We start from the raw sequence: 57,671 nt of genomic DNA, 5'->3' as shown, positions 1-57,671 counted from the left end.
GACATGGTCAACGGAATCGCGACCAAGCTGAAGGAAACGCTGGAACTTTACAAGTAATCGAAAATCTTCTATAGATTGCAGCGAACAAGTTCGCCCTAGTCTCTCAAAATCCCGTCGATATCGTCGGGGACTTCGGGGCGCATCACCAGAAGTACGGCGTTCTGCGAAATAATCACGTACTGTTCGCCGTCGATTTCAATTTCATGACCGCTCGCGTGCAGGTAGAGGGCCTCGTCGCCTTCCTTGACCTGCAAGGGCAGGTACTTCACGTTTTCGGGATTTTCGCTGCGGAAAATTTCGTCGCCGTCCTGGTTCACGGGAATCGGATAGCCCGGCCCCACGCGCACCACCAGGCCCGTATGCACGGCATCGCGCTCCTTCACGCTCGGAGGCAGGTACAAACCGCTTCCGGTCTTGTTGGAAGCTTCCAGGGGCTTGAGAAGGATACGGTCACCGATGACCACGACATTCTTTAACGGATTCAGCATAGCGACAAAGATAAAATTTCATTCCTTTTGCTATAATATGGAATATGATTTTTGTCGTGCTCTGGAGCGTCATTTTCACCTTCCTCGCCATCTACCTCGGGCGAAGTCCCAAGGTGCGCGGGTGGCTCAAGCTCCTTGGCCGCAACCGTAGAATCTGGCGCGTCACGATTGCGACCGCGGCAATCATTACAATCATCGCGACAACCTACCTGCTACTCCCCGCCGCACACCGGCACCAGACCGACGAAAGGGAACTCTTCGAGGAATTCGCCGCCGAAGCGGTGCTCAAGCTGCACACCCTGCAGAAAGTCACGATTGACTCCACCTGCGACCTGACGCACCCGAAACCGGAACTCGCCTACATTCTTCCGCTGATTATTGCGGCCTACAACAAAATTGTGGAAAAACCGACGCGGCCCGAGCTCACGCGTCTCGACGACACGCTCCACTTCACCATGTACGGCTACAAGCAATTCAAGAACCGCGGAATCCGCCTGAACAGGGCCCTGCAAAAGAGGCTTGGCAACCGTTACACAACCCGCATCGAAAGCGAAGAATCGACCCACACCTTGATTGTCACCTACAACGGAGCCCCCTGGGACATCGAACAGTTGACGGCGCTCCCCGTCATGGACGCCGCCCAAAGCAACCAGGTGGACGCGGCACTGCTGATGTCCCTGATTCGGCACGTATCGAATTTCGATTTTGACTACCGCGGACAAAAGGATTCCCACGGATTGCTCGCCCTGGATGACGGCGAAGGTCTACAGCAAATCTACATCGGGGCCGAACGGCTAAGCAAGCTCCTGAAGGTCGGCATCAGCCAGGAGAACGCCATCGCGACCTTCTATCCCGATCCCGAAATCGGCGCCAAGCCCGAAAACTGGAACCAGTCGCCGCTCACCAAGAGCTGGGTGGACCAGGTCATGGCCGATATCCAGTTCTACAAGGCGAACGGGATGAAATAAAATAGTTTGAGTAGAAATGGAGATTCCCGCCTTCGCGGGAATGACATTTCAATATTAATGTTTCAGATGCAGCTTGCGAAGCACCTTTCCAAGAAGTTCGTTCAAGATGTCCTTCGCATCCTTGCTGCCCAGATAACGCTGGACGATAAGCGTGAGCGTAAACAGCAAAATTCCCGCCGCACAAGCGTAAACGACAAGCACCACGAAGCTTGCGTTACGGACAAATTCACCCGACACGCGGTCAAGGCCAACAGCCGCCGCAATCATGATGCCGAAAGCGACCAGGGCACGCACCATGTTCAAAAGCGTTTCCTTCATGCCGTCGGTGCCGTTCTTTTTCGCCCACATGACAATCATCGCAATCACCTGGAGAATGGCACCCGTCGCACCGACAATCGGCACGCTCTTGATGCCGAGACCCGCCTCGGGGGCGCCGAGCAGGATGTAGGCAGGAATCGTCGCCGCGAAGATGCCGGTATTGAGGAGCGTCGGCACCCACATGCGTTCGCAGGCGTAGAAGCTGCGCACCAGCACCGCCTGCAAGCAAAGGCCGAGGCTTACGGGTAGGTACCAGCGGAGAATTTCGGAAATGGCCTCGGTGGTTTCGCGCTGGAAGGCACCGCGTTCAAAGAGGATACGCACCGCCGGAAAACTGAGCGCCCACACGGCGACCACCGCCGGAATCAAGATGCAGAACATGCGTGAAAGGCTCTTCCAGATTTTGCGGTTCAGCTGGCCGAAATCACCTTCTTTTACGAGGCGAGCCATGTCGGGATAGCTCGTGACGCTCACCGAGAATCCGAAGACCGCCACCAGCGTGTACATCACGCGGTAGGCGTAGTTGAGGCTCGAAATGCCTCCCGTACCGAAATTCGCCCCGAAACTACGGATAATGAATTCGAGGCCGAACATGGAGCCCACGCCCAAGGACATCGGGAGCATCATCTTGAAGTAGCGTACGATATCGGGGTGCGTCGGCTGCACCAGGAGTTCATAATGCACCCCGCCGCGCCGGGCGCCAAAAATCTGCAGCGCGAAGAATCCGATGAAGGCGCCCACCGGCACGCCCCAGGCGAATCCTTCGAGGCCGTATTCCGTGCCGGTGAACTTTTCGAGCGCGATTCCTAAAGCACCGCCGCCCACAATCGCCACGTTATAAATCAAGCCAGTCAACGAAGGAATCAGGAACTGCTTGCGGGTATGCTGCACGGCCACCAGAATGCTTCCGACAAAAATAAATACCTGTCCCGGCAAAATGATGCGGCCATAGTAAGTGGCGCGCTCGATCAGTTCCGGCGTGGCCCCGTCGACGGTCAACAGCTGCAAAAGCTCCTTCATCCAAATAAATGCGGGCACCACCAAAATCAAGAGCGCAATCCCGAAGGTGTTCAGTACGTTACTGAAGAACTTCCAGCCGCCCTTCTCGTCGCCCGCCACCTTGTATCCGGTGAAAATCGGGATGAAGATAATCGAGAGGAACCCGGTACTCACCACGTGATTCAAGATATCCGGAATCATGAAGGCAAGGTCCAGGGCGTTCTTCTCGAGCGACACGCCCGCGGCATGCGCCAGGAGCATTTCACGGAAAATTCCGAGCACGCGGCTCAGGAGCATCGAAACGGCAACGATAATAGCGGCTTTATTCATAGACTAGTCGACGGTTGTAGTAACGTCATCCAGGAAAAACATAGAAAAGTGAAAGACTCACTAGTTGGAGGGGAAGGCCGTTGAAGATAAGATACGTCATCCCAGAACGAGCATCGGCCAAAGACGAGGTCCTTGCTCATGTCATCCTGGAGCGAACGAAGTGAACGACGGGATTCAGGATGATGCCCCCACTTACGTCATCCTGGAGCGAACGAAGTGAACGACGGGATCCTGGATGATGCAGACAGAAGGATGTTGGCATTTACCCAATGGGCGCGTTCTTTTCTCTTTTGTATATTTGAGATATGAAAAAGATTCTCGCCGCTTTTTTCTCGCTCGCCGCAATTTCATTTGCCGCCAACGTCCAGATTCTCGACCCGACCGGAGCGGAATTTGCGCCGGACGCACCGAACATGGTCCAGTCCATCGTGCGCGCCTCCGTGAGCGAGACGGGAAACACGCCCGTCGAAAGTTCAGCCGAAATCCAGCTGCGTACAAGCGTCATGACCATGGGCAGTTCCTTCGTCGTGGTCTGTGAACAAATTAACAAAGGAACGATTGTCGGAAGCGGAAGACAGAAGGCGAACTCCATCGACAACCTGGACTATGCCATCGACTGGGCCGTCAAGGGAGCCCTCGCAAACCTCGCCGCTGCAAATGCCAACGCACAGGGCGCCCCTCAAAACGGCAACTATGCAAACAACGGCTACTACCAGGAACCGCAGCAGAATGTCGTCGTTGTCGTCCCGGCCGAACGCTACGAGCAGCGCAACAGCGACCCGAACGACAATTTCGCGCACAAGCGCCCCACCCGCAACTATGTCAGCTACGGTCTCGGCGCAGCCCTTTGGCACAACTATGACTTCGTCGAAAAGAGCTGCAAGGGCGACTTCGCCTGCCACGAAAAATACGACACCGACCGCACCTGGGAACAGGCATTCGTCTTCCACTACGCCCGAATCTTCGAGGTAATTCCGCAGGCCGCAGTGACCATCGTGAACAATATGAACCTCTCCTTCGGCGACGAATGGGAGTGGCACGAAACCTTCCTCCTGGGCGGGCGATTCTTCCCTAGCACGGGAGTCGTCACGCCGTTCATCGGCGCAGGAATCGGCCTCGGCATCCAAACCGACAGCCACTACTACGACGGGGACGAAGGTTTTGCCATCGGCCTCGCGGGAGGAGCCGAACTGGGAATCATCTTCTTCCGCAATTCCGCGACGCAGCTCGAAATCGGCTTCGCGTGGGACGCCCTGTGGGACGGCTTCGAAAGCTTCGACCGCCGCTTCGGTGCAGGCAGCGCCTACATCGCCATCAACTACTAACCGAACCTCATTTAAACGAAACGAAGCGCGGCACTCCCGCGCTTATTTTCATTTCTGCGCTTATTTTATGAGCGGCGGCAACACCCACCGGCTTCTACACCGCCATCTTGAGCGCGTTCAGCGGACTGTCGCGCCGAATCTTCTTGAGCTGCTGCAGGCGCGACACGATAATGCCCGGGCGAATCTGGAAGCGGCGCGAAAAGAACTCGATGCAGGCTTTTTCGGCAAAACGCCCGCAGCAAATCAGTTCGCATTCTTCCGCCTCGGTCATCAGGAGACCTTCGGCGACACGGTTCGCCTCGACGCAGCCATTCTTCGCCGTGGCAATCATCCCCGCCACCGTTTTCGGCGCAAGCAGGCAAGGACGCTTGCTGTGCGACTGCAGGATATGCCCCATGACATGGTAAACCGACTCCATGAATTCACCGTCGCTCGCAGAACCCGTCGGCAGCTGCACCACGGGCCGCAAACCCCGCCAGAAACAGGCCGCCTTCGGAGCGGGCGCCATAATGAACGAAGGAACCTGCAACACCGCGATGTCGCATTTCCGCAGGGTATCGACAACAATCTGGCGCAAGTTCTCCTTGAGCGGCAAGGCGTTCCTGCGCAAGAATTTTAAGTTGTTTGCAATCACGTCGCGACAGATGAAAAAATCCGACGAAGGGCGCGACACCTGAATTTCTCCCAGGCGAATCCATGCGGAATAGACCTGCGGATTGACCGTTTCCAAGGCGACGGAATACGCCTTATTCCAGCCGTCCAGCGAGGCGACCCCCATAAACTTCATGATTTCGCGGGGAAGTAGTCCCGACTTGAATTTCCTATTGAAAGTCAACCCTTCGGTCATGCGGATGTGGCCCAGCCGCTGCAACTCGCGAATCGGGAATCGCTGCGCCCAGTCGACCACCTCCGCCGTGCAGAAACGCCTCTCGAAAACCTTACGGGCCTGCGCCAGCGCCTCGCTGTCTACCGGGTCAACATTCCAAAGGACCTCCGCCGGGGTTCCCAGCAAAAATTCCAGTTCGCACATTTTCACGAACGAAAATCCATCGGCGAGCGTCCTGCGGGAATACCCGAGACGCGCAAAAATATCCTCCTGCGCAAGCCCCTTGAGCTTCATTGCCCCGCGGACCGACTCGTTAAAAATTTCATTCGTCGTAGGCATACCCTCACAATATAAAAAAGGTCCGCCACGCATTCAAGCCGGCAGACCTTCCAATTTCATTTTTGTCAAAAACTACTCGGTGGCAGTTTCCAGGCCCTTGATGCCGATATAGCGGACCTCGTTCTTGCTGTTCACGATAATCGCAAGACCCGTCAGGTAATTGACCCACCAGCGGCCCCTCTTGTAGCGGATAGAGGCGGTCTTGTTGGTCGCCCAGGCAATCAGGGGCACGACAAATTCATCGTGGCTGATAACCACCTTCGCCTTAGGCATTTCGGCATAGTCCTTGATCAGGTAAGTGTTGATGACTTCGCGGCTGCGTTCTTCCAGGTCGTAGAAGGCGTCGGCGAACTGACCGTCGTAGGCCCAGAGCGAAACGATGACGCTCGTGTTGGTATCCTTTCCGGTACTGCTAACATAGGAATCACGGAGATCCTCGTCCTTGATGAACCAGCCACCGGTCAACTCGGAAATGGTGTCGGAGACAAAGCTGTCGTCGCAAACCTGCACCTGGCCACGTCCCAAGGCGATATTGCAAGCCGTTTCCTTGGTGCGCACATAAGCCGTGTGGGCGTATACAAACTCGTCGGCACTGACAAGTTTCTGCCCCACGGACTGCGCCTGCAGAATCCCGTTCTCCGTCAGCGGAGTCTCGCGACCTACACCAGATTCACGTTCGGCATGTCTCAGCACAAAGACCACCTTTTCGTCGGGGGCCACCGTGTGGAAAGCGTTCGCGATATCGGCAAAACCAATGCTGTCGTAAACCAGTTCTTCGGGGACAAACGGACCAGCCGGATCGACAGGATCGGAACCCGAATCCGAGCTGAGCGGCACACCGTCAACCGATGCAGAAGATTCGATTCCCGGAATTGCAGGATTGGCCGAATCAGAAGGATCGACCGTAGAGGCAGAAGAAATCTCCGTCGGGACAGGCGGCTGGGCCGGCGTACTTTCCGAATCGGAGGAACAGGCTGCCCAGAAAAAAGCGGGCACAGCGAGAACAAGCAAATTCTTTAACTTCATAGTAACAATTATATATTATTTGGGGCTTTCCTGCTAGACAAATCAGGAAAGATTTTATTTACAGAGTTAGATATCTTTCCCACTCTTGGCGCAAAACGCGAGCACGACAAACGCCCCGGCGATAATCCCGATCAGCGGAAGGTCGGCCTGCCCGCGCAAAAACATCTTCAAGAAACGCACCGCCTGCGACGACATGAACGCATACCCCGCGCTACACAGCACCACGAACAACGCAAAACGCCCGACGAACGGGATACTCCGCGTTATCTTCTTAAAATAATTGTTGATGTGGCCACCATAAATGATAAGCAAGGTAGCGACAAGACCCACCGAAATGGAGTCCATGTGAAGGCGCAAAAAATTCGCGAAATGGTGAATGTAGGGCTGCATGCAGTAAATATATAAAACTGCAAGGATTAGCCGTAAACAAACCCGAGAATTACCGCAACAGCGACTAAGACCACAATCTGCTTGACAATGTAGATATCGTTGGAATTCATGTCCCTAAATTACAATTTTAAAAGGGCAAAATAAATCTTGTAAGAAACGAATAATTTTTACGGATGTAAACATGTGACGAAGATTACACCGCCACACGATTTTCGACCCGAAATGCAGAAATAAGTCCAAAGGCAACTGCAAGACTCTTACTTCAGCAGTTCTTCGGGAACGCATTCGGCCATGGCCTCGTAGGCTTTTGCGCTAGGGTGCAGATGGTCGCCGGAATCGAACCCATTGCTGAACTGTTTCGGGTTGTCGTGACCGCGCACAGCCTTGTCAAAATCGACACAGCCGTCAAAATCGGGTGCGGTGCGGAGCCATTCGTTGAACGCCATGCGGATGATATCGCGATTTTCGTTGTAGGTGCGCCAGCCGTAAATCGGCAGTAGCGTGCCGCTGTAAATCTTGAGGCCGAGCTTGCGCGCATGCGTAATGTAAAGCGTGCGGACTCCGTTGATGAGGTCATCTGCCGTGGGCATGTCGCTCCACGGGCGGAACTTGTTGACTTCTACGCCGACAGGATGAATGATGTCGTTGATGCCGTGCTGCACGATGACGCTACGGGCGCCCGCCACGTTCATCTCTATCGGGAAACGTGTGGCACCCTTGAGGCCGTAAGCGGCGTAGGTGATGCAACTGTATTCGCGAAGAATGCGCGTGCCGCTTACTGCGCGGCGGATGATCGCCACATTGTTAAAGCCCTCGCGTGCGCAACGCAATGTGAGATAATCGGGCCAGTCCTGCGCCGTAATGGAATCGCCGAAACACACCAGCGCAAAATTCTTTTCTTCGGTGAAAATGTCGATGGTGTTGAGGAAAAAAATCCAGTTCGTTTTGCGCGTTAAGTCGTCGGGGAGTGTCGCGGATTTTGCGAAGTTGCCGTAGCTGTACTTGCCGCCCGAAAGCGGGCCCGTGATGGCCGTGCCGGCGTTCATCTGCGTAAAGTCGGCGAAGTAGAGACTTACATCGAATGTTTCGCCTGCGGTCACGTCGAATGCGATCTCATCGCTCAAGATTTCTTCACCCGCGGGAATCGTGCCAGAAGTGCGCCCGCCGAATGTAATTGCTGTAGGCGCGTACTCTATGTTGCTTGATGCATCGGATAACTGCCCGCGGGAATCAACGGAATGCTGCGAGGACGGCTCACAAGCTGCTAAATTCCGCGAGGGCTGCGCGGAGCTCGCCGGGGACTGCGCGGCATCTTTAGCAACATACGCCTCGCTAATCGTCACGGGTTCCGTACCGGTAAGGTTCGAAAAATGGAACCGCAACTTGTTCCCCGAAAAGCACGCGCGAATCGGGTAACGGAGCGTCAAGTCCTTGGCGTAAGTCGCCTCTTTGCGATCTGTGATAGAGGTGGCGTTGCCCCAGCAGGCCACCCATTTCGAAAATTTCCCTGGCATATTGAGTCCGCGAATGATTGCAATGAGCAAAAATAGAAAAATGTAAATCCGCTATACCAGTCGGCAAATCGGCAGCAGATACAAGAAGCATGCGCACAGCACGGAACTTGCAGGGGCATTGGCCGCGGCAAGCACCATCGCCGTCGCAACCGACCACGGCACAAGTGCAATCACCGTCACCGCCGTATCATAAAGATCGAGCGCGTGGGATTTATTCTTGACGATTGTAGTCGGCATGTCGCTGGATTTATCCGCATCGCACAATTTTGTTGCGCCCGGTGCAGAATTCGTGTCAAGATTTTCCGTGAGTTGGTGAGTCAGAATGATGGTGAGCGTCTGGTTGCAAACAACGCAGGCCGTAACGCAAGAAGCCACGAGCGTCGCAAAAAATGAATTTGTCCTGGCCGCGATTCTTTCGATCGCAGATTTTAGGGGCGCAAGCATCCCGGTCTCCTTGAAAATTCCCGCATAGCACCCCGCAATAACCACAATCCAGAATACATTCAGCATCGAAAGAAGTCCGCCGCCATTAATCATCGGCGCAAGTTCCGGAGTGTGGGCGTGGAATCCAAAAAAAACTGCTCGCAATACATCAGCAAGGGAATGATTTTCGACAACAAAAGCAAGCGGTAAAGCCGCGAGAGCGCTCAGGAGCAACACCCGCGAAGACCTCAACCGGAGTACGGATAAAATAATCATCAAAACCGCAGGAAGAATGCACCACGGCGAAAGACTGAATTCCTTTGCGAAAAGCGCCCGCACCGGTTCCGCCGAAAAAACACCCGCAACATCGCTTGCCACGCTTAAAACACCCGCAGCGCTAATGCCACTTGCGTAAGTCGAGTCGCCCGCCACCCCGCTTAAATCATTCGCGAAACCGCCGAGACCAACAACCAAATAAACCGCGCAACTCAAAAGTAACGGGAACCAGGTGGTTTTAAGCATCTGCCGCACATTCGCATAAATATCCGTATTCGTGATGTTCGCCGTCAAAAGCGCCATCGAAGAAATCGGCGAAACCCTGTTCCCGAAATAGGCTCCCGCCAAAATAGCACCGCCCACCCAGCAAGGCGAAATACCGAGCGCATGCCCCGCCGTCGCGCAAACCACGCCTACCGTTGCCGCCGTACCAAGCGCAGTCCCCGTCAAGAGCGACATCGCGCAATTCAGCAGGAATACCGCGAGCAAGAAACCGCCACCGTGAATAACCTTCACCGAATGCACCACCATCAGCGGGATTACACCACCCGCCCGCCACAAGGCCGTCAACAGCCCGAGCAGCACAAACAAAATAAGAATTCCCTTCGCCGTGACAATGCCGCGCCCGCACATGGCAAGCACACGCCGCACCCCATACCCCCGCACCAGCGCATAGCCTGCAAAAAGCGCAAGCCCCGCCAACATGGCAAACACCAGTTTCACCTTGAAGGCAAGCGCCGCCACCAAGACCGCTATGAACAAAAGAAGTGTACAAAGCTCAAGAAACATCGAGAGGTAAATTTAGATAAAAATGGAGGTGTGCGATGCGCACTTGAAAATTATAGATTTTTCAACGAAAATAGCGGCAAATCGCGAAAGTAGATGAAATTTCTCTAAAAACGGCTGTTTAAGGAATTGGCTATTCCGACCCAAGATAATTGCGGAATTCCCTGTAGTTCTGTTCGAACCCGGGGCGGCAGAATATCGCGAACTCGATAGTCTTGAAGGCGAAAATGTATTCCTTGATAACCTCGGCAGAGGCGGCCGCCACGACCTTCGGATCGTTCATGAACGCCCCGCAGCCGAACGCGCCCAGCACGATGTTTTCTACTTTGTTCAAAACGGCAATATCCAGGATGCGGCGGAGCCGCTTGATGTGCAACTGCTTGAGTGCATCGTCCGTAATGCTGACATCTCCATAGCGCAGGTTCGGTGCCGCACACGTGATGACATCCACGCTGTACCAGTCCGTTTCGCCCAGCAGTTCGGGGGCCGAGACATCGGTCTTGAACACGGTCACTCCCGGCGTATAGATGCAGTCGTCGGTATGCAACGCAGTTCTGTTGCGGCGATGCGGCTCGTAGAAGAGCTCCCACATCTTTTGGTCGGTAAGGCAGCTGTACAGGGTGGAACACCTGCAAAGGCATTCTTCCTGTGCGCCCGCCCCAGTCGTGACGCCACCGCCCGGGTGCGATGCCGATGCGAAGTTGAGTACCGCGACCCTGGTGCCCGCATACGCCTGCGCCGCCTCGAATGTGCGTTTTTGCGAAACGATGACCTTGGCCCGCTCCGCATGGATATTCCGGCTGTCGATGGCGACGCCCTCGCATTCGCCCGTGAATTTCTGCGCCCGCCTTGACTGCGCGATGGATTCGCGGAGCCGCGCGTTTGTGCGACAACGTTCCGCCGTGTCGTTGAACACGGTGACATTCAATTCTCTATAATTGATTTTGTTCTGCATACTTTTAATATCGCTTTTTTGCGGGGAAATGTCAAGGGGAGGGGGCGGCTTGCTCTGTGCGGAATACGAACTACACGAAAAAAATTCTATATTTCCACTAGTACCAACTTACGGAGACTGGATGCTGTTTAGCAAATTTTGGTTCATTGTCTAGGGCCTTGGGAGACATTCCTTGGGCCGTCTTCCAAGGCGATTTTTATGCCCGTCATAAAAATTCAACCTGGAGATAAACAATGAAAAATTACACTATCCGCACGGAACAACCGCGCGACTTTAAGACCGTCGAAAACCTTACCCGCGAAGCATTCTGGAACGTGTACCGTCCCGGATGCACCGAGCATTACGTGCTGCACTGCTACAGGGGCGAGCCCGACTTTGTGCCGGAACTCTCGCTCGTGCTGGAAGTGGACGGCGAAATCATCGGGCACGTGATGTACGCGTGGTCGCACATCGACGCCGACGACGGGCGCAAAATCCGCATGATGACCTTCGGGCCCATCAGCATCCGCCCCGACTACAAGCGCAAGGGATACGGGAAAACATTGCTCGACCATTCCATGCGAATTGCCGCCGAAATGGGCGCGGGCTGCCTCCTGATTTGCGGGAACATCGCGTTCTACGGCAAGAGCGGTTTTGTGGTCGCGAGCACCAGGGGAATCCGCTATGCCGACGACCCCGAAAGCGACGCGCCTTACTTCCTCTGCAAGGAACTGCAGGAAGGGTTCCTCGACAGAATCACCGGCAGCTACCGCGATCCCGAACCGTACTTTGTCGCCATGCGCAACCCCGAGGCGTTCGAGAAGTACGATAAGGAGTTTCCGTATAAGGAAAAGCTAGTACTGCCCGGGCAGTTAGTGTAAAACGAAGGGCGTAGGGGGAGGGGAATGCCTTCCCCTCGCTCCTGGCACATGTCATCCCCGCGAAGGCGGGGATCTCCTAAAATGAATGCGTCAGGAGGAATTCTTCTGGCGCTTTTCTTTATTTCTCATCTTGCAATAACTTCTCGAATAGTGGGCGATACACTGCGATATCTTCTAGCTGCATGATGGTCGTGATCTTGTTGCCTGCATCCTTGCTCGACGCCCCGCAATGGAAAAGCTTCTCATTGGTGGTTCCGAAATCCAGGTAGATGTACCTGTCGTGGAATATGTTCCCCGTGGCACGAACATCGCCAAGTTCCACATCCGGACGTGCTGCCCTGAAGTCGGCCAGCATGCTCTCGGTCAGGCGGGCACGTCCATGTTGTTCGCTGAAAATCTTGACAGAAACACCCTTCGCCACGCATCGCAATAAATCGAGGGTCTTTACATCCAAGTAGTCGTCCACAATCAGCACCGACCTCTTCGCCATGCCGTAAATCTGCGTGTAAGCGACATCGGCCTCCAGGCGTTGCCCGTTCAGAATCAAAAAGTGCTTGAAAGTACTCGGATCGACGAAATTCGCCATGACCTTTTGGACATCATTAGATAATTGTTCGATTCTCTGATTTTGGGCGGAGTGGGCCGTATTGACAAAGAAATCTACGCGCTGTTCGACTGCTGTAAGTCGGGTATTGACGTTTTCAATCAGTTTTTGTTGAGTCTGGGGTGCCAGCATTCGCTGATTTACAGCGTAGCCCTTGAGCATGTACTCTTTCAAAATGTTCAAAGCCCATTGACGAAAGCGCGTGCCCTGGATTGATTTTATGCGGTAACCTACAGAAATGATGACATCCAGATTGAACCATTTGGTCTTATAGCATTTTCCGTCAGAGGCAGTTGTCAAGTATTCCTTGACAACTGAATTTCTGTCAAGTTCCCCCTCTTTATAGATATTGGCTATATGCAGGCTGATATTCTGCTTTGTGGCATGGAAAAGCTCGGCCATTTGCGCTTGAGTAAGCCAGACACTCTCGTTCTCGACACGAACTTCGATGTGAAATTCACCGCCCTCTGGCTGGTAAACGACAATTTCGTTCTTTTCTACAGCCGGCACTATATCCTTTTTCTTCATCGTCAACTCCTCTGGCATACAAGCGAAAAATGCCAAAGACTATACACTTGCGCACTAAATATAGATTCAAGAATCTAGTTTGTCAATAGGATCGTGGTAAAAAAACTCGTTGCCAAATGCAAAATCGATATAAAAAATATCGAAAACCGGTTTGATTAAGCGAAAAATGGGTGGATAATCTCAGAAATAGGTCGTGCGCTTATCCCTATAATAGTTTATATTCCTTTATGTACCGCACAATGCGGTGGTTAATTTTTATATGGAACAGTACTTTTTTAATAATATGTCCGAGAAGGTCGTGGATGACCTTCGTAAAACGGTCGTTCCTGGTTCCCGCCTGTCTATTGCCGCAGCAAGTTTTTCCCTATATGCTTTCGAGACTTTGAAGGATGAACTCTGGAAGATTGATTCTTTGCGGTTCATTTTTACTTCAAGGACATTTGTCAAGAAACAGGTTTCAAAAGAAAGTCGCGAATTTGACATCTCCCGTAACGCACGAGAACAAGCACTCAACGAGGAACAGTCTGCCCGCGAGCGTTCGCTGTTTGGTAGCGAATTTGAATTGAAGTTGCGCAACCAGCTGAACCAGAAAGCGATTGCGGTGGAATGCGCCGAGTGGATTCGCCAGAAGGTAAAATTCCGGACGAACATAACCGACTTGAACTATCAGACGTTCATGCATGTAAAGCAGCCCAATGATGACGCGCTTTATACGCCGTTCAACGAGTTTTCGGCGGTGGGCCTTGGTGTAGAAAAGGGCAACAACATTTCCAATTTCAGCATGAGGGTTTCGGCCCCTCTTTCCAATGACTATATCAACAAGTTTAACGAATGTTGGTTTGACGAATCGCAGTTTGAAGAAGTGACCCAGGCAGTCATGGATAGCATTGCTACGGTCTATAAAGAAAATTCTCCCGACTTCATTTACTTTGTAACGCTCTACAATATTTTCCATGAATTCTTGAACGATATCAGCGAAGATGTTTTGCCGAATTCGGCGACGGGTTTTAAGGAAAGCGCCATCTGGAAAAAGCTTTACAACTTCCAGAAAGATGCAGCCCTTGCCATCATCAACAAATTGGAAAAATACAACGGCTGCATTCTCGCCGATAGTGTGGGTCTCGGCAAGACATTCACGGCGCTTGCGGTGGTCAAGTATTACGAGAACCGCAACAAGAACGTGCTGGTGCTTTGTCCCAAGAAGTTGAACAACAACTGGATGACCTTCAAGAACAATCAGACGAACAATCCGCTTGTCACGGACCGTTTCCGTTATGACGTGCTGTATCATTCGGATTTGTCGCGTGATTCGGGGAGCACGAACGGCCTTGACTTGAGCCGCATTATTTGGAGCAATTACGACCTTGTGGTGATTGACGAATCCCATAATTTCCGTAATGGCGGCACGGCCACAGGCGATGATTTTTCTGCCGATGAATTTGACGATGATATCGACCGCAAGGAAAACCGCTATCAGCGTCTGTTGAATCAGGTCATTCGCAAGGGCGTGAAGACGAAGGTGCTGATGCTTTCGGCAACGCCGGTGAACAATCGCTTCAACGATTTGAAGAACCAGTTGCGCTTGGCCTACGAAGACGATTCGGAAAAGATGGATTCTTTGCTGAACTTGAACAATGGCATTGATTCCATTTTCAAGCAGGCGCAGAGTGCCTACAATGCGTGGGTAAAACTCCCGGCCTCTCAGCGAACTACGCAGGCGTTGCTTGAAACTTTGGATTTTGATTTCTTTGAACTGCTTGATTCGGTAACGATTGCACGTTCCCGCAAGCATATCGAAAAATTTTACGACATCAATGAGGTGGGCAAGTTCCCGGAACGGTTGCCGCCCATTTCGGAATCTCCCGACTTGACCGACGTGGCGGGGATTTCGTTCGATAGCATTTATCTGCTTTTGAGCCAGTTGCAAATGAGTGTGTATAGCCCGGCGCGATTTGTGCACCCGAGCCGTATCGAGGGCTATATCGACAGTTCCGAAGAAAAGGATTTGTTGCTTGGCCGCGAAATGGGCATTCGGAAACTCATGAGCATCAACATGCTCAAGCGCCTGGAAAGTTCTGTCTATTCGTTCAAGCTGACATTGGACCGTTATCACGAATTGGTTCAAAAAACAGTTGACAAGATTGAGAGGTACAAGAAGAGTATTGATGCGGGCAACGCGACTGCGGATGCAGATATTATTTATGATATCGATAGCGCGATTCTAGAAGATGACGAATTTACCGTCGGCAAGGATGTGCACTTCAATTTGGCCGATATGGATTACATTGGCTGGCTGAACGAACTTCGCCAAGAATTAAATGTGCTTGCGCAGCTACAAAAGATTGCCGAGCAGCTTTCGCCTGAACACGATTCCAAATTGCAGACCCTGTTTGCAAGAATCTGCAACAAGATTGAAAACCCAATCAATCCTGGGAACAAGAAGATAATCCTGTTCACGGCGTTTGCCGATACGGCGAAATATCTTTACGAACAACTTGCCGAGAAACTGCTCCAGAAATACGGAATCCACTCGGCACTTGTAACGGGCGATATGGACGGCCGCACGAATCTCCCGAAGTTGCGCGCCGATTACGATACGATGCTGACCTATTTTTCGCCGCAGTCCAAGGAACGTCATTTGCTCAGGAACATTGTCCCGGGCGATATCGACTTGCTGATTGCGACGGACTGCATTAGCGAAGGCCAGAACTTGCAGGATTGCGAATGCCTGATCAATTACGATATCCACTGGAACCCGGTGCGCATTATCCAGCGCTTTGGCCGTATAGATCGTATCGGCAGCAAGAATGCAAAAATCCAGCTGGTGAACTTTTGGCCCAACGTGAGCCTTGACGAATACATCAACTTGAAATCGCGTGTGGTTGCCCGCATGAAAATTTCGGTGATGACCGCGACCGGCGACGACAACCCCATCAGCGCCGAAGAGAAGGGCGACTTGGAATACCGCAAGGAACAACTGCGCAAGTTGAAAGAAGACGTTGTTGACCTTGAAGACATGAAAGGCGGCGTGAACATTGTGGATTTGGGCTTGAACGATTTCCGCATGGACTTGCTGCAATATCGCGAAACCCATCAAGAAGTCGAGAATGCGCCTACGGGAATTTTTGCGCTCGTGCATTCCGACGAAACAGGCGAATTGCCGCCCGGCGTGATTTACATTTTGCGCAACCGCAACAACGCCGTGAATATCCGCAGCAAGAATCGTCTGCACCCCTTCTACATGGTTTACCTGAAGCAGGACGGCAGCGTCGTTTGCAACCACCTTTCGCCGAAAAAGATTCTTGACCTGATGCGCCCGCTTGCCGCGGGCTTGCCACGCCCGACATAGCACTCTGCAAGGCCTTCAACAAGGAAACTGCGGACGGGCGCAAGATGGGCAAGTACAGCGACCTTTTGCAGCAGGCAATCGCCTCGATTATCGAAGTCAAGGAAGAATCCGATATTGACAGCCTCTTTGGCGAAGGCGAAACCACCGCACTCACCGGCGAAATCCGCGGCTTGGACGATTTTGAACTCGTGACATTCCTGGTAGTCAAATGATAAACCTGCCCTCTTCGACATTCGTGGGCAAGGTGGTGCCCAAGGAAAAATTCTATAGCAAGTGCGCCGTGAATACGGCGACCAAGAACCTTTTTGTCAAGTATGTGGAACAGATTGTGTGGCAAAATAAGCTGACCGCGCAGACCATGGCCGCAGAAAAGGGCTTGCTGGTGAACGAAATCGACGTCTTTGAAGTCAAAATGAAATCGTTTGATTGCCCGCGCAAGTTATTCGAGTTCATCGACCAGAATTTGCACCACCACAACATATTTGTCTTGACTTATGACGACAAGGCGAAACTCTTCGTGAACTTCAAAGAAAAAGAGAAGGACGAAACCTTTTTGGAATCCTTTGAAACGCCGTGGATGCCTGCTGACGAACCCGCATTTAATTTGTCCGGCAGCAATATGGACGAAATCTACGAATCCATCGTCTGCAGTGCCGCCTCAGATTACGTCATTGCGAGCGAAGTGAAGCAATCTAAAACATCATTAAAAGACTATATTATACAAAATAAACAAAACGCCAAAATCCAAGCCCAAATCGAAAAACTGGAGAAAAAACTCGCCAACGAAAAGCAGTTTAACAGACAGGTGGAGATAAGGGCGGAGATAAGGAAATTGGAAAAGGAGATGAAAACATGAAATGTCTTTCTATTATTCTAAACTATATAGTAAATAAGGCGGTAGATGTTTATATGGGGTTGTGTTCGATAAGCTTGATTGTGGCAGTATATTTTGTAAAGGAAGACGATTTTTTTATAAACATTTTTGAACACAAAGAGTTTTTTTCTTGTGTGGTATATCTTGCTGTTTCCATAATAATGGCGTATATTGGACTGTTGCTATTGAAAAATAGACCGAATGATTGTATAAACAAAGAAATTAAAATAATTGATTTGAGGACCAATTCCTTTCTTCCTAATTATTTAGGATATTTCTTTGTTGCGTTAAGCGTGTCTAGTGATTATGCCATTATTTTTGTTTTGTGTATTATATTATTATTCGTAATTGCATCTAATGTACATTACTTTAATCCATTCTTTCTTTTGTTTGGATATAAGTTTTATCATGTAGAGACCTCTATAAATACGAAAATATTTATAATTTCAAAAAGAAACATTAGAACTAATAATAGTAGTGGATTCAACCAATTGAAAAGAATAAACGATTTTACATTTATAGAAATTGGAGGAGTAAAATGAATAATTTCGTATTGGCAAAAATTCGTGGTGAAAATGACTCGCGAGTTTTGGTTTCTGAAATTTTAAATGATATGCCAGAAGAAAAGAGAAGTAATGTTTTTGCCTATATCAATGGCTATGTTCCAACCTTAAATTATTCAGAGGGAGCATTTACCATATCCTCAGATGAGGATTTGAAAAATTTGTTATATGGTATTGATGAACGTTTTTATACAACACCTATTGGTCAAGAACGTCGCATAGCTCGTTCTATAAAGAAACTGCCCATACAAGAATAGAGGATTTCTGTATGCAAGTTCTTCTAAATCCAGATAGCAAAAACGATTTAATATCTCTATACAAAAGAGCGTTTGAAAAGGCTGAAGAGATTTATCTCGCGACAGCATTTTTGACGGATTGGTCTTTCACCATTAAACCGAAGAAAGACTGTAGGAAATTCGTTGCTCTAGTGGGAACGAACTTTGGATTGACAAGAAAGTCTGCTTGTTTGTCCTTATTAAAATGGCTTCCTAAAAGGTTGCGAGGTGATGTCTTTGTGTTCCCATCGAATATGAATACATTTCATCCCAAAGTTTTGGTATGGAAAGAGAGGAACGAGTATTTTGCTTTAGTCGGTTCGTCTAATATGACTAGCGCCGCAATGTCTGATAATTATGAAGTAAACGCCTTTAATAATATAGAACAAGATGAATATGAAAAAATCGTTCAATGGTTTGATGAATGTATTGAATATTCCGATCCGCTTTCTAAAAGCTGGCTGAAAAATTACATCGAAAGTAAAATAGGGGGTACAAAGGGTGGAAAACGTAAAAAGGAAAAGAATGTAGATAATCAAACGCAGTTAAACCTTGATTTACCAAAAGTAAATGGCTATAGTTCCCTTTTGGATGAACGAAGAAAAAAACAAAATATTTTTCTAGAAAAGAAAGATCAGATTCTTCAGCTGTTAAGATCTAACGCAAACGGATCCATGAAAAATAATGTTTTTTGGAAAAATTTCACTGAGCTATGGCATAGAAAGTGGGAGGCAGAAGATTGTTTCCGTTTTCAAGGAAGTGGTGTTGAAAGGACCTGTACAAAAAATAATAATTGGAGGGAAATTACTGGATCCTTGTTAGATATCATTGAAAATGAAAAGAAAATGAGCCCTTTGGATTTGGATCAATTTGTGGCTGCGAAAATTGACCTGCTAGCAAAAAAGAAAAATCCTGCAAGAAAAGCTTGGTTATCTGAAATGTTGTGCCAATTTATCCCGGATAAATACCCTGTTTTAAATGAGCCTGTAAGAACGTGGATAAAAAAGAAAAAGTGGGCTTTAGATCGAGGTGGAACAGAAGGGAGAAAGTATATTGATTTGGCACGGAGATTACGCTCCGTTGTGAGGCAAAATTCAAATTATGTAAAAAATCTTGCGGAAGTTGATACGCTTATTTGGAGAATATGCCCCCCAAAAAAGAAGAAATCAAAAAAAATTATAGTTTTTTCAACATAAAATCCGGCCAAAATTATAGATATTTCAACATGCGGCGCGATTTTTGCCGAAAAGTGGCAGAATTTCGCTAAAATCGCCGTTTTTCTTTCTGAAAAACAATAAAAATACATAAAATGCGTAAATGTTGGCGTGAGCGTCTTGTTTTTTTCTAAAAATAATCTATATTACACATAGTGTGTAATCTTTTTATTAAAAAAGTACTGGTTGTTAAGATTACAAAAGGAGCTAAGGTGAATTGCGAAGAGATGAAAAATGAACTGAAAATTGCACCGTCACGTAACCCGTATGTCGTGTGGGATGATTTTGTTGCTCTGTGCAAATCTGGGAAAGAAATTCTTGTGTATGAAGATGCTCCCTCTGATGATGCCAATAGGTTTTTAAAATTGTACACTAATGAGGATATTGCTTCTTGGTTTGCTTCGTTGACGTCGAAACCCAAATTTATAAAGGTTGTCGAACTGGAAAAAAATATAATGGAAGGTCCGGCAGGAACACCTGTGTATTCTTATTTATTGAATTATGGTACTCATAATCTTTATGTGGCGATATTTGAACGATTAAAAAGTGAAGAATTACAGCAGATTCTTAAATCATTGAAACTAAATAAGCCAAAACCCAAAATCATAAACTGATTATACTTTAAGAATGACAAAAACAAAAAGGAATGCTTATATGAAAAATGTATCTGAATGCCCTGTTTGTGATTCTAAAAATATTGAAATCATTCATAAGGTGAAAAAAATTTTCGTACCCATGGCAGATTTTGCCAATCAAAATGTTTGCATTTGTCATTGTAAAGAATGCGGCGCAAAAATTCGATTGGATTCGGACTCTCGAGAAGAAGTGGAAAAGCAAAAAAAGATAAAAGGCGATGAAAGCATGCCCTTGTTGATTGAAAAAATAAACAAGGCTGGCTATTCTGATGCCCGTTTGGAGCGGGCCCTTGATTTGGCTCCGCATACGGTGTATCGCTGGAAGCAGGGAAAGCAGATTTCTGCAACTGTGTTGGCCTTGGCTCGTTATATCGCGTCTCAGCCGAAATTGATTGATTTTGCCGAAGAAGGCTTTGCCGATGGCGATTTGAAAGTTAATGTCGAAAGTCCGGAAGAGGGTTTCCCGGAATTAGAAAATGATGAATATCTAGCGGACTGTCTTTATCAGCCTGACGAAGCCGCTGTAACTCATGGCGAAAACGAGATAGATTTTTACAACTATTATAATCCCTGTTTTGCAAACGAAGGAGCGGTTGCCCTATGCAAGTAGAATCCAAAGTTTTGTGTGAAGAATTTCGCCAAGAGGCGAATGGAAGATATATGCTTCTCGGCATTTATCGAACGGGAAGAGTTGTGAATAATCTTCCAAAAGAAAAGCGTTGGAAAGACCCCATGTGCTGGTGTTTCTTTGCCGGAGTAAAGTTGGATCGTTCTGTTGATGCAAGTCATTATGTCGTCAGGTCCATCTCGACAAATGGCACGAGCCTTATGTCTGACATCCCTCTGGAAATCAGGGCGGAAGGCGACGACTTTGTTCAGCTCCCGATACGGGTAATCATGGACATGAAGGGGCCCGGAGAAATCATTGTCAATGTGTGTAAAGTCAATTCTGGCGAAGTTTATTGCGAGTTAGGTCGTTTTTCTGTAGTTGAAATGGACTGATTTCTTCTCTTTTTCTTAGTTAATCACCATTATCTTGATAAAAGTGTATTTTTTCAACACTTTTATCAAGATATTTCTGTGTTTTCACAACACTTTTCTCACTTTTGGCAATCGATATAATTATATATTTCGTACAAAAGGTATCCCATGGAAAAGATGAAGTTTGAAACTCCCGATATGGCGCAGATGAATGTCGAGAAGATTGCCGCGTTGTTCCCGAATTGCGTGACCGAAAGCAAGGCCAAGGATGGCAAGCTGAAGAAGGCGGTGAATTTCGACGCGCTCAAGCAGATGCTCGGCGAGAGTGTTGCGGAAGGCGACGAGTCTTACGAATTTACCTGGGTCGGCAAGCGCGACGCCATGGTGGAAGCCGCGAAACCCATCCGCAAGACGCTGCGCCCCTGCGTGGAAGAATCCAAGAACTTCGACACCACCGAGAACCTCTACATCGAAGGCGACAACCTCGAAGCCCTGAAACTCTTGCAAGAGGGCTACCTGGGCAAGGTCAAGATGATATACATCGACCCGCCCTACAACACCGGCAACGACTTTATCTACAAAGACGACTTCCGCATGGACAGCGCTAAGTACGCCGAAGAAAGCGGCGCCGTGGACGACGAAGGAAATCGCATGGTGCAGAATTCTGACAGCAACGGCCGTTTCCATTCCGACTGGAGTTCCATGATTTACAGCCGCCTGCTGCTCGCCCGCAACCTGCTCACCGACGATGGCGTGATATTTATCAGCATCGACGATAACGAACAAGCGAACCTGAAAAAGATTTGCGACGAAGTATTTGGTGGAAGTAATTTTTACGCACAAATTGTTTGGCAAAAAAGAACTTCTCCAGATGCTAGATTTAATTTAGGGGCAGCTCATGATTACATAACAGTAATAGCAAAGAATTTTAATGTGCTTAAAGAAACATTGAAGAAGTTACCCTTATCAGAAGAACGCTGTTCTCAATATAAGAATCCAGACAACGATCCAAGAGGTCCTTGGGCATCGGTGGATATTACTGGTCAAACAGGTCATGCAACGGGAAGTCAATTCTATAAAATCGTAACTCCAGGTGGTACAGAAATGTATCCACCCGCAGGAAGGTGCTGGGCTTTAGCGCAATCTACATTTGAATCTCTTTGTAAAGACAATAGAATTTGGTTTGGTGATGATGGAAATTCAAGACCAAGGCAAAAGAAGTTTTTGTCAGAAGGTGATGGTGGAAATGTATGGACTTGGTGGACTAATAATGAAGTAGGGCATAATCAAGAGGGTGCTAAAGATGTGAAATCTTTATTGGGTACGGGAGATTTGTTTAGTAATCCAAAACCAATAAGGCTGATTCATAGAATTTTGCAGTTGGCATCAAATGATAATTCTTTGATTTTAGACTTCTTCTCTGGTTCCGCGACAACAGCTCATGCCGTTATGCAATTGAATGCCGAAGACGGCGGCCATCGCAAATTCATCATGGTCCAATTACCTGAAAAATGCGATGAAAATTCTGAAGCAGCAAAGGCTGGCTACAAGACCATCTGCGAAATCGGCAAGGAACGCATCCGCCGCGCAGGCGATCAGATCTTAGAGCTTAGTTTACAGAACTTAGAAAAAGAAGGAATTGTCGAAAAGTATGCAAGAGAATTACCAGAAATTAGAAGTTTGGAAGAAGTCTATGGATCTAATGGAATTGGTCTATGCCTTGGTGAAGAGGTTGCCGAAGGAGGAAACATACGCTCTGTCGGATCAAATTCGCAGGGCTGTGGTGTCGATTCCGTCGAACATAGCGGAGGGGCAATCTCGGGGGAGCAAGGAGTTTGTCCAGTTTTTGAAAATAGCAAGGGGATCACGAGCGGAACTGGAAACACAATTGTTGATTTGCGAACGCTTAAAATACTTAACGAAAACGGATATCGAATCAAGCTTGAAGCTCTTGGAAGAAATCAGCAAAATGATCTCTTCGCTGATAAAGCATTTGACATCAAAGGTCTAAGTTCTAAGCTCTCAGTTCTAAACTCTGACCGTGGTTTCCGCGTCCTGAAAATCGACGACTCCAACATGAAGGACGTCTATTACTCCGCCGGCGAAATCTCCCAGCAAGACCTCGTCGAACAAATCAGCAACATCAAGGACGGCCGCACCGACATGGACCTCCTCTTCGGCTGCCTCGTCGATTGGGGCGTCTCGCTCTCGCTCCCCATCAAAACCGAAACCATCGAAAACCTCCAAGTCTATAACGTCAACGACGGCGACCTCGTCGCCTGCTTCGCAAACAACATCCCCGAAGCCGCCATCCGCCAAATCGCAGCCGCCAAGCCCCTCCGCGCCGTCTTTCGCGATTCCAGCTTCAAAAGCGACTCCGCCAAAATCAACGTCACCGAAATCTTCAAAACAATCAGCCCAAACACTACAGTAAAGGTGGTGTAAGATGAAAAATACAATATTGGCTTTTGATACTAACATATGGATTTACATGGTAGAAGAGCGTTTTTATCAATTTTTCAAAGAGTTGAAAGAACAAAAAAATAAGGGCTTCGTTGATATAATTGTTAGTGATATAGTAAAAAAGGAATGGAGTCGCAATAAAGATTCTGTTCGGAAAAAAGTTGTTGACGAAATAAAAACAGAATACAGACATACAAAACAATTGTCGGAGTTTATACAAGATTCTCATGCCCGGAATGCTTTTTTAGAACTTATTGCTTTTTGCAAGGATGAAGAAGCTAGATGTCAGGCAGTAGAAAACCGGATTAGTGAAATAGAGTTGTTTATGAATGAGTGTACTGAAATTACTGTTAATGAACAGCAAATTCTGTATGTTGCTCAGCTAGCGATTGATAAACAGCCTCCAATGCATAACAATAAAAATAATTTTAATGACGCTTTGATTTTAAGGAATTACTACCAATATGTAGAAGATAAAGTACGTAAAGAAGGTAGCGCCGTTCCTTCAAAATACGATTTTATTTATTTTTCAAACAATTCGAAAGATTTTATTGATCCTCAAACGGGAGAAGTATATAAAACTATTATTCAGATTCAGCCATCAGTAAGAACATACATTTCAAAAGACATCGCTGATTTTGCTCGTGTATTGGAATTATCATCGGATTTAATTGATGATTTTGATGATTGGGTACAAAGCCAGTTAGAATGGGAAGCTGAAGTTGCTATGGGACGATAAGTTTGGCGTACTAAAAATGATTTAATAATCACATGAGTATTAATTTAAGGAATGATTATATGGAAATTTTCAGAAAAGAGCTAAGAGATGCAGACAGAAATGTCGTTGGTGAATTTGCCATTATCTCTGAAACCGGGCGGAATCCAAATCCGCAGTATAATGTTCAAAGAGCCGTGAACCAGTATGTAGGTAATGACGATTACAACGATTTTGTTGAGGAATGGTTAGACAATCCATGGACTAGGCTTGTGGTTAAAGGCTTCAATGAAATTGATTTTCAACCAATGCAGGAATTGAACGGACAAGTAGAAAAACATGAAATTCCATTAGTTCCTGGAAATCGTTTCACTCGGTCAAAAATTGTTTTTTTGTTTGCGGACCCTACAATTGAAAATCCTCGTCCAATTATGGAAAGTGCTGTTCAACATGTTATAGAAGGTTCTCTCTATAATGCATTTATAGATTCCCATCTAGATAATCCTTGGATTCGTATTGTTGTTGTTGGGATTAATAATTTGCCTTTTGAGCCATATTCAATTGAAAAGGGTGTTTAATGACTCAAGCAAATACTTTTTTAGAGGGCGAATTTCCTTATTCTGAAGAATGCCTAGGAAATTCTATTCATTCTTGGCTATCATACCAAATAGCCCTCAATCGCAACTATAGTTTAGCAGAATCTTCTATAAATGTTCCGTTTGGAGAATATTTAGCTCAGTATATTAGCAAGTTGGAGTTGGAAAAGGAATTAAAATATTTTGGATCAAGATGGACGGATGCTTTCTTTGTTCGTCGAGAAACTGTTGATACGCCATATTATTTCGAATTTAAGTATACTAAAAACGGTTCTACGCGTAATCAACCTGAAAAACAGCGAGTGTTTAATGATTTGATGAGATTGAATTCTATTGATGACTGCAATTCATATAAATTTTTCTTAATGGCGGGAAAAAGCGAAGAATTTATGACTGATTTTGAGCAATTGATACCCGGGAAATCGGTAAGAAAAAATAAATTACCTCCTACCAATAAATCGCCAATGACTGTGTATAACAGCGTTTATAACAAGATGTTTTCTTTTGATATGAATGCCCCTGATAGAATTATTAACGTTAACGATCCTGATATATTAAATTTAATCACCGGTTTTGATAAAGAATATTCTAAAGACTATAGGAATAATCCTACAGTGCCTTACGCTCAATTTTCTCAAGACATTTCCAAGATAACTACAAAACTTGTATTTTTATCATGTATGGGGACATCTGCAAGAGTTGGAATGTGGGAAATAACAAAAACTCAACTTATAACCATTTAAAGTTCGAAAGGAGATGGTAAATCTATGAGAAAGATAATTGTTTTCCAACAGAATTTGCTGTTATTGACATTGATTACGATAAAGATGATGGGATATATACGGCAAGAATAAAGGATGTCACTAAAGGTTTGAATGTAAGCGTTCCTCCTCAACTTGGCAAGTCTATAGAAGAAGCTTTGGGCCTGATGAAAACATCATTAGAAACAGTAAACAATAATTGTTGGTCATTCGTGATAGATGTCCCCACTCAAATGAATGATGACACTATTATACATGATTGCTTTGATTTGTTTAATGTAAAGTTATCTATTGAAAATTCTGCACATCCAGAGGCTGCATTCAATGCTATTGAAAAGGCTGGAATTGATGGTGAAATTGTTGATAAAGATAATCGAATTTATCCAGCGAATTCAATTCATCAAATACTCAAAATGCTGAAAGAAGCATCGGTTGATAATTATCAGTATAGATTTATAGCAAAAAAAATCATAGTATTTTAATGGAGCGCTGATTGATCTACCCTGATGTTCCTCAACCTATTTTGGAAGGTGTCTGCAGAGTTCTTGCAGATACCGACGAGGGCATTACGGGCAGTGAAATTGGTCTTTATTTGTCGCAACTTAAAATAAAAGACGTTGCGCCTGATGCAACCAAATGGAAACGGCTGTATAATGCTTTAGCGGTGGAAGGTAATTCGACTAATTCGGTTGATAAAATTTTTGAATTTATCCAATTAGCTTTGGCTCCATCAAGATATCTTTCTAATCAGGATTTCTTTGGATATAGAGTTCGTTGTATAAATGAACAACTTGCTTTTGTTGGCATTCAATATCTTTTGAATGGTCAATTTGATTATGTGAAAAAGGCTGAAACAATTTCTGAGGCAAAGCAAAGGGTTGATTCTTTAAAATCAAAATTGGAAAATCAAAATGCTCATAGGCTGGTTTTTCAATATTGTAAAGAAGAACTGCTTGCCAATAACTATTTTCATGCAGTATTTGAGTCAATGAAAGGACTGGAAAAAAGAATTCAACAACTTTCTGGCTCTGACAAACAAGGGCGAAATCTTATAGAAAATGTTTTCAGTAAAAATCCTATTCTAATCATAAATAACTTTATAAATAAATCAGAACAGGATGAGCAAGAAGGCTTCAAGAACATTTTATGTGGCCTTATGGGAATGTTTCGAAATCCAGAAGCCCATGAACTTAAAGTTGAATGGCCTATCAATGAACAAGACGCACTTGAAATATTCGGCATGATTTCTTATTGCCATAGAAGATTAGATAAGGCTCAGAAAATCAGAATGGAGTGATTTGTGTCTACGCCTAAGTTTTCTTAATTTAATTAGTAAAAACGATTAACAATAGTGAATAATTCGTGTATTTTCCACAAGAGGATGTCTACGACATATGTATAAATTCTTTACTTCACATCTAAAAACATTGGCTATAACCATGTTAACTACGGGGATTTTGGTGCTTTTGTTAACCTATATATTTGTGCAGCCGGCATTTGCACCATCTTGGGATTATACAAAGACCGGTTCTATCGGAGATACATTTGGAGGTATAGCAGGAACTATAGTCGCTTTTATTGCCGCTTTTTTAGCTTTTTGGGCGATGTGGGCCCAATACGAAGCTAATGAGTCTCTTGCAAAAGGTAATGACTTGCAACAGTTAAGAAATTCTATATCAGAACATATTTCATTGCTTTCTACAATAAAGTTATATGATAGGGAACTAGGAGGAGCCGGTTATAAATGTGAAGATTCGCAAAAAAATATCGTTTATAATTTAGCTAAAGTTGACACACTATTACGTGAAGGTTCTGAAGCTCTTTTTGTTTTGTATCAAAAATTTTTTGTAAATCACTTTATTCGTATCTCAAAATATGAGTCAAATTCTAATAAATATAAAGCTGTTGCTTCAGCATATTCGAATTTTATTTCCGAACGGGGCTATTTGTTCAATTATTATTTAAACCATTCTTTGATTATATTACAAGATATTGATAATGCATCCCGTTTATCTAGTGATGAGAAAGAAAATGTTGTCAAAGAATTCATCCATATGCTACCTACTTATGAATTGGTTTTAATGATGTTGAGGTTCAAATTAGATGAGAAAATTGTATCTTATAAAGAAATAAAAGTGATTGAAAAATATAAAGTATTTGAAGGTTTGTTTCCAATAATAGATCCTTCTCATGATCAATATATTATGGATTTCAACTCTTTTATTGAGTCTGTTCCTTACATAAGAAAGTATGTATAAAAAGTCGGCCATTCTGCCGACTTCTTTGATTTAAGCAAATGCCAAGTTTTTCTTTTTGTCTTCAACTATTGAATCATCAAGAATAATTTGAGTTTCTTGTTGAGGATGTATTTTCTTTAGTTTAGAAGAACTGCTTTCTATTAATGCAGAAGCGAGGTTGAGCATGTTGTGGGTTGCTTCCAGTTCGAATTTGGCAATACCTTGAAGAATGGATTCATCATCAACTGCGTATTTTTGCAACTCTGTTAGTAACGCAGAAAGCTGATTGTAGGTATTCTTGATTTTTTGTGCGATGTTCTGCGGTTTGGAAATGATGAGCGTTGTTTCGTAGCCCAAAGCAGCAACATATTTGTTCAAATCACCAAGTTTAATTTGGTCATTGCTTGCGTATTCAAGCCTAGAAATGCAGGGTTGCGACACGCCCATCTTTTTGGCCATTTCCGCTTGAGAAAGATTGTTCTTCATGCGGAGAATCATCAGATTTTTGCCAAGAATATGATTTTTGATTTCTTTATCGATGCCCTTTCTTGCGTCGTCATCAATTCCCATATCCTTTAATAATTCCGAAACTGAAGTTATCTTCTTGTCCATAGCGGCCTCCCTTGTTAGGGTGTATGTGATGTTTTAAGCGTTTGGTTCTTGAAGGTTCTTTTTCACATAGTTGTGAATTGTTTGGATGTCTTTTTCTTGATGATGTTTGTCGCCTATAAAAAGAATGTGTAATACGTGTGTGGTCAAACAAGGGTAAATGTACAGTCTAAGAGGATGCGCTCCTTTACGGAGAGGGTGTTGCGTTATAGACACAACTCCTTTTCCTTCGTTATGGACAAAAGTGTTTTCTTTTTTGATTTGCTCAGGGTGTATCCCAGAATCTAAAGCACTTTTGTATCTATCTAAGTTTGCCATGATATTGACAAACTCTTGAGGGTAATTCTTTTGAAAGCTCTTTGCTGCACTGCGAGAAAAGCACGAGGCGTCGTTGTTTATTGTCCATGCGGAAGGCATATGTTCTCCTAGATTTTCATAAGTTAATCCTTTAATGTGATTGTTATTCGTTTTCTGAATAATAATATATTTTTTTTGTCGTTTTGTCAAGATTGTTATTCAAAAAATGAATAAAATGCCGAAATTTAACTTAATTCGACATGTTTTGTGTAATAAACCACTATAAAGGTGTGTCTAATCTTCATCCTATATAGGGATTGAGTTTTGAAATCATTGATTCTAGTCATAAATAAGTATTTTTACCCCTATGAAAGCAGAATCTAAATCTTTTTCCTTCTTGAACGAAATCCAGACTTTCGAAATCCCGTTTTTCCAGCGAGCCTACGTGTGGAAAAAAGACAACTGGGAAGAACTCTTGGATGATCTTAAACAGGTGAATCGCAGACACTTCCTTGGGTCTATCATCCTCAAGAAGATCAACGATTCGTCCGTATTCGGAGCAACAACCCGTGTAAGCGTAATTGATGGTCAACAACGCTTGACTACGTTGAGCATCCTGCTAAAGGCTATATATGATACCTTTAGTGATGAAATCAAGGTAAATGTTCTTGACGATGCGCGGAATGCTCTTTTTTACAAAAAGAAAAAGACAGATTCGGCTTATCATATCAAAGTCAAGCATTCAAAGGTGGATAGGCAAGATTTTGAAAAAGTTATCGGAAGTGTAGATGCCAACGGAATCACATCTATAGATTATTCGGAAATCGCAAATTTAGATGTCGATGATGACAATTCGTCACACAAGATTCTCTGCTGTTATAAATATTTCGTTGACCAATTAAAGACCTTCTCTCCTGACATCGTGAGCGATATCTTTGATAATTTGCTATCCGAAAATAACAAGATGATTGTGGTTATCGCCTTGGACGAAGATGACCACGAACAACAGATATTCGACACCATCAATAGTGCGGGCGTGCGCCTGACATCTACGGACATCGTGAAAAACGCCCTCTTCCAAAAGGCTCTTGAATTTTGCACAGAAGAAGATGTCGTTGAGTTCTACGATAACACTTGGGGAAATGTTTTCTGCAAGGACGAAGAAACCCTGCATTATTGGGGCAAGAAAAGGACCATCGGTCGCATTCAGCGTGACAACAGCGAAGTCCTACTACAATCCGTAGCGATCATTGAAAAGATATTTGACCCAAGCGAGCATACCCTGACGGACATTCCTGATCTCTACAAAAAGTACATTGAGGACATGAAAGAAAAAGAGGTAAAGGAATTTGTCCGGAAAATCATTAATTATGCTCAGATATATCGTGACAATGTCCCGGAATTGAACAAGACTACTTGTTATTCTTATGAAGATAGCGCCAAACGCTTATTCCATATTCTAGACGAACTTGGTCTGACAACCTTTAATCCGTACATTCTATTCTTGCTGAAAAAGTATGAAAAAGACGAAGGTGCACTGAATCAGCGAATGAATGAATTGGAAAAATTCATTATGCGCAGAATGATTGCGGGAGAAAGTACAAAGGGGTACAACAAGAATTGCCTTGAGTTTATTGATGACGAGACGAAGCCATGCCAGATGGCAGAACTTATCTCGAATGACGAGGTATTTACCGGCCTTTCTAAAATAAAGAACCGCGAAGCGACTCTAATTCTTTTCTGGATTGAACTCAAGCGCCGCTTCGATTCTAAAAAATATGATCTTAAGGAATTGAAATACGATTACACGCTTGAACATATCATGCCGCAAAAGTGGGAGGAAAATTGGAGCGATGTACCGTATGTTAATGCCAAGGGCGAGAAAATTGATGAGGACGAAGGTAAGGTTAACCGTCAAAAGATGGTGTATTCCATTGGCAACATGACGCTCTTGACCGGCAAACTGAATACGTCTATCCAGAACAATAAGTTCAAAGTGAAAATGGAAGGCTCGCCCAAACGCAAGGGCGTCAAGGCTTATGCGGAACTGAGCATTACTTCTATCGATATTGTCGAAAATGTTTACAATGCTCACAAGGAATGGAATGAATACCAATGTCTCCAGCGTCAGGTTGCATTGACAAAGGAAGTTCTGGATATATGGGGCGTTGATGACGGTGATTTTGATGAACCTGAATCGTTTAATGTCATTGGCGTCAATGTGTCTAAGCCGCTGATAAGATCTGTGGGCGCAAAGGGTAAAAAAACAAATATTATCCTTTATAAAAAAGATGGCTCGACAATCCAACATGATTCTGCAAAAGACACATTGGTAGAAGCGTTTGAAGAAATTCTAAGGAGCATTGATAAAAAACAAATGTGTGAATATGCTCAAAAGTATTTATCTGTACTAGATAGTGAACCTTTATTCAAAAAAGGAGAACACAGTTCCAAATATGCAAATTCAGTTCCCATGGGTGATGGGTATTATCTAAACACTCATAGTAGCACAGAAACCAAGAAGAAACAATTGGAAGACTTGTCGGATGCACTGAATTTGGGATGGCGTGTTGAATTTTTGAAGAAAGGATGATTCGTCATAACTTGAGAAAAATGTGGGTTCGTAAACCTCTGAAGTACGCCGGATATTATCCTCTTTAATGAAAAATAAGTATCTTTTAAATTATACGGAGGCATTATGATCCAGGATTCTTTCGAATTTGTCGTGTACATGATTCACGCTTGCGCGAACAAGTGGAATCGGCTGCCGTCCGCCGTATATAAAAAACTTAGGGATTCTGGTTGTATCCAAAAGTTCCTTGTTCCCAATTACGAAATAATGCACACGCAAGGGACTGATTTTGTCGTGAGCGATATCGAGGAATATTTGAAAGTTCGCAAGGTAGCTATATGATTGTTTACCATGGTTCAATACAGGTCGTGCAGAAGCCTGATATCAATCATTCTTATAGGCCCCTTGATTTTGGAATGGGGTTCTATGTGACTACCGTTCGCGAGCAGGCTATCCGTTGGGCCGAAAGAAAGTCAAAAATTTATGACGGTGCGAGTCCTGTTCTGAACATCTACGAGATGTCGGATGTTACAAGCGATTTATCGGTAAAGACTTTTCCAGAAGATTTGAATGAATGGATAAATTTTGTCTGCAAGTGCCGCGATGGGGCTTTGGATTACAAGGATTACGATGTTATCGTAGGCAAGGTTGCGAATGACAAGGTTTTCCGTGTGGTGGACATGTATCATTCGGGAATCTGGGACTTAGACCGTGCCTTGAGAGAAATCAAGGTGTATCCGCATTACGACCAGATTGCCTTCATTACGCAGAAAGCGATTGATTCGTTGCTAACGTTTGTTTCTGGCGAAGAGGTTTAGCTTATGGATGGCGAAGTTCTAGAGAAGGTTTATCAGGAACGTCTGGAAGAACGGATTATAGCGTATTTGGCGCAGGTGCGTAAGTGTTCGCTGGAAGAAGCTATGGATCTGTATTACCAGAGCAAGCTTGCCGATAAAATCCATGAGGGCGTTGAAGGCATCCAGTATCTTGATTACAAAGTCCTTGTGCAGATACTTGAAGAAACAGAACTTTCTGCAAAACATTCCTAATTTTACACTATGAAAATCCAGTTCAAGTACCAGCAGTTCCAGGCGGATGCCGCGAAGGCCGTTTGCGATGTTTTCGCGGGGCAACCCTATTTGGAATCGAGCTACTTGATGGATTCGGGGACGACCAAGCTCTTTGGCGGCAGTGTGCCTGCGCAGAGGGGCGTGACCGGTTTTTGCAACCAGCGTCTGGTGCCCGAGTTGAGCGATTCCAAGGTGCTTGCGAATTTGCAGGCAGTGCAGTCTGCGAATCTTTTGCCGCAGTCCGACAAGTTGGAAGGCCGCTACAACCTGACCATCGAGATGGAAACGGGTACGGGCAAGACCTATACCTACATCAAGACGATGTACGAGCTGAACCGCGCCTACGGCTGGACCAAGTTTATCGTGGTGGTACCGAGCATCGCCATTCGCGAGGGCGTCTATAAGTCGTTCCAGATTATGCAGGAGCATTTTTTGGAAGAATACGGCAAGTCCATCCGGTTCTTTATCTACAATTCGCAGAACCTGACCGAGATTGACCACTTTGCGTCGGACAGTCACATCAACGTGATGATTATTAACTCGCAGGCGTTCAACGCTACGGGCAAGGATGCTCGCCGTATTCGCATGAAGCTGGACGAGTTTCGCAGCCGCCGCCCGATAGACGTTATCGCGAGCACGAACCCGATTCTGATTATCGACGAGCCGCAGAGTGTCGAGGGCAAGAAGACGAAAGAGGGCCTTGCGGAATTCCAGCCGCTGTTGACTTTGCGCTATTCGGCGACGCACCGCAAGGACGCCATCTACAACATGGTTTACCGCCTCGATGCGATGGATGCCTATAACAAGCACTTGGTCAAGAAGATTAGTGTCAAGGGCATTACGGTGAGCGGTTCTACGGCGACCGAGGGCTACTTGTACTTGGAAGGCGTCCAGGTGTTTACGGACAAGGCTCCTGTCGCGACTCTTGAATTTGATTGCAAGGGCAAGGGTGGCTTGCTCAAGAAAAAGGCCCATGTCACGAAGGGTTTTAATCTTTACGAACAGTCGGGCGGTCTTGAAGAATACAAGGATGGCTATACCATTACCGACGTGAACGGCAATGATTCCTCTGTGACTTTCACGAACGGCAAGAAGATTTTTGCCGGTGATTGTGTGGGCGTGGTGAACGAGGATCAGTTGCGCCGCATCCAGATTCGCGAAACGATTATTTCGCATTTCGAGCGCGAACGTGCACTTTTCGGCAAGGGCATCAAGGTGCTTTCGCTGTTCTTCATTGACGAGGTCAAGAAGTATCGTGATTACGACGCTCCGGACGAGATGGGCATTTACGCCAGAATGTTCGAAGAAGAATACGATTCCATCCGCAAGTCGATGCAGCAGGATTTGCTGGAGAGCCCGGAGTATTTTGAATTCCTGGAAAAGACGGATGCCCACAAGGCGCATGCGGGGTATTTCTCCATCGACAAGAGCAAGAAGGGCGGCGGTCGCTTTGTAGATAGCAAGGTCGCTCGCGGGTCGTCGGATTCCGACGATATCGACGCTTATGACTTGATCATGAAAGACAAGGAATGTCTGCTTTCGCGCGAAGAACCTGTGCGGTTTATCTTTAGCCATTCTGCCCTGAAAGAAGGCTGGGATAACCAGAACGTGTTCCAGATTTGCACGCTCAAGAGCAGTGCTTCGGAAGTCCGCAAGCGGCAAGAAGTGGGCCGCGGCTTGCGTTTATGCGTGAACCAGAACGGCGAACGCATGGACGAGAGTGTCTTGGGCGGCGATGTGCATTCGGTGAACGTGCTTACGGTTATCGCGAACGAGAGTTACGAGGATTTCGCGAAGGCGTTGCAGACCGAAATGGCGGAAACGATTGGCAGCCGCCCGGTCAAGGTGACGATTGACCTGTTCAAGGGAAAGTCGTTTACTTCGGAATCTGGCGAAAAGTTGTTTGTGACGGATGACTTTGCGCAGACGGTTTACGATGCTTTGCTGGAATGCGGCTACGTGAAGAAGGGTGCATTGACGGATAAGTATCGCACGGACAAGGCTGCGGGTACGCTATGCCTTTGCGAAGAAGTTGCTCCTTATTCCGCAAGCATCTGTGGTGTTCTCGATACGCTTTACGATGCCGATGCGATTAAGCCCGAAGATGCCCGTAAGAACAATGTGGAACTGCGCCTGAACAAGAGCAAGTACAATTCCAAGGAGTTCAAGGAACTCTGGCAGAAGATTAACGCGAAGTCCGCTTACGTGGTAGATTTTGAGACGGATGAACTTGTCCGTAAATCGGTTGATGCGCTGAATGCGAACTTGCGCGTGACGAAGATTTTTGTCAATGTTACGCAGGGTGCGATGAATGCGATTCAGTCTAAGGCTCAGTTGCAAGCGGGAACTGCATTTACGGTAAATTCTACGGCGACCAAGGCTGCTGTTGTTGTCGCAAATTCTAGCGTCAAGTACGACTTGATTGGAAAGATTGTCGAAGATACGGGACTTACCCGCAAGACCGTTGGCGAAATTCTTGGTAAAATCCAGAAGCCCGTCTTTGAGCAGTTCCAGGAAAACCCCGAAGAGTTTATCATCAAGGCGAGCCGCTTAATCAACGAACAGAAGGCGACCGTCATCATTGAGCATATCACGTATAACAAGCTGGAATCCAGTTACGAGACGAGCATCTTTACCGACAACACGATGAAGGGGCGCCTCGGTATGAATGCCTGCGAAACGCACCAGCATTTGTACGACCACCTGATTTACGATTCCAGTAACGAACGCGACTTCGCGCAGAAACTGGAAACGAGCAAGGAAGTATCGCTTTACATCAAACTGCCCAAGGGATTTTTTATCAATACGCCCGTTGGCAAGTACAATCCCGACTGGGCAATTGCTTTCCATGAGGGCGAAGTCAAGCACGTATATTTTGTCGCCGAAACCAAGGGCTCCATGAGCACCATGGAACTCCGCGAAATCGAATCCGCCAAAATCAAGTGCGCCCGCAAACATTTCGCTGCCATTTCCAGCGACTCCGTCACCTACGACGTGGTGGATTCTTACGAACGATTGCTGAATTTGGTGAAGTAACCGTTGGTTGTAAAATTTCCTTACGCCCCTTGCCAGTTTTCTGAATAATATGAGGATGCTTACAAAATGGGTAGCAGACAGATGAATCGCGGGGAAACCTTACCTAATCTTGAAACAAGAGTCTTGACAATCCCGCTCCAGGAATATATGTTTAGTGTACAAGTGAGTAGAAAATAGTAGGGAAAGTATGACTTTGGTGTTGTGGATAAGTCCGTGGCTTAGAATGGCGATTTTGACCATCATAAAGGACTTGTGTTTAAAATCTTAAACATTACTGGGGGCTTCAACACCAAAGTTCTACATCGCCATTTTTGAAAATCGCCCTAATTGGCGAAAATGAGGCGACTTAAGGGGCTGATGCCGGTATAAATGAGCAAAAAAGTTATATTTTGCACCATGGCCAAAAAAAATGAAGGCGGGCGAGCTCCCAAGAAACTATCATTAGGACAAATTTCGGATATCTGGCAAAACGCCTCTGCCACGACAGAAAATTTTAGGGCGAATATCCCGCTTGAAGATACTGTATTCAATTTAGGTATTGACGAAAGCGGGCGTGCCTATTTCTTTTTTTCGAACGACAAGGGCGCTTTGATTGCTCTCGAAGACATTGTATGCGGTGGTTCTCCGCTGGACCTTGCCATAGACCGTGTCAAACAACAACGGCTTAATACGGTTTCGTGGGGAGACGGGCCGAACGGAGTGGTTTATCTTGACCAGAATGCGGAATTTGCCTACCAGCTTTTCAAGGGCGAGCGAAATTTCCGTTTTGGAAAAAGCATCGTGACCAACGCCGAAAAGACAGAACGGACGGCGGTTCTTTTGCGCATCGACCCTTCAGAAGAATTGAAGGAGGATTTTTCCGACATAGAATTCAAGCTTTCGCTTGTCCTAAACACCGAAACGGAAACGCTTGAAAATCCAATTCCGCTTTGCCCTACCTATGCACTTTGCGGAAAGAAGATTTACAGGACGCGGGACCTGGGGATTAACTACAACAAGCTCTCGGATATCGAAGGCGTTTTGAACGGGAAGGAAATTGAAAAGTTCCTCTCGCTGTTTGCTTCCATTTTCCCTTCCATCAAAATCGAGATGACGCAATTTAGCGAAACGTCCATGCCTAAAACTTCCGCAGAACCCGCGCTCCACTTTGCGGGGCTGGACGAATCGGGAAACCTTTCGATTCGACAGATGTGGTGCTTCGACCCGTTCCCAGTTGACTTTGTTTCGGAAAACAAGCCTTCGACCCTTGTGCGCCTGCATGTATCAAGCCGTACCATTTCGAGGATTCCTGTAACATACGGTGGCACCGAGAGCTGGAAAAAGATGGATTCTCTCTTGAGGGGCTGTATCAGCCGACACCCGGAATGCAAGGAGGAGGGCGCCAGGGCCTACGACATTGAAGGCGACGAATTGTATATCACATCGGCGCTTGCGCTTCCGTTCCTTTCTGAAAATTTGAGTGACCTTGCACAGAATTACCGGCTCTTCGGGACCGAGGCGTTGAGCAAATTCAAGTTCAAGAAGGTGACGCCGCAGACACATCTTTCGGTGGGGGATGGTATCGACTATTTCGACACGAAATGTACTGTCGAAATTGACGGCGAAATAATGTCACCACGAAAGATTGTCGAGCTTTACGAAGAAAATAATTTTATTCCGCTTTCCGACGGTTCCCGTGCCATTATCGACAAGAGTTTCTTTACGCGGCTCAAGCGGTTACTGGGGCGCGAACAGAAGGATGGTACGTATAAAATATCCTTCTTTGACATGCCTCTTGTCGATAGTCTTATTAATGCCAAAATCGAAAACGCGAAAGAAACAGAACTTCCGTGGCAAAAATTTTATTTCGGGTTCGATACCATTCCCGAAAGAAAGACGGCGAAGTTGCCTGTCGTAAAGAAACTTCGCGATTACCAGAAATACGGTTTGCAGTGGCTTGGCTATGTAACCGAAAACAATCTGGGGGCCTGCCTTGCCGACGACATGGGACTTGGAAAGACTATCCAGACCATTTCGCTCCTTGCAAGCGCTTATGCAAAAAAGTCCAAGGGAAGTTCGCTTGTGGTCGTGCCCAAGAGCCTTATCGAGAACTGGAAAAACGAACTTTCAAAGTTCGCGCCTGAACTAAGTGTCTACGCCTATTACGGCACTGAACGCAGTATCGATAAGGCCAGGCGACACTCCGTTATCCTCACCACGTATGCGGTTGTCCGAATCGACATCAAGATTTTGCAAGGTGAAGAGTTTGAATATGTCGTGCTCGACGAAGTGCAACAAATCAAGAATACGGCAAGCCAGGCGAGCAAGGCGGTGATGCTCCTTTCTGCTAGACACCGCATTGCCTTGAGCGGAACCCCCATGGAAAACAACCTGGGAGAGCTTTATTCCATTTTCCGGTTCCTGAATCCACCGATGTTCGGGACCGAAGGGGAATTCAATTGCCGTTACGGAAACCCCATCCAGAAAGAAAATGATGAAGAGGCCGCCCGCGAACTTTCCGCAAAAATCCGTCCGTTCATTCTGAGGCGATTAAAGCAGGAGGTAGCGAAGGAACTTCCGGAACGGACCGAACAGGTGATGTATGTGGACATGTCTCCCGAGCAGGCGGCACTTTACGAGCAGCAGCGCATATTCTACCAGAAATTGATTAAGGGCGAAATTGCGAAAAACGGATTCGAGAAATCCCAGTTCTGCATTTTGCAGGCTCTGACCGAGCTGCGCCAGATTGCTACTGTTCCTGAAAGCAAGACCGAGGGCGTTGTCGAAGGAGCCAAGTGGGAAAGGCTGGTGGATGCCATTGCGGAACTTGTCGAAAGCGGGCACCGTTGCCTCGTGTTCTCGAATTTCTTGGCATCGATTGATGCAATGGCGGAGCGGCTCGAAAAATCGGAAATAGCGCACCTTGTCATGACGGGAGCTACCACGAATCGCGCGGAACTGGTGAAAAAGTTCCAGCAGGACGGAAAATACAAGGTATTCCTGATGACGCTCAAGACGGGCGGCGTGGGGCTGAACCTGACCGGCGCCGACTACGTGTTCATTCTGGATCCGTGGTGGAACAGGAGTGCCGAGCAGCAGGCTATCGACCGTACGCACCGCATTGGCCAGACACGCTCCGTATTCTGCTACAGGCTGATTTCCCGCGGAACCATCGAGGAAAAAATCATGGAACTCCAGCAAAAGAAGGCGGACCTGTTCAGCGCCATCATTTCTTCGGACGGGCAGCAAATCAAGAAACTTACCGAAGAAGACATCAACTACCTCTTGAACGTGTAGGTTTTTATGCCGAAGAATAAGAAATGGACTCAATTGCAGAAAAAACTGGAGGAGTGGTCTCCCGGCGCTTCAAAAATTATCGATCTAAAAAAGCTGAAAAAGGCGAATGACGTAGCATTACAGCGCGTAGTCGCAAGCAAGCTCGCTTCGTCGGTACCCAATGTGTCGCTGGCGTCGGACATGGTGAAAACGGGCACTGTCCCGGAATCGCTGCTAGATAAAATCACCCATGAAATACGGTTATCCCGCACTACCGCAAGTGATATAAAGAATTACGGTAGCCGGCTGCTAAAACCAGGAAACATGAACGTAGCAACATACTGCAGGGCACTTGCAGAAGCGTTTTGCGACAGGGAGGCTTTCGAAGCCTACTATAACAGCTTTGGCAACCATGTCAAGAAAAGTTTCTTGCATCTCGCATTTGAGCCGTATGTTTTTACGGATCAGATTGAAGAACTTGTCGAACGAGATAAGCCAGAATCTCATTTTAACGATTACGAGTACCCGCTTTCCTTTGCGATTAAATATGGTTACCGGGAAATTTTCTTTGTCCCGCCATACACAAAAAAGCGTTTGCAGGAATACTTCGCCTCTTATCAAAAACCGAGGGTGAGGTTGTCGCCTGAAGATTTTTTCAATTCCAAGGAACTTTTTACAGAGGAAGCCGGGCAAGAACTTGTTGCCAACTTGCCACAAATTTATCTGACCCTTTCGAATATGGATTTCTTTGGGCGAGAAATGGGCTCCCCGTTACTGAAAGTACTTCTGCAGCGGGTCGATCAAGTTGCCAAACTCTCGGAATTTGCGAATGGGGCGGATTTTTCCGTGGTAACACTCAAAAACGACGCCGGATATCCTTCGACCCTTCTCTCTTATCCGGATAAAAATGTAAAGCGGATGCAAAACGCCCGCACCACGCTTGCGTTCTACTTCATTTCCTTATTCGTTCACCAGGGAATGGAGGCGGGAATGGACAAGCGGGAATTTTCGAAACTCTTGGCAACCCCGCAAGATCTGATAAAGCGGGCCGTGAGGATTTTTTTCGGAAAGGAGGACATGAAAATTTATTACAGGAGCGGGCAAATGAAAGGATACGCCATTCAATTTGACAAGAAGCTCCTGTATCCGCATGCGACAGTATATGACTATTACGACAGCCTGACATCGGAAAAACGGAATGAAAATTTCAAAAGGCTGTTCAAGCTGATTAAGGAATACCCGCCGCTAGAACCCGTGAATTTTAAGGACTATATCGAAAATCTTGAGACAAAGGGGCTGCCTGAGTTGACTCCTGTTGGCTGCGATGTGGATGTGGCCTGCTTCTATAAACTACCGGACAGGTTCTGCAGTCCTGTCCAGTGCAAGGACAATATCAGGATCCGTGATCGACAGCGGTACGAGGCACTTGTGCATGAACCGGCTTATACAAACTTGTTCCTTGTGCTCGCATCTATAGGCCTGTTCGAAATTACGTGGAACCCGTGTAATGCGCCGGAAGATATACCGGATAACGGAGCCCGCTGGCTGAACAACCTGAATTTTTTCTGTTTCGGAAAAATCGGGCATATCCGCATGACGGAACTGGGTAAATACGTTTTCGATTTAAAAGACTCTCTTGAACTAAAGAATGTCAAGAAGCGTTTGCCGGTAAAATTGGACGAGCGCAATTTGACAATTCATGTCGACAAGGACGACAAGCCTTCGCAAATTTTCCTTGCTCCGTATTGTACGGTGCTATCGCATACGCTATTCAGGATTGACCGGATTAAATTCAGAAATACCTGCGATACAAAAACGAAGGTGAACGATTTTTTTGAAAACATGGATACGCTGACAGAGGGGGAATTACCCCAAATCTGGAAAGATTTCAGGGATAAACTTCTAGAAGGTTTCGTCATGCTAGAAGAAGAGAGAAACTGGCTGGTCTTTTCGCTCGAAAACATGAACAGCGCCCTTGTCCGCGAAATCGGGAAACTTTCACTTCAGGGCTTATGTGTCAAGATGGAGGGTAAGCGCATTGCCGTGAGGGAGTCGGAGTTCCCGCGGTTCAAGGCAAGTTTGGAATTGGCCGGATTCAAGGTGCTTTGATATCCCTTGTCACTCCGCCGTCATTCCATTATTATATATTTCCGGCATGCCTAGAACAAAGTCAACTTCTGCGCAGTCTGCGCCCGCAAAAAAGAAATCCGTCCCCGAAAAGTCCGTAGAGGCGTCCCTCTGGGAGTCTGCGAACAAGTTGCGCGGCAGCGTGGAACCCGCCGAATACAAGCACGTGGTGCTTTCGCTAATCTTCCTCAAGTTTGCAAGCGACAAGTTCGAGGAACAGCGTGAAAAGCTCATCGCCGCCGGCCGCCAGAAATACGTGGAAATGCCCGAGTTCTACAACAAGGACAATGTGTTCTACCTGGAAGAAACTTCCCGCTGGAGCTTTATCATCGAGCATGCCCGCCAAAGTGATATTGCGCTCCTGATCGATACCGCGCTTGCGAACATCGAAAAGAAGAACAAGGCGTTGCGCGGGGCGCTCCCCGACAACTATTTCTCGCGCCTGCAACTCGACACCGCAAAACTCGCGGCGCTCATCAGCGACATCGACGGCATCGACACCATCAAGGACAAGGAACAGGATGTTGTCGGGCGCGTGTATGAATATTTCCTCGGAAAGTTCGCCATCGCCGAAGGCAAGGGCAAAGGCGAATTCTATACGCCCAAGACAATCGTCGGTCTCATCGCCGAAATGATTGAACCCTACCGCGGCAAGATTTACGACCCCTGCTGCGGTTCGGGCGGCATGTTCGTGCAAAGCATGAAGTTTATCGAGGCGCATCACGGCAACAAGCGCGAAGTCTCCGTATATGGCCAGGAATACACCGGCACCACGTACAAACTAGCGAAGATGAACCTCGCCATCCGCGGCATCTCCGGAAACCTGGGCGACAAACCCGCCGACACCTTTGCCGAAGACCAGCACAAGGATTTGAAGGCCGACTTTATCATGGCGAACCCGCCGTTCAACCAGAAATCGTGGCGTGCCGAAAACGAACTCCTCGATGACCCGCGCTGGAAAGGCTACACCGTGCCGCCCACGAGTAACGCGAACTACGGCTGGATTCTGAACATTCTCTCGAAACTCTCCGAAAACGGCGTAGCAGGCTTTCTGCTCAGCAACGGTGCGCTCAGCGGCGAAGGCGACGAACAGCAAATCCGCAAGGAACTTTTGCAGAACGACAAGGTCGAGGCAATCCTCATTCTGCCCCGCAACATGTTCTATTCCACCGACATCAGCGTGACGCTCTGGATTCTGAACAACAACAAGACCGCCCGCGAAGTCAAGGTCGGCGATTCCATGCGCAAGTACCGTAACCGCAAAGGCGAAGTGCTCTTTATGGACCTGCGCCAGATGGGTGAACCCTTTGAAAAGAAATACACCCAGTTCAGCGCCGAGGATATCGCAAAAATCAGCGGCACCTACCACAAGTGGCAAACGCAGAAAATCAAGGACGAAGCCGAATACTGCGCCACCGCCACCCTCAAGGAAATCGAGGCGAAAAACTGGTCGCTCGTGCCGAGCAAGTACATCGAGTTCAAGAACCGCGACGAGGCCGTGAACTTTGACGAAAAGATGCGTGAACTCCACGCGGAAATGCGTGACCTTTTGAAAAAGGAAAAGGAGTCCGAAAAGGAACTCGCCAAAGTCTTCAAGAACCTGGGATTTGAATTGTAGAGTGTCACGCGGATTGGTTCGTACCTAACGGTACTCACGAAAGAAAAAACAGCGAAGGTCGTTAGACCTGAGCAACAAATGCGTAAGGCGAATGAAGCAGGATTGCTTGTAAGCCTATTTCTGAGCCTAGCATTTGGAACGATGTTCAACCCGTGTGATAAAGAAAAAGGAGCGTTAACTCGGAAAAAGGAAATGGATTTAGTAACAGTTCAATCTATTGCATATTTTTAGGTGCTGAGATATATTAGATGTCACGCGGATTGGTTCGCACCTAACGGTACTCACGGAGGAATAATGCTTTTGTATGAAAAGGAAACAAGTAAGATTCTAGAGGCGTGTATAAATGTCTTTAATGAATTAGGATGTGGTTTTCTTGAACCAGTGTATCAAGAAGCGTTAGCAATAGAGTTTGGCTATTTGGGAATTCCGTTTAAAAGAGAAGAAAAACTGGAAATCACCTATAGAGGGAAAAAACTTTGCAAAGAGTACTATGCGGACTTTATCTGCTATGATTCTGTGATTGTGGAATTAAAAGCTGTCTCAACATTGGTAAAAGCCCATAAAGCCCAAGTGATAAACTACTTGAAAGCGACGAAAAAGGAGATAGGATTGCTGGTAAATTTTGGAGCGGCTTCTTTAAGATGGGAGCGGATTTCATGCCTTAACAGCGAAGGTCGTTAGACCTGAGCAAATCCGTGTGATAAAACAAGATATTCTGAACTGCTACTCCCGATTTTCGCTGAATTTCGGAAGTAGAACTCCCTTTTTTCTTGTTTTTAGCTGATTATGCTTTAAGGATGTCACGCGGATTGGTTCGTACCTAACGGTACTCACGAAAGTAAAAAAAAACAGCGAAGGTCGTTAGACCTGAGCAAACCCGTGTGACTCAATCAAAAAAAATACTATTTTCAAATTTAAGGTATCGGATAAAGTGGAATGATGAAACGGCTTGGAGACTACATACGGCCCGTAGATGTGCGGAACAGGGACTTGAAAGTCGAAAGACTGCTTGGGATAAGCGTGACTAAAGAGTTTATCCCGTCTATCGCAAATACGATTGGCACGGATATGTCATCGTATAAGATTGTGTATCCGAATCAATTTGTTTATATCGCGGATACGTCACGACGTGGAGATAAAATTGCAATTGCTTATTTAAAAGAAAATGAAGAACCGGCTTTGGTTTCGGCAATTTATACCGTTTTTGAAGTTGTTGATACGAACGCCCTGGATCCCGAATATCTGATGATGTGGTTCCGTCGCCCGGAATTTGACCGCTACGCCCGATTCCATTCTCACGGCAGCGCCCGCGAAGTCTTTGACTGGGAAGAAATGTGCGAAGTCCTGGTCCCCGTCCCCGCGATAGAAAAACAGCGTGAAATCGTCGCCGAATACAACACCCTCGCCACCCGCATCGCAACCAACAGGAAACTCATCGCCACCCTCGAACAAACCGCCCAAACCCTCTACCGCCACACCTTCATCGACAACATCGACCCCAACAATCTGCCAGATGGATGGAGGATGGGAACTGTTGGCGAAATCGCAAAGGTTAAAGTTGGCGGTGATAAACCGGATGTTTTTTCTGAAGAAAAATCGGAAAAATGTAAAATTCCCATATATTCAAATGGTTTAGAAAATAAGGGCATTTACGGTTATACAGATAAGGCGACCATTTTTAAAAAATGCGTGACTGTATCGGCTCGTGGAACTATTGGTTATTGCTGTTTAAGAGATGAACCATTTGTTCCGATAGTTCGTCTTTTGGTTGTTATTCCAAATGACGAGAGTATGGTTGATTATTTGTATCGTCAACTTAAGGATTTGAATTTTGAAGGTTCTGGATCGGTGCAGAATCAGCTCACCGCTCCACATATTGAAAATCAAGAAATTCTTATTCCTGATTCAGGATTGTTTAAAGAGTATAACGAAAAATTAAATCCTGTTATGGCTCTAATAAACAGCAAAGAACAAGAAAACCAAACCCTAACCCAAATGCAAACCCTTCTCCTTTCCAAAATGGGGGGGGCATAATAAGCTTTAACTAAAAAAGGAATCATATATGAAACAAATCCAACTTCAAGTTGCTTTCTTTTTGTCGCGGTTTATAGAACGACCCGATACACTTTTTTATAATAAACTATCAAATGAATATAATCCACCTGTGATTCTTCCTCCGCAAAATCCTCTACCTGGATTACTTTTTATAGATTCGCCTGTTGTTCAAGCGGTATCAAAGAATGGCTTGATTAACTTGACGATTTCTAATATGCGGTTGGATGTAACAATAAAGAATCTTTCTGTAAATGTAGAAAATGACATAATTAGGCGATACTATGATATATCAAAGGATTATTCTATAATTAGAGTTGGTTTCGTTTCCCAGTTTGTTGAAAGAAGTGAGGATTCGTCTCAAATTTTTAAAAAATATTTGAAAATTGATGATGGTGTATCAGAAGTATCTTTCCGATATAATAGGAAAACATGTCTAAATGGTATTAATATTAATGATGTAATGAATATTCAGGATGCAGAATTTGAAGAAAACGGAAACAAACAAAGAGGTGTTTTGTTTGTTCGGGATATCAATTCGGATCCTGCGTCAAAAAAAGAGATGGATGTAGAAAAGATTTTGGGGCTATATCGTTATTCTAGTAAACAGTTTAATGAAATGTGTTGCGGGGAAAACTGATGAACTCAAATTCGAATACAAATTCAACTGGCGTCTCCGATGGCTTGACTCCTGCAATTTCGGCAGTTTCTACAAATCCATTTGTGCAGCAGCCGAGTTTTTCCGTTATCCCTTCAAAACAGCTTGAGGATATTAATGAATGTCTTGCTGCATGGAAAAAACAGGAAGCGAATATAAGAACTCAGGAAGCTCTTCTTAATCAGTTGAAATTCTTTTATACCGCCAGAATGATGTTGCTGTTTCTTTTCCCCATTGTTGTCGCGGTTGTTCTTTTTATAACGTTGTATGTATTAAATAATGAAAATATTATGGATTATAAATTGTTTCGAGGCCTTACAATTTTTGTGGGACTAGCTGCAGTTGTTGAAATAATTCTCTATCCGGCAAAAGAAAAGAAATCAGAATTACAATTAAAGAATTTATCTCTGACATTAGAAGGCCAAAATAAAGAAATAAATATGTTGAAGCAGCAAGTAGAATCCCTGGAAAAAACATGTTCCGAACAAAAAGATAAATTGGATAAGTTGAGCCAAACGCAATCTTTACGACAAGGTAATGTTGGTGGAGCAAAAAAAACGACTGCTTCTAAAAGAAAAAATTAGATGTGATTATTGGAATGCTTATATGAGGAGGAGAATATGGAAAGAACATTTTCGCCTTCAGAGATATTAGAGTATTGTTCAAAAAAGTGGTTTGATAATCCAGCTGGTATTTCTGCATTGGATTTGGCACAGCATTTCCAAATTACAAATGAAGCTGCCATGCGCATATTTGAGTCACTCAATGAACTAGAATATGGTACATTGAATAGAAATGTGAAATTGTACTCGGCTCATTTTAATCCAAAGAATGTTTCGAAATCTCTGAATTTTAAGGAAGAAATAACGCATATATTTTTCCCTTCTTCAAAGGTGTTGGCTACATATTATGAAAAGCTAGGTTTAGTGCGGCAAAATATTCCAGAATACGAAAAACGCTTAAAGTTGGGAGCGGGGCAAGTTAATCAGGCGTATTTTGAGGAAGAAGTTCTTCGCAAATATTTCAATCATCCTGAAAAATACGAAGTTGAAGACTCTGAGTCTGGGGGATCAGTTCTTTCTCGTGGAGAAGAAATTCCATACATTTGGGTCCGCTATTCCAAGAGAAAGTTAGTGAATGGCAATATTGTCGTAGGGGCTATTTACAAAGATCTTGCAGCCATGTCTGATACGGACCAAAAATATTGGGCGTCATATGAAGTTAAAGAAGCGAAATTCGTTGAATATGAAAAAGATGAAGCATACCAGCGCTTTGTTAAAAATCAATTTTATGGCGAGTTTGCTGATTATGTAGACCCCATAGCCGATATTTCTTGTTTTTTGAGAAAAATAAATGAAATTGCAGGAATAACGATTTTTAGGCAAACCAGGAATAGTTTGGTTAAGCCTCCAGTAGAAAATACATTTGAGTCTTTTTGTGATTCGTGTTCAGAATTGGATAAACTGTTTGCTAATGGTAATATTGATGGGAAAAACTTAAAGAACTGGATTTTACAAAAAGGGTGGGGCACGGAATCGGATTTCATTTGCCCTGATAAAAAGCATCCAGAAATAACGTCTCGGCAAATGATGAAATTGCTTGAATGTAAAGTGTGCGGAACAACTGCTTTATCGGATTTGATGAAAGAGTGTTCCGACTACCGTCAGCAAAAAGCTCATTGCGTCGATGTTTCCTCAGAAACGACATCTTCGTATTCACAAAAGTTTTATGATTTGTGCAAGAGAATTTGTGAAGCGGGTGAAACTTTAGAATCAAAGATAAAAGAAACTAGCGGGGCTCAGAAAAATGGATGAATTCGAACGGCTCATAAATGAAGGCAATTTGGCCTATAAAAAAGACGACTACAACAAAGCCGTCATTTGCTATGAAGATGCTCTCAAACTTGTAACAGATGGCAATAAGTCCAAGTTCAAATCCATTCTCCCAATGATGGGGCGATGTTATAGGCAGATTGGCAATCCGTCAAGCGTTATAGACTTGGCAAGCGAAGTAAAACAAAAATTTGGAAGAGAATTTATTACATCTGTGTTCTTGACCACTGTAGCAGCTGCTTACGCCGATATGAGAGAATATGGGAAGGCTCGTATTTGCGTCAACGAAGCGATTCGACTTGAAAATGGCAAAATTTCAGGTCCATTGCAGGCTGTTATAGATAGATTAGAAAAATAAATACTTTTTTGTTACAAATTAAAATTATGTATAAAATAATGTATATTGTCAGCTGACAATATGTGTTTTGCATATTGAATGGTGACAACAAAGGAAAAAAATGTACGATTTGTCTTATAGCTATAAACAGGGTAAAGATAGTGTTAATCTTTTTTACAATTTGTTGAAAGAGATTGACTTAGAACCGCCTGTAGACAGCCCTTTAGAAAAGGCTTTTTTAGATTCGTGGACTATTGTTGAAAAATTTGAAAAAGGTGAGTCGGTATCGTTAGATGTAGATGCCTATGAAAAATATTCAAATTTTTGTGGTCTAAACGATTATATTAGTTGGATTGAGCGTGCTGGAGGTGTAGAAATACTGAAAAAATCAAATTTAATAAGCCATGTTAAATTACTTAGAGACGCCCTTGTTTCTCCTGCTTTTGTTGCAAATGATGATCATTCAAGAAAAATGTTGGAACTTATAATTGCGTTAAACTTGTTGCGCTTCGTTGATGAAATTGATGTTGATGATTGTGAACATTCTAATTCTGACACGCAAATTCCGGATATTTGTTTCCGATTGGGCGAAAAATGGTATGCAATAGAGTGCAAAACGCCTTCAACCCAAGATAAAGAAGGACTTTGGGGGAATATTCAAAAAGCATCTTTGCAGATAAATGCATATAAAAAACATCCTATTGAATTTGGAATACCGATACTTAGTCCTAGAAATACAATGCTGACACAGGGGTTGTATAACCAAATTCCTTATGCAAATTATCAATTGCCTTTAGAGGAGTTTTCGGACAGGTTAAATAATATGTTAAAACCTCTGCGTGAAAAACAGTTTGTTGATATTCTCAATCAGGATGAGCATAAAAAAACAACGAAAGGATTTGGCATATTTGAAAATGTGATTACAAAGGTTCATTGGGGGGTAAATCTATTTGCTGTGACAAATTTAAAGGTTTGTGATTTTTATCCTTTAGGTGATAGCAATCCTTATGCCGATATGACCTATAAAATTATTCGAGAATTGAATCACCAAATACAGCGTCAGAATGATTTCCTTTATGACTGGAAAACGCTGTAACTCCCCAATCCTTCTCCAAAATTTTCTGGAAGCAGTATCTTCTGCTTGAAAAGGACTTCATCGAAACGGATGAGTTCGTGACGATTAGCAAAGCTAACAGCGATACGTTCTCTAGTCGTTACACCTATCTGTTCTTGAACATCTGTAGTGAAATTGATTCCATTGCTGAAGAATATTGCAAGGTCGTGAAGGCTCCTTCGAAGGTCAAGAACATCTTGCAAAAAATGACTGTCATTGTGAATGTCGACCCGAAGATTAAAGATCAAAGGGTATCTACGAAATATCCATACGAGATTATCAATTTTGTCCCGTTTGCCGGTTTTGACAGTGAGTCGGCTGCTGGCTGGTGGCAAGATTACAACCTGGTCAAGCATTTCCGTGCGGATGTTCCGGAAAAGGGTATCCCGAACTATCAGCGAGCGCACTTGAAAAATGTGATGAACGCCCTCGCCGCTCTCTACATCCTTTGCCAGAATCTCTACAAACTCCTTGGCGAATCTGACCTGCAACTCGAACCGTCAAGGCTGTTTGAATAACGGAACGGTAATTGCACTGCAAAAATTGAGTGATAGGTTAAATGATAGGATAACGATAGGATTAATGATAGGATAAACACGCTTGATTGTAAAATTTCCTTACACCCCTTGCCAACTTTGGCATATATGCTACATTTCAGCTGCGGTTCCTAATAGTGTAGGCTCCGAAAGGCATTTGATGATTATCAAATGTTTTTCTTTTTTTTCAAAGGAGTCACTATGTCTAAAGAGAAAACCACTTCGTCAAAGAGCAACGCGAACCTCAACGCCGACTTCATAACGGATTTGAAGAGCATCGTTTCTACGGCGCGGAATATGAGTTTTCGTGCGGCAAATTTGATGCAAGTTGCCTGCAATTGGCTACTGGGTTGGCGAATTGTGGAACAGGAACAGCAGGGAAAGGCGAGGGCTAATTACGGGAAGCATGTTATTAAAACGGCGTCCGAAAATTTAACTGCTGAATTCGGAAAGGGTTTCTCAGTCGCATCGTTAAAGAGTTATAGGAAATTTTATCTCAATTTTCAAGATCTTCGGGTATTTCATGCCCTGTCTGTAGAATTTAAGAAGGCAATTGCTGCAAAAGGGCAGGCATTGCCTGCCCTTTTTGAAAGTGAGGAAATAAGGCAGGCTCTGCCTGCCCAATTGTCGTGGAGCCATTACGAATGCCTTATGCGTGTAGCTGATCTCGAAGCACGAATGTGGTATATGCAAGAGTCCGCTTCGCAACAATGGGATTATCGCACCCTAAAGCGGAATATTGCGTCTCAATATTACTATCGGTTAATGCAAACGCCCAAGGCCCAAAAGCCTGTTGTTGTCAAGGAAATGAAAAAGCTAACAGCCGATTATCAGAAGGAACGTTCGGAATTTATCAAGAATCCTTTGATTGCAGAATTTCTTGGAGTAAATCAGGGTGCCGCGGTGACTGAGTCGACTTTGGAAAATTCTATCCTGAATCACTTGCAAAATTTTCTGATGGAAATGGGGAAAGGCTATGCTTTCGTTGGTCGTCAGCAACATATCCATACCGAAGATGACGACTATTATATCGACTTGGTGTTTTACAATTATATGCTGAAATGTTTTGTGCTGATAGACTTGAAAACAAGAAAAATATCGTATGAAGATGTTGGGCAAATGGACATGTATCTCAAGCTCTACGACACTTACAAAAAGACAGAAGGAGATAACCCGACAATTGGCATAATCCTCTGTTCCGACACAAATGCCGATGTCGCCCGTTTTTCAACTCTTGCAACAAATAAGCGTATGTATGCCGCGAAATATCTGACCTACATTCCGTCTAAGGAAATTCTTGCCCGCGAAATTGAAATGCAAAAGGAACTGTTTATTGAACAACATGGAAACGTAAAAAAGGAACGAAAGCAAAGGGTTAAGAATGAGTTTCCGAGGAAATCTCGGTAACTCAGAAGGTTTTGCTCAAATTATTGTATAAAATGCCCTATTTTGCCCCAAAAACGCCATTTTGCCTATTGCACAGAAAAATAATGAATTTATTTTTACGGCATGGCGTTCAAGGAAGCCGACTTAGAGAAAGTGTTTATTGACCTCTTGGTTCAGGAGGGCTGCAAGTATGTGCCCGGCGAGGCGATTGACCGCGGCGAGGGCGAGGTCTTGATTGAGCAGGACCTGCGCGACTACTTGCGCCGTCGCTACGATTCCGAGGGCATTACCGAGAACGAAATCCGTTCGGTTGTTTTGCAGTTGCGGAATCTTTCGGCGAGTGCGCTTTACGAGAGCAACAAGAAGTTCTGCTCCTGGCTATCGGACGGCTTTATGCTCAAGCGCGAGAACCCGAAGGACAAGGACATCCTCATCGAGCTTGCAGATTTTAGGCCGCTGGGTGAACAGAGAAAGTCGGGTTTCGGTGTCGATGATGATGAAGAGGCGATGCCGCTGGCGGCCGATGTGGCGGCGAAATACTGCGCCGACTGCAATATCGTCAAAATTGTAAACCAGTTTGAAATTGTCGGCTCCGAAAAGCGGATTCCCGATGCAATCCTTTTTGTGAATGGGCTCCCGCTTGTGGTATTCGAGTTCAAGAGCGCCGTGCGCGAAGAGGCGACGGTTTTCAACGCCTACGAGCAGTTGACGGTTCGGTACCGCCGCGATATCCCGCAGCTGTTTGTCTATAACGCCTTCTGCGTGATTAGCGATGGCGTGAACAACCGGGCGGGCAGTTTCTTTGCCAAGTACGATTATTTTTATGCGTGGCGACGCGTGGAATTTGGCGACAAGCGAATCGAGGCCGAGGGCATCGAGAGCCTTTACTCCATGATTCAGGGGATGTTCAATCGCAAACGCCTGTTGGATATTTTCAAGAACTTCCAGTATTTCCCGGACAGCAGCAAAAAGGAGCAGAAGGTTCTGTGCCGTTATCCGCAATATTATGCGGCGAGGTCTTTGTACGAAAACATTTGCAAGGCCCGCAAGCCTTATGGCGACGGCAGGGGCGGCACGTATTTTGGTGCGACGGGTTGCGGCAAGAGCTTTACGATGCTTTTTTTGACGCGGTTGCTCATGAAGTCGCTAGAATTCAAGACGCCGACGATTGTGCTGATTACCGACCGCACCGATTTGGATGACCAGCTTTCGGGATTGTTTACGGCGTCCAAGAAGTATATCGGTGACGAACGCGTCGAAAGTGTGGAGAGCCGTGCCGACCTGCGCGAAAAGTTGCAGGGCCGCAAGAGCGGAGGCGTATTCCTCACGACCATTCAGAAGTTCAGCGAAGATATCGAACTGCTGACCGACCGCGATAATGTTGTCTGCATTTCGGACGAAGCGCACCGCACGCAGACAAACCTGGACCAGAAAATTACGGTGACCGATAAGGGCGTCAAGACGAGTTTCGGCTTTGCGCGCTACTTGCACAATTCTTTGCCCAATGCGACATACGTGGGCTTTACGGGCACGCCGATTGACGCGACGCTAGATGTGTTTGGCCCCGAGGTCGATATTTACACCATGACCGAATCGGTGAAGGACGGCATTACGGTACCCATCGTTTACGAAGGCCGTGCCGCCAAGGTGGTGCTGAACAATTCTGTTCTCGAAGAAATCGAGAAGTATTACGAAGAAGCTGCGGAAACAGGTGCCAACGAATACCAGACTGACCAAAGCAAGCAAGATGTGGCCCAGATGGGCGTGATTCTCGGCGACCCCGACCGATTGAAAGCTGTGGCGAAGGATTTTGTGGCGCATTACGAAGCCCGCGTTCAGGAAAAATCAACCGTTCGCGGCAAGGCGATGTTCGTTTGCTATAGCCGCCAGATTGCGTATGCGCTGTACAAGAACATCTTGGAGCTGCGCCCGGAATGGGGCGTGGCGAAAATCTGCGACGATGCGGAATTTGCGGGCGAGGCGATCGAACTTACCGACAAGGAAAAGCGGGAACTGAAACCGGTTGAAAAAATCAAGATGGTCATGACCCGCAGCAAGGACGACGAGAAGGAACTTTACGATTTGCTTGGCGACAAGGATGCCCGCAAGGAACTGGACCGTCTTTTCAAACAGGAACGCTCCAACTTCAAGGTTGCGATTGTCGTGGATATGTGGCTCACGGGTTTTGACGTTCCGTGCCTCGACGCCATTTATATCGACAAGCCAATACAGCAGCATTCTCTGATTCAGACGATTTCCCGCGTGAACAGGACGTTTGAAGGCAAGGACAAGGGAATCGTTGTTGATTACATCGGCATCAAGCGCAAGATGAACCTGGCGTTAAAGCAGTACGGTGCCGGTTCTGAGCAGAATGTAGAAGACATTACCGCCGCGATTACGGAATTCCGCAATCATCTGGATTTGCTCGACAAACTGATGTACAAATTCGATGCGTCGGCGTATTTCAAGAGCACAGGCGACGGTGCAGAACTGAAGAAACTGGAATGCCTCAAGCAGGCGCAGGAATTCGTGCAAACCACGAAGGAAAAGGAAGCCCACTTTATGGGCCTCGCGAAACGCCTGAAGGCCGCATACGACATTTGTGTCGGCAACGAGGGAATTACGCAGGCTGAGCGCGACCGTGCGCATTTCTATTTCGCGATTCGCTCCATTTTGCATAAACTCACCAAGGGCAATGCCCCCGATACCGCGCAGATGAACGCCTGCGTCCGCGAGATGATTGCATCGGCACTCCAGAGCGAAGGCGTGGAAGACGTTCTGCAGTTGAGCGATGCCGAAGCCGATCAGGCAAAACAGAACATCTTTGACGACGAATACCTGCAGCACATCAACCGCATCAAGCTGCCGAATACGAAAATCAAATTGTTGCAAATGCTCCTGCAAAAAGCCATCGGACAAATCCGCAAGGTGAACAAAGTCAAGGGCGTCAACTTCACGCAGAAAATGCAACAACTCGTGGAGCAGTACAACGACCGCACCGAACAAGACATCTTGAAAAGCGAAGTCTATGAAGAAATGGCCGAAACCTTGACCGACATGATTGTCCAAGTCCGCAAGGCGTTTACCGAAGGCGAAGAAAATGGCCTCAGCTTCGAAGAAACCGCATTCTATGATATTCTAAAATCGCTCTGCGTCAAGTACCACTTTACCTATCCCGAAGACAAACTAATTGCACTCTCGAAACGCGTCAAGATTCTTGTTGACGAACAAGCCGCATACCCCGACTGGGACAAACGCGACGACATTAAATCCGCATTGAAAGTGGACCTGATAATCCTTCTCGATGAATTCGGCTACCCGCCCGTAGAACGCGATGAAGTCTATGGGGAAATATTTGAACAAGCCGAGAATTTTAAGAAGAATTTGTAAGAAAAAGAATTTAGAATTGAAATAAGGGTTGATTATGTCAGAAAAATTTACTTGGATTCCATTTTATGAGGAAATGGCCCAGAAGTTGATGGAGTATAAAGACCAGGTTGATGAAAATGGTAATCATTCAATCCTAGTAGAAAAAATCAAGTCTCTTAATTCGGAATGGATAGATTTCTTGCGCGCCAAAGCGGTCAATGGAGATTTTGCTGATATTGACCCTTTTACGGTTTTTGCCATATTCAACCGATCTTCCGGAATGGAACGCCGTTGTGCAATTCTAAAATCTTTTAAAGAATTGTTTGGTGTATTAGCAGAGATTCCGCAGGACTTTGATGGAATCCCGTTAGCCAATGCTCAAAAATCGTGTTTTTATTACGAACATGAAAAGCTCGAAACAATCCCCTTACTGTGGAAGCTTTTTGATGCTTTCATGAATGGAAATACTACAGAGTTGGCACATTCTTTTGATGAGGCACAAAAGAAGAAAGGCATCAGATGGAATTTGACGATGGCGTTCTTTTGGATGAAGCCGAATGAATATGTTCCTCTGGATACCAGAAGTAGATCTTACCTGAAGAAACATGGCATGGATATTTTTAGTGCAAGAAAACTTGCTGGTGAAAGATATCTACAACTTATTAATGATGTAAAGAATAAAATTGATGAAAGTTTCCCGTCTATTTCTAGACATGCTTTTGAAATGAATGACAAGCTAGAAGTAAATGGGTTAATGGTTCAGGATAACAGCGAGCCTTGGCAAGATGAATTGATTGATGCCATGGATGGTGATGTAAAACCTGGTGTTTTTTGGTGGCATGAATTACCTGTAGGGCAAAATTCTACCATTAAGTTGCTTAGAGAAAAAATTGATGAAGATGACTCTTTTGGTTTTTACATCTTTCAAGAAAAGAAAGCTGTTTATAAAGCCGTTGTTACCGATTTTGTGTGTTCTGAAGATGAATATGCTGCTAAAAAAGCGGAATGGCGAAAAAATGATACCCAATGGTTGCAAGAATCATTTTCTGATTTTCAAGATAATGACGGGAAAAGAAAGGCAAGAATACTGTTCTATATAGAGGAATTTGAAAAACTAGAAGAGCCTATCCCTATGGATAGATTTGTGACATCAAAAGAGTATAAAAAACCTCACATTGCAAACCTTGTTCCGTTCAAGTCTATTATTGAAGAGGTAAAGCAACCTATGGAATCTCAAGATACAAATAAAGAGCTTATTGATCTCTTAGAAAACAAAAGGAATATCATCCTTCAGGGTGCTCCTGGCACGGGAAAGACTTACAACACAGCCGCTTTGGCTTTGTCAATCATAGAACCGAGTTTTTCTATTTCTGATCATAAAGCGGTGATGGAGGAGTACAAAAAGCATTTGATTAAAATAGATGATGATGGACGTATATGCAATGATGGACAGATAGGTTTTGTTACATTCCATCAATCGCTGGATTACGAAGATTTTGTTGAAGGAATTAAACCTGAATGCGGTGATGATTCCGACGACAATAATATTTCTTACCGTGTTCAACCGGGTATTTTTAAGGCGATATGTCAAAAAGCAAGTGAACAGAAGACAACGAATTTTGAAGACGCTTACGAAAATTTAACGAAACGTCTTCTATCAGAAGGTTGTGTTGGCGATGAAAAATATTTAACGCTTGAAACAAGCGGAAGGCAAAGTAAGTTTGGAATTTCTTTAAACAAAAAGGGAAATTTAAAACTTTGGACAGGGAAAAAAGAAAACGAATATAAGTCTCAAGGTGTTTTGACCCGTGAGAATATATTAAGGGCTATTTCTGGCGAGAAAGTTTTTGAAGGGTGGGAAGGATACAGCCAAAGCGTAATCACCTATCTCAAAGATGAATGCGGTCTTAATATAACGCAAAATAGTGGAACAAAGAGCTACATTCTTATCATCGACGAAATCAACCGTGGTAATGTCTCCAAGATTTTTGGTGAATTGATTTCTTTGCTGGAAGCTGACAAACGTGCTGGCGGAGACCATCCTCTTACTGTAACGCTCCCGTATTCTAAGAAACCCTTCTCTGTTCCGTCCAACCTCTACATCATCGGCACGATGAATACTACTGACCGCAGCGTCGGTTCTATTGACTATGCCGTGCGACGTAGGTTTGCCTTCTACACATTAAAAGCCGATGAAAGTGCAATTGAAAATTACTATAAAGGGAAAGACGAATCGTTAAAGAATAAGGCCATTGAACTTTTTGGGAAAGTTAGGGATTTCTTGAGCAACAGGGATAATCGTTCCAACGATATGGAATTTGATGATTTGATGGTTGGTCATAGCTACTTTATGGCGGAATCCCTTAATGAGCTGGAATTGAAATGGAAGTACGAAGTGATTCCTCTTCTCAAGGAATATCAAAAGGACGGGCTTCTTAGGCACTCTGCAAAAATTGATGATATTTTGAAATAAGAATGGTCGATAAACACAAAATTCTTGCGACTCGGGAACACGAAAAAATACAATTCCCTGATAATTTTCCCAATAATTGTATTGAGGAGTTTAAGGGCATATTGGGCAAAGCGTCTGAATCAAAAAATGAGAAAGATCGTCTTAAATTTTTAGGAGTGGGTTCTGATTTTAAAGCGAGTTACTACATTGGTTGTGCATGGTTAATTCCGCCATCAGAAAATGAGAATGGCATCTCGATCCAAGTAGAGCCGAAGATAGAGAATGCTGACTTTATTCGGATGTTCGTAACGGCGTTAGAAGTTCGTTCTTCGAAAGAAGCTGAATATTTTTCTGATTACTACCATATAGATTTTGAATCCCCGGCGATACAGATTGAATCGGAACAAAATCTAATCACTCCTTTGCTCTTACTCCACTATATCACATTGCTGGAGCAACTTTCTAAAAATGGTTTGCGTAAGAATTATGTCCGCAGAGAAGAAAATCTACAGTCTAAAATCCGTGGAAAGATTCTTTTCGACCAACATCTAAAACAGAACGTATTCAATAAAAGGGAAGATAGGATTTTCTGTGGCTATCAAGAATATACTGTTGATACGCCCGAAAATAGATTGCTGAAAAAAGCTCTTGTTTATGCCAAGAATAACCTAGAAAGCTTTCCAAGCCTTAAGGTGGAAACGCTAGACAAGATTTATTCAAAACTCGCTCCAGTTGAGGGTGCTTTTGAAGGCGTATCGGAAGATGTATCTCTTGCACAGGTAGGCTTTGTCAAATCAAGTAAATTATATCGGCATTATGACGAGGCTATTAAAGTGGCCAAAATGATTCTTCAGGGCGTTGACTACGAAGTCCTTGAAGATAAGAAGAATCGCGGATATAAAGTACATCCGTTCTGCATTGATATGCCCCGCCTTTATGAAATGTATGTGTTGAGTCTGCTCCGCAAGGCGTATGGTGACCAGATTCAGTTCCAGGTGAAGGGATATCGAAAAACTCGGGTTGATTACATCAAGAAGTCCGAAAATGAAAAGTTAATCATTGATGCCAAATACAAGCCTCGTTATAGTGAAGGCAACCAAGGCATTCTTGACGATATTCAAGAAATCAGCAGATATGCACGAGATGAAAAAATATTGAAAGCTCTTGAATGGGAACCGAAAGTAGAAAATGCGAAAGGGAATTATTTCCCGAAATGCTTGATTATCTACCCTGATCCGAAAACAAAATTTGAACATGAAGAGGGCGAAGAAGATGACCAGGGAATGATTGAAATGAAGGATGATTTCCGGAAAGATGGAATATTGAGTGATTCCGAGCATGTTCGTAAAATCCCTGGGTTTAAGGATTTCTATAAAATAGCGATTCCATTGCCTAAAAAGTAATCTATGTTCTCTTTCATTCGCAAATTCTTTGAACGCCGCAAGGCCCTTGCCGCTGAACGTAATCGTTTATGTAACGATTTGTTGCAGCGTGTTTCTTGGGCTCTGTCAGATTATATTAATGCAAGCAAAACGAAGGAATCTCTTCAAAAATGGATTGACGATAAAAGCAAGTTACTTGTAGAAGTAAGTGATATCAGTGAATTTAAAAGGTCGTCTTACTACAAGCAATTAAAACAGCAGAGAAAAGTTTTTGAAGAGTTCTATGATCAGGCTCTAAATAAACTACCCTGCACTGAAAGTGCAGGGTTTTGTATGTCGTATGCGGATGGG

At 45.2% G+C, this 57,671-nt stretch carries 51 protein-coding genes and 2 pseudogenes (1 of these 53 running past the window's edge); 42 read left to right on the top strand and 11 right to left on the bottom strand.

Annotation, left to right across the window (positions count from 1 at the left end; genetic code table 11):
* Nucleotides 1-57 carry the 3' end of a hypothetical protein gene (locus Q0P86_RS05760; protein WP_291022441.1) on the top strand. The gene continues 1,392 nt to the left of window position 1, outside the view, so the window shows 57 of its 1,449 coding nt (coding positions 1,393-1,449); its start codon lies off the left edge, out of view; its stop codon occupies nt 55-57.
* Between the two features lie 38 nt (nt 58-95).
* On the opposite strand, the gene Q0P86_RS05755 is transcribed toward Q0P86_RS05760, so the two are convergent.
* Nucleotides 96-488 (bottom strand): co-chaperone GroES family protein, encoded by a 393-nt coding sequence (locus tag Q0P86_RS05755; RefSeq protein ID WP_290991516.1) that lies wholly within the window; start codon nt 486-488, stop codon nt 96-98.
* 44 nt (nt 489-532) lie between these two features.
* On the opposite strand from Q0P86_RS05755, the gene Q0P86_RS05750 reads away from it, so the two are divergent.
* Nucleotides 533-1,456 (top strand): hypothetical protein, encoded by a 924-nt coding sequence (locus Q0P86_RS05750; protein WP_290991513.1) that lies wholly within the window; start codon nt 533-535, stop codon nt 1,454-1,456.
* Nucleotides 1,457-1,510: 54 nt separating this feature from the next.
* Here the strand turns inward: Q0P86_RS05750 and murJ are convergent, their stop codons facing one another.
* Nucleotides 1,511-3,103, bottom strand: a complete 1,593-nt coding sequence (gene murJ, locus Q0P86_RS05745; RefSeq protein ID WP_290991511.1) for a murein biosynthesis integral membrane protein MurJ — start codon at nt 3,101-3,103, stop codon at nt 1,511-1,513.
* A 305-nt stretch (nt 3,104-3,408) separates the two neighbouring features.
* Between murJ and Q0P86_RS05740 the strand changes: the two genes are divergently transcribed.
* Entirely contained in the window at nt 3,409-4,428 is a 1,020-nt protein-coding gene (locus tag Q0P86_RS05740; RefSeq protein ID WP_290991508.1) for a hypothetical protein, read from the top strand.
* A gap of 94 nt (nt 4,429-4,522) precedes the next feature.
* On the opposite strand, the gene Q0P86_RS05735 is transcribed toward Q0P86_RS05740, so the two are convergent.
* The 6 genes from Q0P86_RS05735 to Q0P86_RS05710 all read right to left on the bottom strand — a co-directional run bounded on the left by Q0P86_RS05735 (nt 4,523) and on the right by Q0P86_RS05710 (nt 10,963).
* Complete coding sequence (locus Q0P86_RS05735) at nt 4,523-5,593, bottom strand: hypothetical protein (protein WP_295037982.1); 1,071 nt, start codon at nt 5,591-5,593, stop codon at nt 4,523-4,525.
* 72 nt (nt 5,594-5,665) lie between these two features.
* Entirely contained in the window at nt 5,666-6,619 is a 954-nt protein-coding gene (locus Q0P86_RS05730; RefSeq protein ID WP_295037981.1) for a histidine phosphatase family protein, read from the bottom strand.
* A gap of 66 nt (nt 6,620-6,685) precedes the next feature.
* Nucleotides 6,686-7,009, bottom strand: a complete 324-nt coding sequence (locus Q0P86_RS05725) for a DUF3392 family protein (RefSeq protein ID WP_072980531.1) — start codon at nt 7,007-7,009, stop codon at nt 6,686-6,688.
* A gap of 257 nt (nt 7,010-7,266) precedes the next feature.
* The gene (locus tag Q0P86_RS05720; RefSeq protein WP_297342232.1) at nt 7,267-8,523 is read right to left on the bottom strand and encodes an SGNH/GDSL hydrolase family protein; all 1,257 of its coding nucleotides are present in this window, start codon (nt 8,521-8,523) and stop codon (nt 7,267-7,269) included.
* A gap of 51 nt (nt 8,524-8,574) precedes the next feature.
* The gene (locus Q0P86_RS05715; protein ID WP_295037977.1) at nt 8,575-10,011 is read right to left on the bottom strand and encodes a Na+/H+ antiporter NhaC family protein; all 1,437 of its coding nucleotides are present in this window, start codon (nt 10,009-10,011) and stop codon (nt 8,575-8,577) included.
* A gap of 130 nt (nt 10,012-10,141) precedes the next feature.
* Nucleotides 10,142-10,963 carry a TIGR02452 family protein gene (locus Q0P86_RS05710; protein ID WP_294114014.1) on the bottom strand — a complete coding sequence of 274 codons (822 nt, stop codon included), beginning with the start codon at nt 10,961-10,963 and terminating at the stop codon, nt 10,142-10,144.
* Nucleotides 10,964-11,196: 233 nt separating this feature from the next.
* Between Q0P86_RS05710 and Q0P86_RS05705 the strand changes: the two genes are divergently transcribed.
* Nucleotides 11,197-11,823, top strand: coding sequence for a GNAT family N-acetyltransferase (locus tag Q0P86_RS05705; protein WP_295037975.1), 627 nt, complete (start codon nt 11,197-11,199; stop codon nt 11,821-11,823).
* A 118-nt stretch (nt 11,824-11,941) separates the two neighbouring features.
* Here the strand turns inward: Q0P86_RS05705 and Q0P86_RS05700 are convergent, their stop codons facing one another.
* Nucleotides 11,942-12,955, bottom strand: a complete 1,014-nt coding sequence (locus Q0P86_RS05700; RefSeq protein ID WP_294114010.1) for a RhuM family protein — start codon at nt 12,953-12,955, stop codon at nt 11,942-11,944.
* A 259-nt stretch (nt 12,956-13,214) separates the two neighbouring features.
* Between Q0P86_RS05700 and Q0P86_RS05695 the strand changes: the two are divergent.
* From Q0P86_RS05695 to Q0P86_RS05615, 16 genes and pseudogenes are all read left to right on the top strand, one after another.
* Nucleotides 13,215-16,516: pseudogene (locus Q0P86_RS05695) on the top strand (helicase-related protein).
* On the top strand, nt 16,513-17,160 hold the full coding sequence (locus Q0P86_RS05685; protein WP_295037969.1) for a DUF4391 domain-containing protein: 648 nt from the start codon (nt 16,513-16,515) through the stop codon (nt 17,158-17,160). The pseudogene Q0P86_RS05695 and the gene Q0P86_RS05685 overlap by 4 nt, the downstream one beginning before the upstream one ends.
* The gene (locus Q0P86_RS05680; protein WP_295037967.1) at nt 17,157-17,720 is read left to right on the top strand and encodes a hypothetical protein; all 564 of its coding nucleotides are present in this window, start codon (nt 17,157-17,159) and stop codon (nt 17,718-17,720) included. Before Q0P86_RS05685 ends, Q0P86_RS05680 begins: the two co-directional genes overlap by 4 nt.
* On the top strand, nt 17,717-17,998 hold the full coding sequence (locus Q0P86_RS05675) for a hypothetical protein (protein ID WP_295037965.1): 282 nt from the start codon (nt 17,717-17,719) through the stop codon (nt 17,996-17,998). The genes Q0P86_RS05680 and Q0P86_RS05675 overlap by 4 nt, the downstream gene beginning before the upstream one ends.
* 11 nt (nt 17,999-18,009) lie before the next feature.
* A complete protein-coding gene (locus Q0P86_RS05670) occupies nt 18,010-19,212 on the top strand; it encodes a phospholipase D family protein (RefSeq protein ID WP_295037963.1) in 1,203 nt (400 codons plus the stop codon).
* 173 nt (nt 19,213-19,385) lie between these two features.
* Nucleotides 19,386-19,844 (top strand): hypothetical protein, encoded by a 459-nt coding sequence (locus tag Q0P86_RS05665; RefSeq protein ID WP_295037962.1) that lies wholly within the window; start codon nt 19,386-19,388, stop codon nt 19,842-19,844.
* A 40-nt stretch (nt 19,845-19,884) separates the two neighbouring features.
* On the top strand, nt 19,885-20,475 hold the full coding sequence (locus Q0P86_RS05660) for a hypothetical protein (protein ID WP_295037960.1): 591 nt from the start codon (nt 19,885-19,887) through the stop codon (nt 20,473-20,475).
* The gene (locus tag Q0P86_RS05655; protein WP_295037958.1) at nt 20,466-20,867 is read left to right on the top strand and encodes a hypothetical protein; all 402 of its coding nucleotides are present in this window, start codon (nt 20,466-20,468) and stop codon (nt 20,865-20,867) included. Before Q0P86_RS05660 ends, Q0P86_RS05655 begins: the two co-directional genes overlap by 10 nt.
* A 147-nt stretch (nt 20,868-21,014) precedes the next feature.
* Nucleotides 21,015-22,325: pseudogene (locus Q0P86_RS05650) on the top strand (site-specific DNA-methyltransferase); the annotation flags it as partial.
* Nucleotides 22,326-22,497: 172 nt separating this feature from the next.
* A complete protein-coding gene (locus Q0P86_RS05645; protein WP_367181817.1) occupies nt 22,498-22,857 on the top strand; it encodes a four helix bundle protein in 360 nt (119 codons plus the stop codon).
* A gap of 435 nt (nt 22,858-23,292) precedes the next feature.
* Nucleotides 23,293-24,048 (top strand): PIN domain-containing protein, encoded by a 756-nt coding sequence (locus Q0P86_RS05640; RefSeq protein ID WP_295037956.1) that lies wholly within the window; start codon nt 23,293-23,295, stop codon nt 24,046-24,048.
* A 59-nt stretch (nt 24,049-24,107) separates the two neighbouring features.
* The gene (locus Q0P86_RS05635; RefSeq protein WP_295037954.1) at nt 24,108-24,602 is read left to right on the top strand and encodes a hypothetical protein; all 495 of its coding nucleotides are present in this window, start codon (nt 24,108-24,110) and stop codon (nt 24,600-24,602) included.
* Nucleotides 24,602-25,363 carry a hypothetical protein gene (locus Q0P86_RS05630; protein ID WP_295037952.1) on the top strand — a complete coding sequence of 254 codons (762 nt, stop codon included), beginning with the start codon at nt 24,602-24,604 and terminating at the stop codon, nt 25,361-25,363. Before Q0P86_RS05635 ends, Q0P86_RS05630 begins: the two co-directional genes overlap by 1 nt.
* Before the next feature lie 128 nt (nt 25,364-25,491).
* Nucleotides 25,492-25,863 (top strand): hypothetical protein, encoded by a 372-nt coding sequence (locus Q0P86_RS05625; protein WP_295037950.1) that lies wholly within the window; start codon nt 25,492-25,494, stop codon nt 25,861-25,863.
* Between the two features lie 11 nt (nt 25,864-25,874).
* Nucleotides 25,875-26,678 carry a TIGR02391 family protein gene (locus Q0P86_RS05620; RefSeq protein WP_295037948.1) on the top strand — a complete coding sequence of 268 codons (804 nt, stop codon included), beginning with the start codon at nt 25,875-25,877 and terminating at the stop codon, nt 26,676-26,678.
* A 97-nt stretch (nt 26,679-26,775) separates the two neighbouring features.
* Nucleotides 26,776-27,639: a hypothetical protein gene (locus tag Q0P86_RS05615; protein ID WP_295037946.1), complete on the top strand. Its 864-nt coding sequence runs from the start codon at nt 26,776-26,778 to the stop codon at nt 27,637-27,639.
* 30 nt (nt 27,640-27,669) lie between these two features.
* Here the strand turns inward: Q0P86_RS05615 and Q0P86_RS05610 are convergent, their stop codons facing one another.
* Both Q0P86_RS05610 and Q0P86_RS05605 read right to left on the bottom strand, forming a co-directional pair.
* Entirely contained in the window at nt 27,670-28,230 is a 561-nt protein-coding gene (locus Q0P86_RS05610; protein WP_295037944.1) for a helix-turn-helix domain-containing protein, read from the bottom strand.
* Nucleotides 28,231-28,263: 33 nt separating this feature from the next.
* Nucleotides 28,264-28,734, bottom strand: a complete 471-nt coding sequence (locus Q0P86_RS05605) for a hypothetical protein (RefSeq protein ID WP_295037942.1) — start codon at nt 28,732-28,734, stop codon at nt 28,264-28,266.
* Nucleotides 28,735-28,921: 187 nt separating this feature from the next.
* Here Q0P86_RS05605 and Q0P86_RS05600 point away from each other — a divergent pair, with 187 nt between their 5' ends.
* From Q0P86_RS05600 to Q0P86_RS05495, 22 genes are all read left to right on the top strand, one after another.
* Nucleotides 28,922-31,117, top strand: a complete 2,196-nt coding sequence (locus tag Q0P86_RS05600) for a DUF262 domain-containing HNH endonuclease family protein (RefSeq protein WP_295037941.1) — start codon at nt 28,922-28,924, stop codon at nt 31,115-31,117.
* A gap of 105 nt (nt 31,118-31,222) precedes the next feature.
* Nucleotides 31,223-31,438, top strand: a complete 216-nt coding sequence (locus Q0P86_RS05595) for a DUF3791 domain-containing protein (protein ID WP_015731974.1) — start codon at nt 31,223-31,225, stop codon at nt 31,436-31,438.
* Nucleotides 31,435-31,914, top strand: a complete 480-nt coding sequence (locus Q0P86_RS05590; protein WP_295037938.1) for a DUF3990 domain-containing protein — start codon at nt 31,435-31,437, stop codon at nt 31,912-31,914. The genes Q0P86_RS05595 and Q0P86_RS05590 overlap by 4 nt, the downstream gene beginning before the upstream one ends.
* Nucleotides 31,915-31,917: 3 nt before the next feature.
* Nucleotides 31,918-32,145, top strand: a complete 228-nt coding sequence (locus Q0P86_RS05585; RefSeq protein ID WP_014546006.1) for a hypothetical protein — start codon at nt 31,918-31,920, stop codon at nt 32,143-32,145.
* Between the two features lie 9 nt (nt 32,146-32,154).
* Nucleotides 32,155-35,202, top strand: a complete 3,048-nt coding sequence (locus tag Q0P86_RS05580) for a DEAD/DEAH box helicase family protein (protein ID WP_295037936.1) — start codon at nt 32,155-32,157, stop codon at nt 35,200-35,202.
* Nucleotides 35,203-35,598: 396 nt separating this feature from the next.
* Complete coding sequence (locus Q0P86_RS05575) at nt 35,599-38,478, top strand: DEAD/DEAH box helicase (protein ID WP_295037934.1); 2,880 nt, start codon at nt 35,599-35,601, stop codon at nt 38,476-38,478.
* A 6-nt stretch (nt 38,479-38,484) separates the two neighbouring features.
* The gene (locus Q0P86_RS05570; protein ID WP_295037932.1) at nt 38,485-40,566 is read left to right on the top strand and encodes a hypothetical protein; all 2,082 of its coding nucleotides are present in this window, start codon (nt 38,485-38,487) and stop codon (nt 40,564-40,566) included.
* 46 nt (nt 40,567-40,612) lie between these two features.
* Nucleotides 40,613-42,202 carry a class I SAM-dependent DNA methyltransferase gene (locus Q0P86_RS05565; RefSeq protein WP_295037929.1) on the top strand — a complete coding sequence of 530 codons (1,590 nt, stop codon included), beginning with the start codon at nt 40,613-40,615 and terminating at the stop codon, nt 42,200-42,202.
* Between the two features lie 78 nt (nt 42,203-42,280).
* Nucleotides 42,281-42,433, top strand: coding sequence for a hypothetical protein (locus Q0P86_RS05560; protein ID WP_295037927.1), 153 nt, complete (start codon nt 42,281-42,283; stop codon nt 42,431-42,433).
* A 63-nt stretch (nt 42,434-42,496) separates the two neighbouring features.
* Nucleotides 42,497-42,883: a GxxExxY protein gene (locus tag Q0P86_RS05555; protein ID WP_106199803.1), complete on the top strand. Its 387-nt coding sequence runs from the start codon at nt 42,497-42,499 to the stop codon at nt 42,881-42,883.
* Nucleotides 42,884-43,192: 309 nt separating this feature from the next.
* Nucleotides 43,193-44,236, top strand: a complete 1,044-nt coding sequence (locus tag Q0P86_RS05550) for a restriction endonuclease subunit S (RefSeq protein WP_295037924.1) — start codon at nt 43,193-43,195, stop codon at nt 44,234-44,236.
* Between the two features lie 28 nt (nt 44,237-44,264).
* On the top strand, nt 44,265-44,894 hold the full coding sequence (locus tag Q0P86_RS05545) for a hypothetical protein (RefSeq protein WP_291022500.1): 630 nt from the start codon (nt 44,265-44,267) through the stop codon (nt 44,892-44,894).
* Nucleotides 44,894-45,496 carry a hypothetical protein gene (locus Q0P86_RS05540; protein ID WP_291022502.1) on the top strand — a complete coding sequence of 201 codons (603 nt, stop codon included), beginning with the start codon at nt 44,894-44,896 and terminating at the stop codon, nt 45,494-45,496. Before Q0P86_RS05545 ends, Q0P86_RS05540 begins: the two co-directional genes overlap by 1 nt.
* Nucleotides 45,497-45,532: 36 nt before the next feature.
* Complete coding sequence (locus Q0P86_RS05535; RefSeq protein WP_295037921.1) at nt 45,533-46,726, top strand: hypothetical protein; 1,194 nt, start codon at nt 45,533-45,535, stop codon at nt 46,724-46,726.
* Complete coding sequence (locus Q0P86_RS05530) at nt 46,719-47,102, top strand: tetratricopeptide repeat protein (RefSeq protein ID WP_291022507.1); 384 nt, start codon at nt 46,719-46,721, stop codon at nt 47,100-47,102. The genes Q0P86_RS05535 and Q0P86_RS05530 overlap by 8 nt, the downstream gene beginning before the upstream one ends.
* Before the next feature lie 100 nt (nt 47,103-47,202).
* A complete protein-coding gene (locus Q0P86_RS05525; RefSeq protein ID WP_295037919.1) occupies nt 47,203-48,177 on the top strand; it encodes a hypothetical protein in 975 nt (324 codons plus the stop codon).
* Nucleotides 48,178-48,254: 77 nt separating this feature from the next.
* Nucleotides 48,255-48,713, top strand: a complete 459-nt coding sequence (locus tag Q0P86_RS05520; protein ID WP_295037917.1) for a hypothetical protein — start codon at nt 48,255-48,257, stop codon at nt 48,711-48,713.
* Between the two features lie 219 nt (nt 48,714-48,932).
* Nucleotides 48,933-50,138 carry a PDDEXK nuclease domain-containing protein gene (locus Q0P86_RS05515; RefSeq protein WP_295037915.1) on the top strand — a complete coding sequence of 402 codons (1,206 nt, stop codon included), beginning with the start codon at nt 48,933-48,935 and terminating at the stop codon, nt 50,136-50,138.
* 102 nt (nt 50,139-50,240) lie between these two features.
* Nucleotides 50,241-53,507: an HsdR family type I site-specific deoxyribonuclease gene (locus tag Q0P86_RS05510; protein ID WP_295037914.1), complete on the top strand. Its 3,267-nt coding sequence runs from the start codon at nt 50,241-50,243 to the stop codon at nt 53,505-53,507.
* A gap of 34 nt (nt 53,508-53,541) precedes the next feature.
* Complete coding sequence (locus tag Q0P86_RS05505) at nt 53,542-55,959, top strand: AAA family ATPase (RefSeq protein WP_295037912.1); 2,418 nt, start codon at nt 53,542-53,544, stop codon at nt 55,957-55,959.
* A 2-nt stretch (nt 55,960-55,961) separates the two neighbouring features.
* A complete protein-coding gene (locus Q0P86_RS05500; protein WP_295037910.1) occupies nt 55,962-57,341 on the top strand; it encodes a hypothetical protein in 1,380 nt (459 codons plus the stop codon).
* Nucleotides 57,342-57,344: 3 nt separating this feature from the next.
* Nucleotides 57,345-57,671 (top strand): hypothetical protein (locus Q0P86_RS05495; RefSeq protein WP_295037908.1); only part of this gene is annotated, 327 nt, incomplete at its 3' end.

The organism is uncultured Fibrobacter sp., assembly GCF_946062555.1.
Lineage (GTDB): Bacteria > Fibrobacterota > Fibrobacteria > Fibrobacterales > Fibrobacteraceae > Fibrobacter.
Note: the sequence above shows the minus strand (reverse complement) of the source record. Positions and strands in the feature narration are given on the sequence as shown.

Coding starts and splice junctions, on each gene's coding strand:
- Q0P86_RS05725 (WP_072980531.1), bottom strand. CDS start 7,009: ATGCAGCCCTACATTCACCATTTCGCGAATTTTTTGCGCCTTCACATG.
- Q0P86_RS05680 (WP_295037967.1), top strand. CDS start 17,157: ATGAAATGTCTTTCTATTATTCTAAACTATATAGTAAATAAGGCGGTA.
- Q0P86_RS05535 (WP_295037921.1), top strand. CDS start 45,533: ATGGAAAGAACATTTTCGCCTTCAGAGATATTAGAGTATTGTTCAAAA.
- Q0P86_RS05505 (WP_295037912.1), top strand. CDS start 53,542: ATGTCAGAAAAATTTACTTGGATTCCATTTTATGAGGAAATGGCCCAG.
- Q0P86_RS05630 (WP_295037952.1), top strand. CDS start 24,602: ATGACTCAAGCAAATACTTTTTTAGAGGGCGAATTTCCTTATTCTGAA.
- Q0P86_RS05525 (WP_295037919.1), top strand. CDS start 47,203: ATGTACGATTTGTCTTATAGCTATAAACAGGGTAAAGATAGTGTTAAT.
- Q0P86_RS05700 (WP_294114010.1), bottom strand. CDS start 12,955: ATGAAGAAAAAGGATATAGTGCCGGCTGTAGAAAAGAACGAAATTGTC.
- Q0P86_RS05590 (WP_295037938.1), top strand. CDS start 31,435: ATGATTGTTTACCATGGTTCAATACAGGTCGTGCAGAAGCCTGATATC.
- Q0P86_RS05740 (WP_290991508.1), top strand. CDS start 3,409: ATGAAAAAGATTCTCGCCGCTTTTTTCTCGCTCGCCGCAATTTCATTT.
- Q0P86_RS05655 (WP_295037958.1), top strand. CDS start 20,466: ATGCAAGTAGAATCCAAAGTTTTGTGTGAAGAATTTCGCCAAGAGGCG.
- Q0P86_RS05500 (WP_295037910.1), top strand. CDS start 55,962: ATGGTCGATAAACACAAAATTCTTGCGACTCGGGAACACGAAAAAATA.
- Q0P86_RS05545 (WP_291022500.1), top strand. CDS start 44,265: ATGAAACAAATCCAACTTCAAGTTGCTTTCTTTTTGTCGCGGTTTATA.
- Q0P86_RS05580 (WP_295037936.1), top strand. CDS start 32,155: ATGAAAATCCAGTTCAAGTACCAGCAGTTCCAGGCGGATGCCGCGAAG.
- Q0P86_RS05730 (WP_295037981.1), bottom strand. CDS start 6,619: ATGAAGTTAAAGAATTTGCTTGTTCTCGCTGTGCCCGCTTTTTTCTGG.
- Q0P86_RS05515 (WP_295037915.1), top strand. CDS start 48,933: ATGTCTAAAGAGAAAACCACTTCGTCAAAGAGCAACGCGAACCTCAAC.
- Q0P86_RS05755 (WP_290991516.1), bottom strand. CDS start 488: ATGCTGAATCCGTTAAAGAATGTCGTGGTCATCGGTGACCGTATCCTT.
- Q0P86_RS05595 (WP_015731974.1), top strand. CDS start 31,223: ATGATCCAGGATTCTTTCGAATTTGTCGTGTACATGATTCACGCTTGC.
- Q0P86_RS05750 (WP_290991513.1), top strand. CDS start 533: ATGATTTTTGTCGTGCTCTGGAGCGTCATTTTCACCTTCCTCGCCATC.
- Q0P86_RS05615 (WP_295037946.1), top strand. CDS start 26,776: ATGTATAAATTCTTTACTTCACATCTAAAAACATTGGCTATAACCATG.
- murJ (WP_290991511.1), bottom strand. CDS start 3,103: ATGAATAAAGCCGCTATTATCGTTGCCGTTTCGATGCTCCTGAGCCGC.
- Q0P86_RS05540 (WP_291022502.1), top strand. CDS start 44,894: ATGAACTCAAATTCGAATACAAATTCAACTGGCGTCTCCGATGGCTTG.
- Q0P86_RS05555 (WP_106199803.1), top strand. CDS start 42,497: ATGCTTTTGTATGAAAAGGAAACAAGTAAGATTCTAGAGGCGTGTATA.
- Q0P86_RS05570 (WP_295037932.1), top strand. CDS start 38,485: ATGCCGAAGAATAAGAAATGGACTCAATTGCAGAAAAAACTGGAGGAG.
- Q0P86_RS05675 (WP_295037965.1), top strand. CDS start 17,717: ATGAATAATTTCGTATTGGCAAAAATTCGTGGTGAAAATGACTCGCGA.
- Q0P86_RS05645 (WP_367181817.1), top strand. CDS start 22,498: ATGCAAGAGAATTACCAGAAATTAGAAGTTTGGAAGAAGTCTATGGAT.
- Q0P86_RS05560 (WP_295037927.1), top strand. CDS start 42,281: ATGCGTAAGGCGAATGAAGCAGGATTGCTTGTAAGCCTATTTCTGAGC.
- Q0P86_RS05720 (WP_297342232.1), bottom strand. CDS start 8,523: ATGCCAGGGAAATTTTCGAAATGGGTGGCCTGCTGGGGCAACGCCACC.
- Q0P86_RS05510 (WP_295037914.1), top strand. CDS start 50,241: ATGGCGTTCAAGGAAGCCGACTTAGAGAAAGTGTTTATTGACCTCTTG.
- Q0P86_RS05585 (WP_014546006.1), top strand. CDS start 31,918: ATGGATGGCGAAGTTCTAGAGAAGGTTTATCAGGAACGTCTGGAAGAA.
- Q0P86_RS05715 (WP_295037977.1), bottom strand. CDS start 10,011: ATGTTTCTTGAGCTTTGTACACTTCTTTTGTTCATAGCGGTCTTGGTG.
- Q0P86_RS05610 (WP_295037944.1), bottom strand. CDS start 28,230: ATGGACAAGAAGATAACTTCAGTTTCGGAATTATTAAAGGATATGGGA.
- Q0P86_RS05670 (WP_295037963.1), top strand. CDS start 18,010: ATGCAAGTTCTTCTAAATCCAGATAGCAAAAACGATTTAATATCTCTA.
- Q0P86_RS05660 (WP_295037960.1), top strand. CDS start 19,885: ATGAAAAATGTATCTGAATGCCCTGTTTGTGATTCTAAAAATATTGAA.
- Q0P86_RS05565 (WP_295037929.1), top strand. CDS start 40,613: ATGCCTAGAACAAAGTCAACTTCTGCGCAGTCTGCGCCCGCAAAAAAG.
- Q0P86_RS05735 (WP_295037982.1), bottom strand. CDS start 5,593: ATGCCTACGACGAATGAAATTTTTAACGAGTCGGTCCGCGGGGCAATG.
- Q0P86_RS05575 (WP_295037934.1), top strand. CDS start 35,599: ATGGCCAAAAAAAATGAAGGCGGGCGAGCTCCCAAGAAACTATCATTA.
- Q0P86_RS05685 (WP_295037969.1), top strand. CDS start 16,513: ATGATAAACCTGCCCTCTTCGACATTCGTGGGCAAGGTGGTGCCCAAG.
- Q0P86_RS05530 (WP_291022507.1), top strand. CDS start 46,719: ATGGATGAATTCGAACGGCTCATAAATGAAGGCAATTTGGCCTATAAA.
- Q0P86_RS05640 (WP_295037956.1), top strand. CDS start 23,293: ATGAAAAATACAATATTGGCTTTTGATACTAACATATGGATTTACATG.
- Q0P86_RS05705 (WP_295037975.1), top strand. CDS start 11,197: ATGAAAAATTACACTATCCGCACGGAACAACCGCGCGACTTTAAGACC.
- Q0P86_RS05635 (WP_295037954.1), top strand. CDS start 24,108: ATGGAAATTTTCAGAAAAGAGCTAAGAGATGCAGACAGAAATGTCGTT.
- Q0P86_RS05710 (WP_294114014.1), bottom strand. CDS start 10,963: ATGCAGAACAAAATCAATTATAGAGAATTGAATGTCACCGTGTTCAAC.